At 71.5% G+C, this 56,038-nt stretch carries 58 protein-coding genes (2 of these 58 only partly in view); 32 read left to right on the top strand and 26 right to left on the bottom strand.

Going from position 1 to position 56,038, the window contains the following annotated elements:
- Positions 1-588, top strand: partial view of a glycoside hydrolase family 3 N-terminal domain-containing protein gene (locus EDF23_RS15875; RefSeq protein ID WP_131922360.1) — the 3' portion only. Its footprint begins 1,881 nt before the window's first position; only the last 588 of its 2,469 coding nucleotides appear in the window; its start codon lies beyond the left edge, outside the window; it ends in the stop codon at positions 586-588.
- A gap of 66 nt (positions 589-654) precedes the next feature.
- Here EDF23_RS15875 and EDF23_RS15880 read toward each other — a convergent pair whose 3' ends face one another.
- Complete coding sequence (locus EDF23_RS15880; protein WP_131922259.1) at positions 655-1,869, bottom strand: FAD-dependent monooxygenase; 1,215 nt, start codon at positions 1,867-1,869, stop codon at positions 655-657.
- A gap of 38 nt (positions 1,870-1,907) precedes the next feature.
- Here EDF23_RS15880 and EDF23_RS15885 point away from each other — a divergent pair, with 38 nt between their 5' ends.
- Complete coding sequence (locus EDF23_RS15885) at positions 1,908-2,399, top strand: MarR family transcriptional regulator (RefSeq protein ID WP_123340594.1); 492 nt, start codon at positions 1,908-1,910, stop codon at positions 2,397-2,399.
- A gap of 27 nt (positions 2,400-2,426) precedes the next feature.
- On the opposite strand, the gene EDF23_RS15890 is transcribed toward EDF23_RS15885, so the two are convergent.
- Both EDF23_RS15890 and EDF23_RS15895 read right to left on the bottom strand, forming a co-directional pair.
- Complete coding sequence (locus tag EDF23_RS15890; RefSeq protein ID WP_131922260.1) at positions 2,427-2,813, bottom strand: VOC family protein; 387 nt, start codon at positions 2,811-2,813, stop codon at positions 2,427-2,429.
- A 19-nt stretch (positions 2,814-2,832) separates the two neighbouring features.
- Positions 2,833-3,687, bottom strand: coding sequence for a helix-turn-helix transcriptional regulator (locus EDF23_RS15895; protein ID WP_131922262.1), 855 nt, complete (start codon positions 3,685-3,687; stop codon positions 2,833-2,835).
- A gap of 104 nt (positions 3,688-3,791) precedes the next feature.
- Between EDF23_RS15895 and EDF23_RS15900 the strand changes: the two genes are divergently transcribed.
- Positions 3,792-4,649 carry an aldo/keto reductase gene (locus EDF23_RS15900; protein WP_131922264.1) on the top strand — a complete coding sequence of 286 codons (858 nt, stop codon included), beginning with the start codon at positions 3,792-3,794 and terminating at the stop codon, positions 4,647-4,649.
- 137 nt (positions 4,650-4,786) lie between these two features.
- Positions 4,787-5,332, top strand: a complete 546-nt coding sequence (locus tag EDF23_RS15905; protein ID WP_243648959.1) for a flavodoxin — start codon at positions 4,787-4,789, stop codon at positions 5,330-5,332.
- 3 nt (positions 5,333-5,335) lie between these two features.
- Here EDF23_RS15905 and EDF23_RS15910 read toward each other — a convergent pair whose 3' ends face one another.
- Positions 5,336-6,367, bottom strand: a complete 1,032-nt coding sequence (locus EDF23_RS15910) for a Gfo/Idh/MocA family oxidoreductase (protein WP_131922265.1) — start codon at positions 6,365-6,367, stop codon at positions 5,336-5,338.
- Between the two features lie 72 nt (positions 6,368-6,439).
- Between EDF23_RS15910 and EDF23_RS15915 the strand changes: the two genes are divergently transcribed.
- The gene (locus tag EDF23_RS15915) at positions 6,440-7,480 is read left to right on the top strand and encodes a LacI family DNA-binding transcriptional regulator (protein WP_207895519.1); all 1,041 of its coding nucleotides are present in this window, start codon (positions 6,440-6,442) and stop codon (positions 7,478-7,480) included.
- An 80-nt stretch (positions 7,481-7,560) separates the two neighbouring features.
- Here EDF23_RS15915 and EDF23_RS15920 read toward each other — a convergent pair whose 3' ends face one another.
- Positions 7,561-8,823: an MFS transporter gene (locus EDF23_RS15920; protein ID WP_131922266.1), complete on the bottom strand. Its 1,263-nt coding sequence runs from the start codon at positions 8,821-8,823 to the stop codon at positions 7,561-7,563.
- Positions 8,824-8,987: 164 nt separating this feature from the next.
- On the opposite strand from EDF23_RS15920, the gene EDF23_RS15925 reads away from it, so the two are divergent.
- Together EDF23_RS15925 and EDF23_RS15930 are read left to right on the top strand one after the other, a co-directional pair.
- A complete protein-coding gene (locus EDF23_RS15925; RefSeq protein ID WP_131922268.1) occupies positions 8,988-10,019 on the top strand; it encodes a Gfo/Idh/MocA family oxidoreductase in 1,032 nt (343 codons plus the stop codon).
- Between the two features lie 13 nt (positions 10,020-10,032).
- Positions 10,033-10,497 (top strand): heme-degrading domain-containing protein, encoded by a 465-nt coding sequence (locus EDF23_RS15930; RefSeq protein WP_131922270.1) that lies wholly within the window; start codon positions 10,033-10,035, stop codon positions 10,495-10,497.
- Between the two features lie 305 nt (positions 10,498-10,802).
- Here the strand turns inward: EDF23_RS15930 and EDF23_RS15935 are convergent, their stop codons facing one another.
- From EDF23_RS15935 to EDF23_RS15945, 3 genes are read right to left on the bottom strand one after another with little or no spacing between them, the layout of a single operon-like run.
- Positions 10,803-11,102, bottom strand: a complete 300-nt coding sequence (locus tag EDF23_RS15935) for a Dabb family protein (protein WP_123294686.1) — start codon at positions 11,100-11,102, stop codon at positions 10,803-10,805.
- The gene (locus EDF23_RS15940; protein ID WP_131922272.1) at positions 11,099-12,034 is read right to left on the bottom strand and encodes a hypothetical protein; all 936 of its coding nucleotides are present in this window, start codon (positions 12,032-12,034) and stop codon (positions 11,099-11,101) included. The genes EDF23_RS15935 and EDF23_RS15940 overlap by 4 nt, the downstream gene beginning before the upstream one ends.
- 38 nt (positions 12,035-12,072) lie before the next feature.
- Complete coding sequence (locus EDF23_RS15945) at positions 12,073-12,495, bottom strand: hypothetical protein (protein ID WP_131922274.1); 423 nt, start codon at positions 12,493-12,495, stop codon at positions 12,073-12,075.
- Between EDF23_RS15945 and EDF23_RS15950 the strand changes: the two genes are divergently transcribed.
- Positions 12,395-13,027, top strand: a complete 633-nt coding sequence (locus tag EDF23_RS15950; RefSeq protein ID WP_260155073.1) for an SGNH/GDSL hydrolase family protein — start codon at positions 12,395-12,397, stop codon at positions 13,025-13,027. The genes EDF23_RS15945 and EDF23_RS15950 overlap by 101 nt on opposite strands.
- Before the next feature lie 13 nt (positions 13,028-13,040).
- Here EDF23_RS15950 and EDF23_RS15955 read toward each other — a convergent pair whose 3' ends face one another.
- The 9 genes from EDF23_RS15955 to EDF23_RS15990 all read right to left on the bottom strand — a co-directional run bounded on the left by EDF23_RS15955 (position 13,041) and on the right by EDF23_RS15990 (position 20,875).
- The gene (locus EDF23_RS15955) at positions 13,041-13,532 is read right to left on the bottom strand and encodes a VanZ family protein (protein WP_131922275.1); all 492 of its coding nucleotides are present in this window, start codon (positions 13,530-13,532) and stop codon (positions 13,041-13,043) included.
- 65 nt (positions 13,533-13,597) lie between these two features.
- Positions 13,598-15,334, bottom strand: coding sequence for a putative Ig domain-containing protein (locus EDF23_RS15960; protein ID WP_131922277.1), 1,737 nt, complete (start codon positions 15,332-15,334; stop codon positions 13,598-13,600).
- A gap of 93 nt (positions 15,335-15,427) precedes the next feature.
- Positions 15,428-16,036, bottom strand: coding sequence for a TetR/AcrR family transcriptional regulator (locus EDF23_RS15965; protein WP_131922279.1), 609 nt, complete (start codon positions 16,034-16,036; stop codon positions 15,428-15,430).
- On the bottom strand, positions 16,029-16,880 hold the full coding sequence (locus EDF23_RS15970; protein ID WP_131922281.1) for an alpha/beta hydrolase: 852 nt from the start codon (positions 16,878-16,880) through the stop codon (positions 16,029-16,031). The genes EDF23_RS15965 and EDF23_RS15970 overlap by 8 nt, the downstream gene beginning before the upstream one ends.
- A gap of 148 nt (positions 16,881-17,028) precedes the next feature.
- Positions 17,029-18,048, bottom strand: a complete 1,020-nt coding sequence (locus tag EDF23_RS15975) for a glycosyl hydrolase family 18 protein (protein ID WP_131922283.1) — start codon at positions 18,046-18,048, stop codon at positions 17,029-17,031.
- Between the two features lie 12 nt (positions 18,049-18,060).
- Positions 18,061-19,710, bottom strand: coding sequence for a long-chain fatty acid--CoA ligase (locus EDF23_RS15980; RefSeq protein ID WP_131922285.1), 1,650 nt, complete (start codon positions 19,708-19,710; stop codon positions 18,061-18,063).
- Positions 19,711-19,766: 56 nt separating this feature from the next.
- Positions 19,767-20,363, bottom strand: coding sequence for a TetR family transcriptional regulator (locus tag EDF23_RS15985; protein WP_131845249.1), 597 nt, complete (start codon positions 20,361-20,363; stop codon positions 19,767-19,769).
- A gap of 47 nt (positions 20,364-20,410) precedes the next feature.
- Positions 20,411-20,572 (bottom strand): hypothetical protein, encoded by a 162-nt coding sequence (locus tag EDF23_RS19335; RefSeq protein WP_159573320.1) that lies wholly within the window; start codon positions 20,570-20,572, stop codon positions 20,411-20,413.
- Positions 20,573-20,653: 81 nt separating this feature from the next.
- On the bottom strand, positions 20,654-20,875 hold the full coding sequence (locus tag EDF23_RS15990; RefSeq protein WP_123672963.1) for a hypothetical protein: 222 nt from the start codon (positions 20,873-20,875) through the stop codon (positions 20,654-20,656).
- A gap of 254 nt (positions 20,876-21,129) precedes the next feature.
- Between EDF23_RS15990 and EDF23_RS15995 the strand changes: the two genes are divergently transcribed.
- Entirely contained in the window at positions 21,130-22,080 is a 951-nt protein-coding gene (locus EDF23_RS15995; protein WP_111084859.1) for a helix-turn-helix domain-containing protein, read from the top strand.
- A 24-nt stretch (positions 22,081-22,104) separates the two neighbouring features.
- Positions 22,105-23,037 carry a phosphotransferase gene (locus tag EDF23_RS16000; RefSeq protein WP_131922287.1) on the top strand — a complete coding sequence of 311 codons (933 nt, stop codon included), beginning with the start codon at positions 22,105-22,107 and terminating at the stop codon, positions 23,035-23,037.
- Positions 23,038-23,073: 36 nt separating this feature from the next.
- Here the strand turns inward: EDF23_RS16000 and EDF23_RS16005 are convergent, their stop codons facing one another.
- From EDF23_RS16005 to xylA, 4 genes are read right to left on the bottom strand one after another with little or no spacing between them, the layout of a single operon-like run.
- Complete coding sequence (locus EDF23_RS16005) at positions 23,074-23,589, bottom strand: nucleoside kinase (protein WP_131922288.1); 516 nt, start codon at positions 23,587-23,589, stop codon at positions 23,074-23,076.
- 27 nt (positions 23,590-23,616) lie between these two features.
- Positions 23,617-24,621, bottom strand: coding sequence for an acetylxylan esterase (locus tag EDF23_RS16010; RefSeq protein WP_131922291.1), 1,005 nt, complete (start codon positions 24,619-24,621; stop codon positions 23,617-23,619).
- A 12-nt stretch (positions 24,622-24,633) separates the two neighbouring features.
- The gene (locus tag EDF23_RS16015) at positions 24,634-26,103 is read right to left on the bottom strand and encodes an FGGY family carbohydrate kinase (protein WP_131922294.1); all 1,470 of its coding nucleotides are present in this window, start codon (positions 26,101-26,103) and stop codon (positions 24,634-24,636) included.
- Positions 26,104-26,115: 12 nt separating this feature from the next.
- Entirely contained in the window at positions 26,116-27,306 is a 1,191-nt protein-coding gene (gene xylA, locus EDF23_RS16020; protein ID WP_131922297.1) for a xylose isomerase, read from the bottom strand.
- 97 nt (positions 27,307-27,403) lie between these two features.
- Here xylA and EDF23_RS16025 point away from each other — a divergent pair, with 97 nt between their 5' ends.
- The 10 genes from EDF23_RS16025 (at position 27,404) to EDF23_RS16070 (ending at position 39,319) form a co-directional block, all read left to right on the top strand.
- The gene (locus EDF23_RS16025; protein WP_243648961.1) at positions 27,404-28,600 is read left to right on the top strand and encodes a Gfo/Idh/MocA family oxidoreductase; all 1,197 of its coding nucleotides are present in this window, start codon (positions 27,404-27,406) and stop codon (positions 28,598-28,600) included.
- Entirely contained in the window at positions 28,597-29,304 is a 708-nt protein-coding gene (locus tag EDF23_RS16030; protein WP_123939071.1) for a ThuA domain-containing protein, read from the top strand. Before EDF23_RS16025 ends, EDF23_RS16030 begins: the two co-directional genes overlap by 4 nt.
- Positions 29,289-30,401, top strand: coding sequence for a Gfo/Idh/MocA family oxidoreductase (locus tag EDF23_RS16035; RefSeq protein ID WP_243648962.1), 1,113 nt, complete (start codon positions 29,289-29,291; stop codon positions 30,399-30,401). The genes EDF23_RS16030 and EDF23_RS16035 overlap by 16 nt, the downstream gene beginning before the upstream one ends.
- Positions 30,402-30,471: 70 nt before the next feature.
- The gene (locus EDF23_RS16040; RefSeq protein ID WP_131922299.1) at positions 30,472-31,521 is read left to right on the top strand and encodes a sugar phosphate isomerase/epimerase family protein; all 1,050 of its coding nucleotides are present in this window, start codon (positions 30,472-30,474) and stop codon (positions 31,519-31,521) included.
- A gap of 154 nt (positions 31,522-31,675) precedes the next feature.
- Positions 31,676-33,016, top strand: a complete 1,341-nt coding sequence (locus tag EDF23_RS16045; RefSeq protein ID WP_131922301.1) for an ROK family transcriptional regulator — start codon at positions 31,676-31,678, stop codon at positions 33,014-33,016.
- The gene (locus tag EDF23_RS16050) at positions 33,013-34,050 is read left to right on the top strand and encodes an NAD(P)-dependent alcohol dehydrogenase (protein WP_123294705.1); all 1,038 of its coding nucleotides are present in this window, start codon (positions 33,013-33,015) and stop codon (positions 34,048-34,050) included. Before EDF23_RS16045 ends, EDF23_RS16050 begins: the two co-directional genes overlap by 4 nt.
- Positions 34,051-34,426: 376 nt before the next feature.
- Positions 34,427-35,809, top strand: coding sequence for an MFS transporter (locus EDF23_RS16055; protein ID WP_131922304.1), 1,383 nt, complete (start codon positions 34,427-34,429; stop codon positions 35,807-35,809).
- 189 nt (positions 35,810-35,998) lie between these two features.
- Positions 35,999-37,426, top strand: coding sequence for a bifunctional UDP-N-acetylglucosamine diphosphorylase/glucosamine-1-phosphate N-acetyltransferase GlmU (glmU, locus tag EDF23_RS16060; protein WP_131922306.1), 1,428 nt, complete (start codon positions 35,999-36,001; stop codon positions 37,424-37,426).
- Positions 37,427-37,487: 61 nt separating this feature from the next.
- Complete coding sequence (locus tag EDF23_RS16065; protein ID WP_123294708.1) at positions 37,488-38,465, top strand: ribose-phosphate diphosphokinase; 978 nt, start codon at positions 37,488-37,490, stop codon at positions 38,463-38,465.
- A gap of 74 nt (positions 38,466-38,539) precedes the next feature.
- Positions 38,540-39,319, top strand: coding sequence for a putative protein N(5)-glutamine methyltransferase (locus EDF23_RS16070; protein ID WP_243648963.1), 780 nt, complete (start codon positions 38,540-38,542; stop codon positions 39,317-39,319).
- Between the two features lie 254 nt (positions 39,320-39,573).
- Here the strand turns inward: EDF23_RS16070 and EDF23_RS16075 are convergent, their stop codons facing one another.
- Positions 39,574-41,199, bottom strand: coding sequence for a molybdopterin-dependent oxidoreductase (locus EDF23_RS16075; RefSeq protein WP_131922308.1), 1,626 nt, complete (start codon positions 41,197-41,199; stop codon positions 39,574-39,576).
- Between the two features lie 107 nt (positions 41,200-41,306).
- Between EDF23_RS16075 and EDF23_RS16080 the strand changes: the two genes are divergently transcribed.
- A complete protein-coding gene (locus EDF23_RS16080; protein WP_131878190.1) occupies positions 41,307-42,014 on the top strand; it encodes a hypothetical protein in 708 nt (235 codons plus the stop codon).
- 96 nt (positions 42,015-42,110) lie between these two features.
- Here EDF23_RS16080 and gndA read toward each other — a convergent pair whose 3' ends face one another.
- Positions 42,111-43,568: an NADP-dependent phosphogluconate dehydrogenase gene (gene gndA, locus EDF23_RS16085; protein WP_123672992.1), complete on the bottom strand. Its 1,458-nt coding sequence runs from the start codon at positions 43,566-43,568 to the stop codon at positions 42,111-42,113.
- Positions 43,569-43,677: 109 nt separating this feature from the next.
- Here gndA and EDF23_RS16090 point away from each other — a divergent pair, with 109 nt between their 5' ends.
- The 3 genes from EDF23_RS16090 to EDF23_RS16100 all read left to right on the top strand — a co-directional run bounded on the left by EDF23_RS16090 (position 43,678) and on the right by EDF23_RS16100 (position 45,039).
- Complete coding sequence (locus EDF23_RS16090; protein ID WP_131922310.1) at positions 43,678-44,217, top strand: gluconokinase; 540 nt, start codon at positions 43,678-43,680, stop codon at positions 44,215-44,217.
- Between the two features lie 244 nt (positions 44,218-44,461).
- Positions 44,462-44,665 carry a ribbon-helix-helix protein, CopG family gene (locus EDF23_RS16095; RefSeq protein WP_185002705.1) on the top strand — a complete coding sequence of 68 codons (204 nt, stop codon included), beginning with the start codon at positions 44,462-44,464 and terminating at the stop codon, positions 44,663-44,665.
- The gene (locus EDF23_RS16100) at positions 44,662-45,039 is read left to right on the top strand and encodes a type II toxin-antitoxin system death-on-curing family toxin (RefSeq protein ID WP_123340626.1); all 378 of its coding nucleotides are present in this window, start codon (positions 44,662-44,664) and stop codon (positions 45,037-45,039) included. Before EDF23_RS16095 ends, EDF23_RS16100 begins: the two co-directional genes overlap by 4 nt.
- A gap of 39 nt (positions 45,040-45,078) precedes the next feature.
- Here the strand turns inward: EDF23_RS16100 and EDF23_RS16105 are convergent, their stop codons facing one another.
- Positions 45,079-45,675, bottom strand: coding sequence for a class I SAM-dependent methyltransferase (locus EDF23_RS16105; protein ID WP_123294717.1), 597 nt, complete (start codon positions 45,673-45,675; stop codon positions 45,079-45,081).
- Positions 45,676-45,752: 77 nt separating this feature from the next.
- On the opposite strand from EDF23_RS16105, the gene EDF23_RS16110 reads away from it, so the two are divergent.
- A complete protein-coding gene (locus EDF23_RS16110; protein ID WP_165901163.1) occupies positions 45,753-46,571 on the top strand; it encodes a sugar phosphate isomerase/epimerase family protein in 819 nt (272 codons plus the stop codon).
- Here EDF23_RS16110 and uxaC read toward each other — a convergent pair.
- Together uxaC and EDF23_RS16120 are read right to left on the bottom strand one after the other, a co-directional pair.
- Positions 46,561-48,000 (bottom strand): glucuronate isomerase, encoded by a 1,440-nt coding sequence (gene uxaC / locus EDF23_RS16115; protein ID WP_131922314.1) that lies wholly within the window; start codon positions 47,998-48,000, stop codon positions 46,561-46,563. The two genes, EDF23_RS16110 and uxaC, sit on opposite strands and share 11 nt — an antisense overlap.
- A 71-nt stretch (positions 48,001-48,071) precedes the next feature.
- Positions 48,072-49,070, bottom strand: a complete 999-nt coding sequence (locus EDF23_RS16120) for a LacI family DNA-binding transcriptional regulator (RefSeq protein ID WP_131922367.1) — start codon at positions 49,068-49,070, stop codon at positions 48,072-48,074.
- Between the two features lie 230 nt (positions 49,071-49,300).
- Between EDF23_RS16120 and EDF23_RS16125 the strand changes: the two genes are divergently transcribed.
- From EDF23_RS16125 to EDF23_RS16155, 7 genes are all read left to right on the top strand, one after another.
- Positions 49,301-50,659, top strand: coding sequence for an extracellular solute-binding protein (locus EDF23_RS16125; protein ID WP_131922316.1), 1,359 nt, complete (start codon positions 49,301-49,303; stop codon positions 50,657-50,659).
- The gene (locus tag EDF23_RS16130; RefSeq protein ID WP_123294721.1) at positions 50,659-51,675 is read left to right on the top strand and encodes a sugar ABC transporter permease; all 1,017 of its coding nucleotides are present in this window, start codon (positions 50,659-50,661) and stop codon (positions 51,673-51,675) included. The genes EDF23_RS16125 and EDF23_RS16130 overlap by 1 nt, the downstream gene beginning before the upstream one ends.
- Complete coding sequence (locus tag EDF23_RS16135) at positions 51,672-52,631, top strand: carbohydrate ABC transporter permease (protein WP_165901164.1); 960 nt, start codon at positions 51,672-51,674, stop codon at positions 52,629-52,631. Before EDF23_RS16130 ends, EDF23_RS16135 begins: the two co-directional genes overlap by 4 nt.
- Positions 52,632-52,716: 85 nt before the next feature.
- Complete coding sequence (locus EDF23_RS16140) at positions 52,717-53,556, top strand: sugar phosphate isomerase/epimerase family protein (RefSeq protein ID WP_123294722.1); 840 nt, start codon at positions 52,717-52,719, stop codon at positions 53,554-53,556.
- Entirely contained in the window at positions 53,553-54,758 is a 1,206-nt protein-coding gene (locus EDF23_RS16145) for a Gfo/Idh/MocA family oxidoreductase (RefSeq protein ID WP_131922317.1), read from the top strand. Before EDF23_RS16140 ends, EDF23_RS16145 begins: the two co-directional genes overlap by 4 nt.
- Entirely contained in the window at positions 54,755-55,642 is an 888-nt protein-coding gene (locus tag EDF23_RS16150; RefSeq protein ID WP_131922318.1) for a sugar phosphate isomerase/epimerase, read from the top strand. Before EDF23_RS16145 ends, EDF23_RS16150 begins: the two co-directional genes overlap by 4 nt.
- Positions 55,639-56,038, top strand: partial view of a mannitol dehydrogenase family protein gene (locus tag EDF23_RS16155; RefSeq protein WP_131922319.1) — the beginning only. The gene runs 890 nt beyond the window's last position; 400 of the gene's 1,290 nt are visible here — the first part of the coding sequence; its start codon is at positions 55,639-55,641; its stop codon lies beyond the right edge, outside the window. The genes EDF23_RS16150 and EDF23_RS16155 overlap by 4 nt, the downstream gene beginning before the upstream one ends.

Genomic DNA, 56,038 nt, shown 5'->3' on the forward strand with positions numbered 1-56,038 from the left:
CCGTACACGTACCTGCACCCGCGACTCGGGGGTCCTTCGGACGTCACCGCCGCCGACTCGACGCCGGTCCGCCCGTTCGGCTTCGGCCTCGGCTACACGTCGTTCGCGTACGACGACCTGGTCGTTGACACGTCGGTGCCTTCCGACGGGCTGTTCGACGCCTCGGTGACCGTCCGGAACACGGGCGCACACGCGGGCGAGGACGTCGTCCAGCTCTACGGGCACGACGTGCACGGCAGCGTCACCCGCCCGGAGGTCCAGCTGCTCGGCTACGCGCGCGTCGCGCTCGCCGCGGGGGAGTCCGCCCGGGTCCGCTTCCGCGTCCCCGTCCAGCGGTTCGCGTTCACCGACCGTCGCATGCGCCGGGTCGTCGAACCCGGGGACGTGCAGGTCTGGGTCGCGTCCCACGCGGCGGCGTCACGACCGGGAGGCCCGGTGCCGGCAGGAGGGATCGTCGCGTCCGGCGACGGGCCGGTCCGACACCCCGTCCCCGGCTCCGCCACGGAGCGCGCCACGGTCGACGTGACGGGGCCGGTGCACGAGGTCACGCTGGACGACCCGCGGATGGTCGAGTGGACGGTGGCCTGAACCGGGGCTGCGCCGACGGGGCGGGCCGTGCGGACGGATCAGGACGCACGGCTCGCCCCGGCAGCGCTACCGCGAACCCTGCTGCAGGGTCTCGGGCAGTGGCGGCAGGGGGCGATCGCTGTCGGCGACCCGGGTCAGCCGTGCTGCCAGTGGTCGGAAGAGCGCCGACAGCAGCACCTTGTCCGCCACACCCCGGGCGGCGAGCCCGAGCCGGGTCTGCGGGTACGCGAAGTGCACGATGCCCTTCGGGATGCCCTGGATCTTGTCGACCAGGGGGCGCATCCACGTGTCGAAGGCGTCGAGCGCGCGGTCGAGGTCCTCGTCCGCCGTGACCGATGCCGCCAGCACGTACCCGCTCGTCAGGGCGAGCGAAGCGCCACCGCCACCCATCGGTGTCACGCACCAGGCCGCATCGCCGATCACGCACACGCGGCCGCGGTGCCAGCGCGGCATCCGGATCTGGGTCAGCTCGTCCAGGTAGACGTCGTCCGAGCCGTCGAACCCGTCGAGCACGCGCTCGGTCTGCCAGCCGGCGTCGGCGTAGCGGGTCCGCAGTGTCGCCAGGGCCTCCGACCGCGAGCGGCCGACCAGGTCGTCGCCGCCGGCGTAGGCCAGGATCGCCCGCGTCGTGCCGTACGGGTCCGGGCGCAGGTGGACCTGACGCCCGCCGACGGCGTTGTACCAGCGCCAGCGGTCGTCGTCGGACGGCGTGCGCGGGATCGTCCCGAAGACCATGGTCACCCCGAGGTCCCGCTCGTCGACCTCGCCCTCCGCGGCGAAGAGCCGGTCGCGGGTCCGGGAGCGGACGCCCTCGGCGATGACCACGAGGTCGGCGTCGAGCACCCGTCCGGCGTCGGTGGTCACGGTCGCCCGGCGTCCGCCGGCCTGGTCGTCGACGTCCTGGATCGTCTCGCCGTAGACGATGCTGACGCCGTCGGGCAGGTCGTCGAGGATCACCCGGGCGAAGTCGCCGCGCAGGACCTCGAGTTCTGCGGTGGCACCGTCCGGGCCGTCGGAGGGCAGCTCGGACCGGACCTTGCCGTCACGATCGACGATCACCGTCCCGGTCTCGGTCGTGTTGCGTGCGCGGACGGCGTCGACCAGGCCCATGCGCTCGAGCACCTCGCGAGCGACCCCGCGGACGTCGACGTTCTGCCCGCCGTCGCGGAAGGACGGCGGACGTTCGATCACCGTCACCTGCCACCCGACGTGGCGCAACCACCAGGCGGCGGACAGGCCTGCGATGCTGGCTCCGGAGATCACTGCGTGCTGTGAGGTCATGCTTTACAGTAAAGCAACTGCACAGTAAAGGAACCTGGATGCCCGACATCGACCCCCTCACCACGGTGTGGTCCGACGACGAGGTGGCCGTCATGCACGCGCTGCGCGACTGGGCCGTCACCTTCGACGAACTCCAGCGCCACCTGTCGTCGTGGATCGGTCTGCCCGGTTCCGACGCGAACGCCCTCGGGCAGATCGTGTGGGCGGACCAGGCCGGCGAGCCGCTCTCCCCGGCGCAGTTGGCCCGGCGGATCGGCATGACGTCGGGCGCCACGTCGGTACTGCTCGACCGCCTCGAAGGGGCCGGGCACGTCACCCGGCACCGCGAGAGCGCCGACCGACGGCGGGTCACCCTGCGGCCGACCGAGTCCGCGCGAGCCGAGAGCGGGCGGTTCCTCGCGTTCTCCGGTGCCGAGATCGCCGCCACGGTGCGGGACACCGATCCTGAGGAGACGCGGGTCGTCCTGGCGTTCCTGCGACGCATGACCGACGCCGCCGCGTCGGCGAACGGTCGCCTGCAGGCACGCTGAGGGAACCGACGGGCGGCGTCGCCGCGCTCAGTGCTCCTTGACGAGCGCCTCGACGTTGTTGCCGTCGGGGTCGCTCACGAACGCCGTGTAGGCGCGGTACTCGGGCCAGTACCGAGGCTCGTGGCGCGAGAGCCCGCCGGACGCGACGGCCGCCCGGTGGAACGCATCGACCTCGGTGCGGCTCGCCGCCTCGAACGCCAGGTGCAGACCACGGGTCACCGCCGCCGTCGTGGGTGCGGTCTCGAGCGAGACGCTCGGGGTGTCCTGGCCGGTGGTCCAGTACTCGGCGACGGACTCGGTGCGGTAGCCCGCCTCGACCCCCAGTGGCGCGAGTGCCGCCGTGTAGAACGCCTCGCTCGCGGCGAAGTCGCTGGCGAAGACCCCGAGGTGGTGGATGAGGCGAGGACCGGGCACGGGAGTGACGGTACCCACGTCAGCTCGTTGCCGAGGTCGCCGACAGGCTGCCGAGCAGGGTGAGGCGTTCTCCGGTGGGCGACCCGGCTGTCGCCGTGCAGGCGTACATGGTCCACCCGGGGCTGTCGGGCAGGTCGAACGCCTCGTACGTGAACTCGAGGTCGCCGACGTCGGGGTGGTGGATCCGCTTCGCGCCGGTGCGGTGGAACCGGACGTCGTGGGCAGCCCAGCGGGCCCGGAACTCGTCGGACCGGGTCACGAGCTCCCCGATGAGTCCGGTGAGGTCCTTGTCGTGCGGGTGTTGTCCGGCAGTCTGTCGGAGCGTCGCGACGATGCTGTTCGCGCCCGCCACCCAGTCCGGGTAGAAGGTCCGGGCCGCAGGGTCGAGGAACGTGAAGCGTGCGTTGTTGCCCTGCGCGCCCGGGGCGTCGAGGACCGGTGCCAGGAGCGCCCGGCCGAGCGGGTTCGTCGCGACGATGTCCATCTGCCGGTTCCGCACCCACGTCGGTGTCCCGGTGACCGTGTCGAGGAAGCGCTGGAGACTCGGACGCACGACCGGTTCCGGCGTGGTGGTCCGCCGACGGATCGGGGCCGGAGCCGCGCCGCGGGCGAGGTCGTGCAGGTGCTCGGTCTCAGCGTCGTCCAGTTGCAGCGCACGGGCGATCGCCTCGAGGATCTCGGTCGACACCCCGGAGAGGTTCCCGCGCTCGATCTTGGCGTAGTAGTCGATGCTCGTCCCCGCGAGCATCGCGACCTCCTCGCGACGGAGCCCGGGGACGCGCCGCCGACCGCCACTGATGAGGCCGGCCTGCTCGGGCGTGATGCGAGCACGCCGGGTGCGGAGGAAGTCGCTGACCTCGGCCTGGTTGTCCATACTCCTCACCGTACGACGACGCGCTGTCGTGAAGGAGTGACTGCTGGTACACGGAAGAGCCCGCCCTCCCACGCACGCCGCCGCCGCGGGAGTCTCATGGAGTCATGGCCAACACGACTCCCACAGTGACCCTCAACACCGGTACGACGATGCCGCAGCTCGGCTTCGGCGTCTACCAGATCCCCGCCGACGAGACCGAGCGGGCCGTCACCGATGCGATCACGGCCGGCTACCGACTGATCGACACCGCAGCCTCGTACGGCAACGAGGAAGCCGTCGGCCGGGGCATCGCCGCCAGCGGTGTGCCCCGCGAGGAGCTGTTCATCACCTCGAAGCTGTGGATCCAGCGCCGCGGCGAGCACGGCGCCCGTGACGCGATCACCACGTCGTTGCAGAAGCTCGGCCTGGACTACCTCGACCTGTACCTGATCCACCAGCCGTTCGGTGACTACTACGGCGAGTGGCGTGCCCTCGAAGCGGCGCACCGAGACGGCCGGCTCCGCGCGATCGGCGTGTCCAACTTCGCCGCCGACCGACTCGTGGACCTCATCGCGTTCGCCGACGTCGTGCCCGCGGTGAACCAGATGGAGACGAACCCGTTCCACCAGCAGGCCGACTACCAGGAGCTGCTGCAGAAGGAGGGCGTGCAGCTCGAGGCGTGGGCGCCGTTCGCCGAGGGCAAGAACGACCTGTTCGCCAACCCGGTCCTGTCCGAGATCGGTGCGGCGCACGGCAAGTCGGTCGCGCAGGTCGTGCTCCGGTGGCTCGTGCAGCGCGGCGTCGTGGTCGTGTCGAAGTCCGTCAAGCCCGAGCGCATGCAGCAGAACCTCGACGTCGTCGACTTCGAGCTCACCGACGAGCAGATGGCGACGATCGCCGAGCTCGAGGCCGGTGAGTCGCAGTTCTTCTCCCACGTCGACCCCGACATGGTCCGCTGGCTCACCGGCCGCGCCGAAGCCTGATCTGCGTGCCCGGCCGGCAGCCCACCCGCCGCCAGGTGCTGCGGACCGCCACAGCGAGCACGCTCAGTGTCGCCGTGGGTGGGCTGTTGGCCGCGTGCACCACCGCGCCCACTCCGTCCACCACCCCGAGGAGCACCGTGTCCCCGACCGCGCGCGACGACCGCGTCCTGCTGGCGTACTTCTCCCGACCCGGCGAGAACTACTGGAACGGCGGTCGGCGCACCATCGACACGGGCAACACCGAGGTCCTCGCCGGTCTGATCGGTGACCGGATCGACTGCGACGTCGTCCGCATCGAGGCCGCCGACCCCTACTCCGACCGCTACGACGCCACCGTGGCGCGCAACAGCACGGAGCAGGACGACGACGCCCGTCCGGAGATCGCGAGCGAACTGCCCGATCTGCGCGCCTACGACACGGTGCTGCTCGGGAGCCCGATCTGGAACGTCCAGCCGCCGATGATCATGGCGACCTTCGTCGAGGCCGTCGACCTGTCCGGCAAGCGGCTGCTGCCGGTCGTCACGTACGCGGTGAGCGGTCTGGGCTCCACCGAGTCCTTCTACCGCGACCTCGACACCGGGGCGACGCTCGGCGAGGGGCTCGCAGTGCGCGGCGAAGACGTCCGCGAGCGCGCCGCCGGAGACGACGTCGACCGGTGGCTGCGGAACGTCGGGCTCACCTGACCGTCACGGGGCCGCAGCGATCGCTGCCCGGGCCGTGTCGATGACCCGCATCACGCCGACGACATCGTCGTGCGTGTGCACCGGCGACTCGATCCGCCCCTCGGCTGCGAAGGACGCGAGTGCGGTGGCCTGGTAGGCGAGCCCGTCATGCAGCACCTCGAGTCGCTGGTCCGTCCAGGTCGCGGACTCCGACGCCGCGAAGTTCCCACGAACCGCGGTGATCGACGAGGGCCCGAAGAACGGGCTGCCGATGTCGATGCGTCCCTCGGTGCCGACGACCGAGGCTCGCACGGGCAGCGCGGTCTCGAGCGACGTCGACAACATCGACCGGGCTCCGCCCGCGTACGAGAGCAGCAGGTCGGCGCGCACGTCGACGCCGCCCGGACCGCTCGCCCCTTCGACCAGCACGCGGTCCGGGGAGCCGAGCACCGAGGCGGCGAACGAGATCGGGTAGACGCCGGCGTCCAGCAGCGCGCCGCCGCCGAGCTCCGGCGCCCACAGGCGGTGCCCCGGGTCGTACGGCATCACGAACCCGAAGTCGGCGGTCACGAGCCGGACGGTGCCGATCGTGCCGTCGGTGAGCAGTCGCCGCATGATGTCCGACTGCGGCAGGTACCGCGTCCACATCGCCTCCATGACGAGCACACCGGCGGCCCGTCCCGCACCGGTGATCTCCTGCGCCTCGGCAGCGGACATCGCGATCGGCTTCTCGATCAGGACGTGCTTGCCGGCGGCGATCGCAGCGAGGGCCTGCTCGCGGTGCAGCGGGTGCGGGGTGGCGACGTAGACGACGTTGACCTCGGGGTCGGTCACGAGCGCCTCGACGCTCGGCACGGTCCGGTCGATACCGTGCTCCTTCGCGAACCGTGCGGTCTTCGCAGCATCACGGGCGGTCACGGCGATCACCCGCTGCGGCGTGTGCCGGTGGATCGCGGTGACGAACTTGCCGGCGATGCCAGTGCCGATCACGCCCCACCGCAGGGCCGGAACGGCGTCGGGGTCGGGCAGCACCGGGGTGGGCAGCGTCAGGGTCATCGTCGTCCTCTCGCAGGGATTGGCTCGTGCCATCGCAGCCTACGCGTCCTTCGCACGTGCCAGACTGGCCGGGTGACGACGGGGACCGACGACCTGCCGGAGCGGCGCCCCACCGGCGGCCGCCTGCCGACGATGCGCGACGTCGCCGAGCACGTCGGGATGTCCCGGCAGCTCGTCTCGCTCGTGCTCCGCGGTGCGCCCGGACCCAGCGCGGAGTCCCGCGACCGGATCCTCGCGGCGGCGGCCGAGCTCGGCTACCGCCCGCACACCTCGGCCCGGCTGCTCCGCGAGGGCCGCACGCGGCTCATCGGTGCGGTCTTCAGCATGCGCAACCCGTTCCAGGTCCGGTTCGTCGAACGGCTCTTCGCCCGTGCCGCCGAGCAGGGCTTCGGCGTCGCCCTCGGCCCCGCCGGTACCGAGCGCTCGACGGACCAGGTGGTGGCCGACCTGCTCGGCGAACGCGTCGAGGCCCTCGTCGTGTTCAACCCCGACCCCGACGCGACCGCGCTCGAGGAGGCGAGTCGCCTCGTGCCGGTCGTGCTCCTCGGCGAGTGGACGGACGCCCCCTACGCCGACAACGTGCACGTGGACGAGACCGGTGGGCTCCGCGCCGCGGTCGAGCACCTGATCGGTCTCGGTCACCGCCGCATCGCCTACGCCGGTGGCGAGGACGGGCTGGTCGGCCTCGATCGTGCGACCGCGTACCGTGCCGCGATGCAGGGCGCCGGACTCGCAGCCGAGACCGACGTCGTCCCCAGCGGCTTCAGCGAAGAGGATGGCGCCGCGGCCGCCCGCACACTCGTCGCCCGCGACACCCTGCCCACCGCCGTGGTCTGCTGCGGTGACCAGTGCGCCACCGGCCTGCTCGCCGTCTTCGCGCAGCACGGTGTCGACGTGCCGGGACGGGTGTCGGTGGTCGGCTTCGACGACAGCTACCTCGCGTCGCTCAGCTACCACCGCTTGACGTCGGTGCACCAGGACGTCGAGGCGACGGTCGACGCGGCGCTGGCTGCCGTCCTCGACCGGACCTCGGGGAACGGTGGGGAGCGACGTCGTGTCGCGACACCGACCGGGTTCGTGGTGCGCGCGTCGACGGGTCCTGCCGAGCGCTGAGCGTCGAGCGTTGACCCGGAACGACGTGGTGGACGTCGTGCGACGTCGACCATGTCGTTCCGGGTCGGGGTGGCTGCCGCTCAGCGCACGCTGCGGATCGGGATCACGACGAGTGCGCCGACGAGTGCCACGATGCCGGCGCCCCAGAGCAGCACCGGGTAGTTGTCACCAGCGCCGACCCCGAGCAGCAAGGCACCGAGTGCCGGCGCGAACGACTGCGGCAGGGAGTTCGCGATGTTCATGACGCCGAGGTCCTTGCCGGGCTTGTCCTTGTCGGGCAGGACGTCGACCACCAGGGCGTTGTCGACGGCCACGTAGATGCCGTAGGCGAAGCCCATGATCATCTCGGCGACGTAGAACACGGTGACGCCCTGCGCGTAGACGAGCACGACGAGGCCCACGCCGAAGAGCAGGGTCGAGCCGCCGACGAACACCTTGCGGCGCCGCAGCCGGTCGGACAGCCAGCCCGAGAACGCCGTGCCGATCATGAGTGCGATCGTGTAGAGGAGGACACCGAACGCCACTGCCGAGGTGGCGCGTTGCGCGGTCATGCCGAGGTGGTCCTGCATGTAGAACAGCCGGAACGTCGTGAACAGGAACGTGGCGAGGATGATCAGGAACCGCGACCACCACGCCAGTCCGTAGTCGCGGTGCGTGATCGGGTTCGTCCAGAAGGTCTGCACGATCGTGAGCCACGAGAACGGCTTCGGTCGGACCTCGGGGATGCGGTCGGGGGTGACGAACGCGTACACCAGCACGCAGAGCACGCCGAGGATGCCGGGCAGGATGAACAGCAGCGGCAGGTTCTCGACCAGCAGGACGGCGGCGTACGTGCCGGCGAGCACGGCCAGGTTCTGCGCCAGCCCGATCACGCTCGAGGCGCGGCCGCGTTGCAGCTCGGGCACGTTGTCCGCCCAGCTGGCCATCATGGCCGAGTAGGCGGCGTTCGACCCGAGCTGGCAGACGATCCACGCCACGGTGAGCATGCCGACGTTCGGCGAGTACGCCACCATGGCGAGTCCGCCGAGCAGCACCAGGATGCCGCCGAGTAGCCACGGGCGGCGGCGCCCCCACCGCGTCCGGGTTCGATCACTCAGGGCGCCGAACAGCGGGTTGCCGAAGATCGCGCCGAGCGATCCGAGCGGCAGCGCGACGGCGATCACCGAGGCGGGGTCGTCGGGGTTCAGCGCCTGGGCCTTCAGTTGCATGCTGACGTAGACCGGCGACAAGATCGCCACGTAGATGCCGAACTGTGCCAGTCCGAGGGCGGTCAGGTACCAGTTGCTGACGTGGTTGGTCGGGGTGGCGGTGGTGAACGGGTGCGCCGGCAGCCTTGTCGACATCGACTCCTCCTCGGGTCGTGTGCACGTCGTCCGGTCGGAAACCCGGTCATCGGTGACGCGCGTTTGGCTCGTGCTAACCTGACGACGTCGGCGATGTTATCTCGTGCCAAGCGCAAATGCCACCGCCCGACGACGAACCACGGAACCGAGAGCACTGGAGCACGATGATCCCCACCGCCCTGCCCGAACCCGAGCTCTTCACGACGGCGTCCGGTGAGCCGTCCCTCGGCTGGGGGATCGTCGGCCCCGGCTGGATCGCCGGCGAGTTCGCCACCGCGGTGCGCGCTTCGACCGCCCAGCGCATCGTCGCCGTCGCGTCCCGGTCACTGCCCCGCGCATCCGCGTTCGCCGCCGAGCACGGGATCGAGGCAGCCGTGGAGGGTGTCGACGCCCTCGTCGCCCGGCCCGACGTCGACGTGGTCTACATCGCGACACCGCAGAGTGAGCACGCCGCGGTGGCCCTGGCAGCGATCGCCGCCGGCAAGCACGTGCTCATCGAGAAGCCCTTCACCGTCACGGCTGCCGAGGCCCGTACCGTCGCCGATGCCGCACGCGCCGCCGGGGTGCTCGCGATGGAGGGCATGTGGAGCCGCTACCTGCCGCAGGCCTCGGTGCTCCGGACCCTGCTGGCGGACGGTGCGCTCGGTGCGGTGCGCAGCGTGCTCGCCGACCACGGCCAGGCGATCCCGTTCGGCCCGGACCACCGGCTGTTCCGTCCGGAGCTCGGCGGGGGAGCGCTGCTCGACCTCGGCATCTACGCCGTGCAGTTCGCGTCGATGGTGCTCGGCACCCCGGACCGCGTCACGGCACGAGGCCGGATGACCGAGTCCGGCGTCGACGCCTCCGGCTCGCTCGTCCTCGAACACGGCGCCGCCCAGGCCGTCCTGCACACGACCATCGCCGCCCGCACGCCCACCACCGCGTCGATCGCCGGCACCGAGGGCACGATCGACTTCGCCGGACCGTTCTACAACCCGACGACCTTCACGATCTCGGCAGCAGCGCACGGTTCGCCCGTCCTGCACTGGCAGGACCCGACACCACTGCGGGGCTTCGCTGCCCTGGCCTGGGAATCCACCGCCCTGGCACGCTTCGTCGGCGAGGGGCGGACGGAGTCCCCGCTGCACACCCTCGACGAGACGATCTCGATCCTCGAGACCGTCGACACCGCCCGCGCCCAGATCGCCGCGGGCTGAGCAGGAGACGACGATGTCCGACCTCATCACCACCCTCGAACAGCAGGAGCGCGACCTCGTGCTCGACGCCTTCACCCACGACGACGCCTGGGAGCTGGGTTCCCTGATCCGCGGCATCGCCCACGAGGCCGGCCACGCCGTCGGCATCGACATCCGGCGTCCCGGCCTCGGGCTGTTCCGCGCGGCGACCCCGGGCATCACCCCGGACCAACACGTCTGGATCGACCGCAAGGCCGCGGTGGTGCTCCGGATGGAGCAGTCGAGTGCTCTCGTCGACGCCCGGTTGTCCGCCGCCGGGGTCGATCCCGCTGCGATCGGGTGGCTCGGCGCCGAGTACGCCGTGACGGGAGGGTCGTTCCCGATCCGGGTCCGCGGTGCCGGTGTGGTCGCGGCCGCGACGGCCTCCGGCCTGTCCTCGATGGAGGACCACGACCTGGTCGTCGCTGGCCTGCGTGCGTTCCTCGCCTCGCGTTCCTGACGCGACCGGGTGCGGACGGGAGGCCCGGTGCCAGCTGGCACCGTGCCTCCTGTCCGTCCCGCGGTCGCGTTCGCGGGCGTGAGGTTCCACGACTTGCCGCTCACGTTCCCCGAGGTTCCGCTTCCGGCCCCTGGGCGCCCCGAGATCCGACGATTTCGGAACCTGGGGGTCGCCTTCGCAGCCCGCGTCCGCGACCGGCGAGGTTCCACGACTTGCCGCTCACGTTCCCCGAGGTTCCGTGGACGGCCCCTGGGTGCCCCGAGATGCGAGGATTTCGGAACCTGGGGCGCCCAGCGGACGCCCGCTCAGGCGGGCAGGGGGACGAAGTCGAACTCCTGGAACGATGCGACCTCGTCCGCCCAGCGGGTGGCGACGAAGCGCTGGTGCGCGGGGTGTGCGTCGTACGCCGAGTAGGTGTCCTGGTCGGCGAACGCCATCGAGAACTGGAACCGGAAGTCGCTCTGCGTGGACACCTGGCGGGACACCGTGAAGTCCTGCACGCCGGGGATCGCCGGCAGGGTGTCGCGGGCGGTCTCGAGGAACGCTGCCTCGTGCGGGGAGCCGGCGGCGTGGACGAGCGTGAAGCAGACGGTGTGGACGATCATGCGGGGTCTCCGGTGGGGTAGTCGACGAAGGCGAAGGCGGACCCGTCGGGAGCCCACCCGTTGACGTTGAGGGTGCCCTGCCCGCCGTCGAGCTCGACGATGGTCTCGGCTGCCTGCCAGACCTCGGGTCCCCAGGCGCTGACGGATCCGTCACCGGTGACGAGGCGCAACCGCACGCGCTCGTCGGCCGGGTGCCCCTCGGTGCCGGGCGGGAACGACAGGTAGACGGCGGCGTCGTCGGTCGGGGCGGGGTGCGGGAACCAGTTGACGTGCTCGTCGACCGTGAGCTGCTCGATCCCGGTGCCGTCCGGTCGGACCCGGGCGATCTGCGCGTGCCCCGGTGCGGACTCGAACTGCTCGGTGTTGAACAGGATCCACGCGCCGTCCGGCGTCCACTCCGGGCCGTCGGCCGCGGAGGGGTCCGTCGTCACGGCGCGGTCCGAGCTGCCGTCGACGCCCATCACCCGGATCGTGCCCGAGGACCAGACGGCGTCACCGGACGGGTCGAGCCGGACGTAGGCGAGCTCGGAGCCGTCGGGGCTGACGCCGTGCAGGAAGTGCAGACCGCCGTCGTCCGCGGTGACCCGGGTCGCTGCGCCGCCGGCGAGCGGGGCGCTCCAGATGTGGAAGTCGTTCGCGCTGACGTGCACGGTGACGCCGTCGGGATCGAGCACGTGGTCGTTGTTCAGGGGCGGGACGCCCTCGATCGCGACGTGCTCCGGAGCTGCGGCACCGTCGGACGGCATCGTCCAGAGGACCCCGTCGCCGTTCAGCACGAGACGGCCGTCGGTGGTCCAGTTCGGCGCTTCGTAGAGCCGCTCGGCGGACTCGTGCACGGTGGTCACGCTGCGGTCGGCTCGGTGCCAGATCCGGATCCGGCAGGTCTGGCCCGGTGCGAGCACGCGACCCGGGGCTTCATCGTCGAGGGGCATGGCACACCTTCCGCAGTGAATGTTGGCTCGTGACAACCCTAGCCGATGTGGATCGTGATCCACCCCCCGCGTTGGGGATGATGACATGTCCTCGCCTCCAATAAGGTGAGGGGGATCGTACCTAGACGAAAGCTCACGTTGCCGCACTCCCCGCGCCCTTCCCGCCTGCCCTTCATCGCCGCCACCACCTCGGTCGTCGTCATCGCCGGAGCATTGCTCGCCGCGATCCCGAACACCGCAACCGCTGTGGAAGCACCGATCGCGACGCCGACCGCCACGGCGACCGCGACGGATGTGCCGGCCCCGACCTCGGAGCCGACCGCCTCGACCCCGGTTCCCGTCACGCCGTCCGCGCCCGCGGTGCCGACGGCATCCCCGAAACCCACGGCGACTCCGAAGCCCACGGCGACCCCGAAGCCCAGCGCGACGCCGAAGCCCACGCCGTCGACGATCTCCGTCACCTACGCCGGGGACTCGCTGACCGCGATGGACGGCTCGTGGATGCGGCAGATGAACGACAAGACGCTCACGAACATCGGCGGCACGGCCATCGGCGGTGCCACGACGCCGCGGATCCTGACCCGGTCGTCGGCGAAGGACGCTGACGTCCTGGTCGTGATGGCCGGCACGAACGACCTCCGGTACGCCTACAGCAGCAAGAGCATCCAGCAGAACATCGGCAAGATCGTCACGAAGATCGGCGCCCGCCACGTCGTCATCGCCGCGATCGCCCCGTCGAACATCACGAAGTACGGGAAGAAGCGCATCGACCGTCGCAAGCAGGGCGAGATCCTCAACCGTGACCTGCAGAACTACGCACTCACCCACGGCTACCTGTTCGTCGACCCGTGGGCGGCGGACCGGCAGCTGAACGGTGGATGGCCGTCGAGCCGTACGTACGACGGTGTCCACCCGACGGTCGCGATGTCGAAGAAGGTCGCGGTCCGTATGCAGCAGGCCATCCACATCGCCGTGGAGGGTGCGAAGGGCTGATCCCTCGCCCGGGTCAGCTGACCCGCGCCACGCGCCGACGTGCCCACAGCACGACGGCGGCGGCGAGTGCCCCACCGACCACGGCGCCGATGGTGTTCGTGATCCAGTCGCTCGTGTCGCACGCCCGACCGATCACGGGGACGACCGCCTGGACGACCTCGATGAGGACGGAGAACGCGCTGGCGCCGACGGCCGCGCGGACCGGGCGCCGCCACCGCACCCCGGCCAGGAACGCGATCGGCACGAACAACAGCACGTTGGCCGTCGACTCGACCGCGGTCGGCGCCAGGTACGGCAGCCCGACGTTGCAGGTGACGTCGGACCGGGGAGCGCCGTCGGGGGACAGGGTGAGTGCGAGCGTCACGACCACGGCGAGGCCGAACAGCACGGCGGTGAGCCGCGGCAGGCGCGCCAGCCAGACGCCCACGACGGGCGCGACGACGATGACCGCGATCAGCACGCCGAACGCGAGCCACGGTACTTCGATGAGCAGGGTCGAGAGCATGGATCTCCGGACGGGAGGCCCGGTGCCAGCTGGCACCGGGCGTCCCGTCCCTCAGGGGTGTCGGATCAGAGCGCGGCGCGACGACGGCGCACTGCGCGTGCGCCGATCAGGCCGGCGCCGACCAGGACGAGGCCGAGTGCCCACGGCAAGGCGCCGGTGGCGCCCGAACCGGTGTAGGCGAGCTGCCCCGTGGTCGGGGTCGTCCCCCCGACGGCGACCGTCGGTGCCGTCGACACCGTCGGCACGGTGGGGCGCACGTCGACCGGGAACGAGGTGCTCTGCAGGCCCTCGCCGCCGACGGTCAGGGTGTGCGTCGAGGCGTGCGGGAAGGTGACGCCGACAGCGCTCTCGGCGTCGAACTCGGTGTACGGCGCGATCACGTCACTGGCGACGTCCGAGGTGACGATCGGCGTCCAGACGGGGTTGCCGTCCGCGTCGGCGGGGTCGATCGGGTTCCCGAAGCGGTCGACCAGGTTGCCGGAGACGACGAGTGTTCCGCCCTGCGCGACGGTCGGACGTCCACCGTCCGCGACGTCGAGACCCCCGAAGGAGCCGTCCTCGTCGATGGTGAGCTTCACGGTCAGGACGGTGCCGTCCGTGCCGATGATCCACATCGTCTTCTTCGGCGCGTCGATCGACGCCGCGTCGAGGGTGAAGACCTGGACGCCGTACGCGGCGGCCGGGTCGACGGTCAGCTCGACGTACTGCGTGACCGACTCGGTACCGCTCGTGGCCGTGATCGCGAACTGGTACCAGGACGCCGTCGTGGCGGTGCCGCTCAGCTCACCGGTGGCGGCGTCGAAGGTGATGCCGTCGGCCAGCTGGATGTCCGGACCGAACTCCTCGTCCGTGTCGTCCGGTTGGAACCCGAACCCGATCGTCCAGCCGGAGTCGCCGGAGTCGCCGGAGCCGCCGGCGGTGCCCGCGGAGAGTGCCGCTGCCTGCGACTTCGTCATGACGACGTCGCCGTCGTCGTCGCCGTCGTACCAGGCGAGCGCGTACGTCGGGGCGGGGGAGCCCTGCGCCCGGAAGGTGTACGAGAACGGGTCGCCAGCGGTCGTCTCGAGGGCGAGCGGGTCCCCGGCGTCTGCCCCTTCGGCGATCGGCGTCCCCGCGGCGTCGACGAACACCGGGTCCTGCGTGACGGGGGCCGAGGTCGCCGTCACGGTCGCCGTCGATCCGTCGGGCAGGGCACCGGTGACCTGGACCGACACCCGTTCCCCGGCCTGCGCCGCATCGATCGTGTACGAGCCGCTCGTCGCCAGCACGGTGGCGGAACCGGTCTGGGTCCAGACGTACCGGAACGCCCAGTCCTCGTCGAAGCCGACGGGGACGGCGGTGAGCACGGCGCCGACCTCCGTGTCGCCGGTGATGGTGACCGCTGGGTCGACGGCCTGCTGCGCGGTCGGCGCCGAGGTCGGTGACGGCGTGGCGGTCGGCACGGCGGCGGTGTCGGCGGGATCGGCGGTGGCTGTGGGGTCCGGTTCGGACGCCGTGGGCGCCGAGGGGTCGCTCGACGGCTCGGTGGTCGTCGGCGCAGCATCTGGCGACGGCGTCGCGGACGTCGGGGCGGTTGGCTCCGCAGCGGTCGGCTCGGACGGGTCCGCCGTCGGTGGAGCGGTCGACGCCTGGGCGTCGGTCGCCGCGGGAGCGGACGTCGCGGTCGACGCCGCCGGGTCGCTCGCCGGCTCGGCGTGGGCGGCCGTCGCGGTCACGAGGCCGAGGCCCGTGGTCAGCGCGACGAGGGCTGCGGTGGTGCCGACGGCGCAGGCGCGTCGGACGGTGGAGGCGCTGTGGCGCACGGGTCCTCCTGGATCGTGTCCGGTCGGGTGCCGGATCGTGTGGATCAGCCGAGAAAGCTCAGGCGTCCTCGGATCGTAGGGCCTGGGACCGCTTCAGACCGACGGGGAGTCCGGATCGTGACCAGGACTGGGGGCGGCGGTCGTCGCGCGGAACCCCCGGTCGAGGAACGCGACGATCCACTCGAAGCTCGCGTCGACGTCGGTGCGCATCTGGAACCCACCGGACGTCTCGATTGTCGCGAAGCCGTGCAGGACACTGCGCAGCAGGCGGAGCGCGTGCACCTCGTCGGCGGGGTCGAGCCCGTAGCCGCGCAGCGCCGCTGCGAACGAGGCGAGGGTGCGCTCCAGGGCGACGGCCAACGGGTCGTCCGGCCCGGTGGGACGGATCCCGACCGTCGCCTCGTACCGACCGGGGTGCCGCTGCACGTACCGGCGGACGGTCTGCGCGGCCGCCTCGACGGCATCGCGCCCGGCGAGCCCCTGCATCGCGTCGCGCAGGTCGTCGCCGAGTTCGTTCGCGGCGAGGATCGCGATCCGGCGGGTCAGGTCGGTGAGTCCGTCGACGTGCTTGTACAGCGACGGCGACTTCACGCCGAGCCGTTCGGCGACGACGCTCATGCTCAGCCGTGCGAGCCCGATCTCGTCGGCCAGCCCCGCCGCGGCGGTGGTGACGGCGGCGGGGTCGAGTCCTGCCCTAGCCACGGTGGCCGCCGACCGGCGCGAGCGTGCGGCCGAGGAAGGGGAGCACGAGTGCGAGGACCTCGGTCGGGCTCTCGGTGTGCGAGTAGTGGCCGGCACCGTCGATGACGGCCAGCTCGCCGAGCCCGTCGGGCAGGTCGGCCAGGACCCGCTCGCCCTCGGCACGCGGGACGGCCCAGTCCGGGTCGGCGCTGCCCTCGATCACCAGGACGGGGCATCGCACGTCCGCCAGCCGTGCACCGGCGTCGGCGGGCGAGGTCTTCGTCATCGCGCGCAGCACCGCCATCCGCTCCGGCTGCTGCAGCGTCGACTCGATGCGGCCCAGTTCCTCGGTCCAGTCGGTCGGCTTCGTCGGCACGGCGAGGTCCAGGTAGGCCAGCCAGCCGGTCAGGCTCCCGGTCGTCATCACCTTGGCGAGCTGGAGCGTGCCGGCGCGGTGGTGGCGGTTCCGGAGCAGGCCGCCGAGGTCGAACGACTGCTTCCGCGTGAACGGTGCCAGCTCGACGATGCCGGTGACGACGTCGGGGGCATCGGCGGCGGCGATGGTGGCCGCCCCACCGCTGATCGACTGTCCGACGATGACCGCGGGGCCGCCGAGGTGCCGGACGACGGCGACCAGGTCGCGAGCGATGTCGACGCGCTGGTACGACGCCCATCCCGTGCTCGAGTCGCCGCACCCGCGGATGTCGACGTTCGCCACCCGGTAGCCGGCGGCGACGAGTTCGGGGACCAGGAACCGGTAGGCGTGCCGGCTGTCGCCCATGCCGTGTGCGAGGACGACGAGCGGTCCGTCGCCGCTGACGTCGTACGCGATGGTGCCTTCGTCGGTGCGCAGGTGTTCGAGCATGACTGCCTCCATGGCTAAGTGTGTTAGCTAAAAGCTAAGACTATTAGCCGACGCTGTCAAGCCCGCCACGGCAGTCGCGTCGCGCTGCGGCGGACGGGAGGCCCGTGGCGGGCCCGCACCGGGCCTCCCGTCCGCTCGTCGGTCGCCGTCAGTGCACCGTGTCCAGCGTGTCGGACAGGTCCAGGGACCAGACGGCGACCCCGGTCAGGCCGAGCCGCTCGGCGAGGGCCACACGCTCGCGCAGCGACCGCGCGTCGGACCACCAGAGCACCTCGCCGCTGGGCAGGGTCGCCGTCCACTCGCCCGCTGTCGCGTTCCAGGTCGGGGTGACGCCGGCCTTCCGGACGCGACGACGGGCCTGGTCGTCGGACAGCTGCCCCGCCGGTCGCGGCCCCTTCCAGTGGTAGCCGTACCCGGCGACGCCGAGCACGATCTGGTCGGCGGGCGCGAGGGTGGCGAGCGCCCTGGCGGACTTCGACGCCCAGGGCAACGACCCGACCGGCCCCGGTGCGTCGGGCTCCCACGGGCCGTGCTGGTCGTAGGCCATCAGTGTGAGGTGGTCCAGCGGAGCGCGGAGTGCCCGGACGTCGTACCCCATGCGCGCGTACCCGGCCGCGGTCGTCGACGCCGACAGGGCGATGTCGAGCCGGACGTCGTCGCCGACCGCCGCACGGAGCTCCCGCGCGAAGGCCGTCAACCCCGCCGTGTCGGCCGCGGTCAACGCCTCGAGGTCGATCATGACCGAGTCCCACCCGCCGGATCGCACGTCGGTCGCGAGCGCGCGGACGACGTGGGACCGGTTGGCGGGGGACCGGAGCATCCTCCGGGCGATCGGCTCGCTGAAGTCGCCGTCGGCGTAGTTGCTGACGAGCAGCTGCGCCTCGAGCCCGCGGGCGTGCGCCCGGTTGCGTTGTGTCCTCGCCTCGCGGGAGGGAGTGCTGACGCGCGTGCCGGTCCGGCTCAGCAGCAGCCCGTCGACGCCGACGACGTCCATCGCCGATGCGTTGGCGTCGATCAGCGCGGGGTCCGCCCCCTCTGGCTGGAAGCCCGTGACGTCGAACCAGTCGGGTGTGCCGGACTCGGCGTTCGCGGGGCCGGTGCAGCCGGTCAGGACGAGGCCCGCGGTCAGGACAGCGGCGAGGAGGACGGAACGCGGCCTGGTGATCACGCTCCGAGTGTGTCAGGCCGGAGCAGTCGCCGCGTCGACCGGTGTGCTGAACTGCTCGACCAGCGTCCGCTTCAGGACCTTGCCGCTCGGTCCGAGGGGCAGGGCGTCGACCACGTGCACGACCCGCGGGAACTTGTACGCCGCGATCTCGTCGGACACGAAGTGGACGAGCTCGTCCGGGCTGACGGTCGCGCCGGCGCGGAGCACCACGGCGGCCTCGATCTCCTGGCCGTGCAGCTCGTGCGGGACGCCGAAGACCGCCGCCATGGTGACGTCCGGGTGCGTCGCCAGCACCTCTTCGACCTGCCGCGGGTACACGTTGTAGCCGTTGCGGATGATCATGTCCTTCGTGCGGTCGACGATCGTCAGGAACCCGTCGTCGTCCTTCGTGCCGAGGTCGCCGGTGCGGAACCACCCGTCGACGATCGCCGCGTCGGTGTCCTCCGGCCGGTCCAGGTACCCGTTCATCAGGTTGTGCCCGCGGATGACGAGTTCGCCGATCTCGCCGTGCGGCAGCAGCACGATCGCGTCCGGCGTGGCCGGGTCGGCGATCTCGACGTCGACACCCCACACCGGCGTCCCGATCGTTCCCGGTCGGGGCGCGCGGCCGACGTGGTTGAAGGTGGCCACGGGCGACGTCTCGGTCAGGCCGTAGCCCTCGTGGATCGGCGCGTCGAACACGGACTGGAACCGCTCGAGGACGGCCAACGGCAACGACGCCCCGCCCGAGATCGCGTAGCGGAGGTCCGGGCGGGCGTCGTTGCGGGTCGCGGCGTCGAGCAGTGCCATGTACATCGTCGGCACCCCCATGAAGATCTCGCAGCCGTGCTCGACCATCGCCGACAGGGCTGCGTCGCCGTCGAACTTCGGGAGCATCACGATGGTGGCACCGGCGCGGAAGCCGGTGTTCATCGTGCAGGTCTGACCGAACGTGTGGAACAGCGGGAGTGCCCCGAGCAGGACGTCGCCGCGGTGCATGTCGAAGGTGCTCATCAGGTTCGTGTTGACCTGTTCGAGCAGGGCGAAGTGCGAGCCCTCTGCACCCTTCGGCTTGCCGGTGGTCCCGCTCGTGTACAGGATCGTCGCGGTGTCGAAGGGGTCGCGGGGGACGTAGGTGTCAAGGGCGTCGGCTGCCGCGGCCAGGGCCTCGAGGCGGTCTGGGCTCTCGTGGCCGTCGTGGCCGTCGAGGCCGTCGTGGTCGTCGTGGTCGGCCGGTGCGAGCACGGTGATGACGTCGACGCCGGCGAGCTCGGCACCGGCTGCGCCCTCGGCGAGCAGCGGGGCAGCGCAGACGAGCAGCATGGCGCCGCTGTCCTGCAGCAGGTACTCGATCTCGCGCCGCTTGAGCAGCGCGTGGACGGGGACGACGACGGCGCCGAGTGCGAGGGTTGCGTAGTAGACGCGGGCGAAGTCCGCGACGTTCGGCACGAGCATCGCCACGCGCGATCCCTCGGTGACCCCGCGGGCCCGGAGCGCTCCGGCGTAGGCGAGGGTCTCGGACCACAGCTCGGCGTAGGTGGTGCGGTGGTCGCCGACGATCACGGCGACGTCGTCCGGGTACCGCGCGGCGGACTCGGCCAGGATCGCGGCGACCGAGGCGGTGGCTCGGGTCGGTCTGGGGGTGCCGTGGTGAGCGGCGGTGGTGGGCTCGGTGCGCGTCATTCCGGTCTCCGTCTTCGGTGACGAGTGGTTCCCCGGATCATACGTCCGGCCGCCGGTCAGAACGTCGTGCGCTCCTCGAACACCGACATGATCATGGCCGCACCGAGCCGTGCGCTCCGGGCCGGCTTGGCCGACCCCTGCACGGCTGACTCCACCCGGGCACCCTCGACCAGCAGCGACAGGGTCTCGGCGATGTGCGCCGGCATGTCCGCACGGGTGCAGAGCAACGTGAGGTGGCTCTCGACGTCGCGGAAGTGCTCGGCTGCGAGCGCGGCGATCTCCACGTCCTGCCGTCCGAGCTCGGCGTGCCCGTTGATGAACGCGCAGCCGCGCCACCCCTCGTCCGCGAAGCACTCCTCGAGGTAGCTGAAGATGCCGAGGATCTCGTCGCGGGGATCCGCCGAGGTGGTGGCGATGTGGTCCAGGGCCCGACGCCACGCGCCGTGCCAGCGTCGCAGGACCGCCACCACGAGCGCCTGCTTGGACGGGTAGGCCGCCGTCAGCTCGTCCACGCTCATGCCCGCGTGCGCGGCGACGTCCTCGAAACGCACCGGGATCACGCCGTGCGCCGTGAAGAGGTCATCGGCGGCCTTGGATGCGGTGCGCTGCGCGGTCGTCTCGACGGCCGGGGGCGTGAGTGTGAGGAGCGTCATGGGGAAGTGGGGATCACCCTATCGATCGGTGGACGGACGGCGGGGTGTCAGGATGCGAAGAAGTCCGCGTAGCTCGGGTCGGCGTGGCCCATGTGCGCACTGAGACGGGCCTGGACGATCTCGTCGAGGTCGGCGGGCGGGGTCAAGCCCCGTCGGCGCCACTCGACCGGGTTGCTGCGGAGCTGCTCGAGCGTGCTCTGGTCAAGCATCGTGGCGTTCCTGTTCTGCGAAGAGTGCGCTCATGTCGATGGCCTGGGTACGGACGTCCTCGACCGCCGATCCGTCGCGGATCACGCGGAGAGTCCGAGCACGGCGGCGGCGGACGCGAGGACGCTCACCGAGACGATGCCGGTGCTCACCGCGGCGATCTGCAGCGTGCGCTGTCGCTGGGCGTCCCGCAGCTCACTGAAGCCGCCGCGGTGGCGGTTGCGTCGGCCGGACACCGACGTCGCTTCGAAGGCGTGCTTGGGTGCGCTGATCGGGTGGACCGGAGTTGCGGTCACGGCGGTCATGTCGTCCTCGTGTTCTCCTGAGCGGCCCGTTGCCGCTGGATGACACGACCGTACGAGCAGCGGGGTCGTCGGTGCGCGCCAGGACCGGAGACTCGACGGATCGCGGATGTCGGGAGCGGCCCGGCGGTCGAAATCCGGACATCGTCCCGTCGCCACGAGCATCCGGTCCACGCGCCGACGATCGTCGGTAGCGCTTCTCGGACAGCGACACGGACGACGCGCGTCCGTTCGGTCACACTGCTCTCGGTGAACCGATGACAGACGAACGAGCTCGCGTGCAGGACGACGTCCGGTCCGCCGACGTCGACGAAGCACGCGACTTCCTGGTCGGGGCGTACGACGCCTCCGAGTGGCGCGCCGAGACGACCGCGCAGCCCTTCACCTTCCGGTACTCAGCTGTCGGCGACTCGACGATGACGCTGCGCGCGATCCGGTTCGACGGGCACCTCGACGGCGTCATGACGCCGTCGGACGACTTCGTCGTGCAGTGGATCACCAGGGGTACCGGCTTCATCGGCGAGGGTGACGACCGCCTCGTGAGCGCCGTGGGCCGGCCGCAGCTGTGGCCGCAGGACGGCGCCGCGTTCACGTACCAGGACTACGACCAGCGTCTCGTGCAGATCAACCGGGCATCGCTCGAGGAGGTCGCCGGCGAGCGCGGCGCGGCGTCGGGCGGCGTGCAGCTCGACCACACCGTGCAACCCGACGACCGGGCCGTGACGATGTGGCGGAACACCGTCAAGCTCATCTCGCACACGGTGCTCGACCGGCAGGTCTCACCGCTGCTGCAGGCGGAGATGGGCCGGCTGGGGGCGCTGGCGCTGCTCGAGCTGTACCCGGTCGTCTCGGCCACGCTGCCGGACGAACTGCTGCTCCCGCGCAACGCGCACATCCGCCGGGCCGTCGAGTACGTGCACGAGCACGCCCACCTGCCGATCACGAGCACCGACCTGGCCGAGGTGGCCTCCCTGAGCCTGCGTGCCCTGCAGCAGGCGTTCCAGCGGCAGCTCGGGGTGAGCCCGAACGGCTACCTGCGCGGGGTCCGTCTCGACCGGGTGCGCGACGAGCTCGTGCACGCCGACCCGGCGGGGACGAGCATCGCCGACGTCGCCCGGCAGTGGGGGTTCGCCCACGCTGGTCGGTTCTCGGCGGCCTACCTCGAACGCCACGGCGAGTACCCCCGGGACACGATGCGGCGGGCGTGACACCCCGACGGCCATGATGGGTGCGTGCTCGACGACGACACCCACCGCCACCGACTGGACGCGGTCCTGCGCGCCGTCGGGAGTTCGGACGCCCAGGCCGAACGGCTGCTGGGCGGATCCGTGAACCACACCTACCGGGTGCGGCGAGCGGTCGGTGCCGACGTCGTCGTGCGGTTCCCCGTCGACCCCCTGCGCTCGGACGAGTTCCCCGTCGAGGCGTGGGCCGCGCGAGCGGCTGCCGCAGCGGGCATCGCCGTCGCTCGGCCCGTCGACCACGGCGTCCAGGACGGCGTCCCGTTCATCGTGTCCGAGTACGTCGAACCCGACCCGCGGCCGATCGATCACCCCTGGACGTGGCTCGGCTCGTTCGCCCGCACCGTCGCCTCGATCGACCTGGGCGCGGCGCCGGCGTCGCTGTTCACCCGCTTCGGCACCGACCTGGCTCGGGCGTGGTCGGCGCACCTGGCCTACAACAGCGCAGCGCTCGTCGCGGACGATCCACTCCGCCGGGACGGCGCCTACACCTCGGCCGGCGCGCTCCGGAGGCACTTCGAGCGGCTGGCCGCGGAGCACTTCGCGTTCGGACTCGCACACGGTGACCTGGCACCGCGGAACCTGATCGCACGGGGACCGGGTCGTTCGCCCGTGCTCATCGACTGGGGCGCTGCCGAGACCGGTCCGTCACCGTGGACCGACGCTCGTCGGGTGTTCGAGTGGGCGTTCGTCGACGCGACGATCTCGTTGGCTGAGTACGACGAGTTCACCGCTGCCGCCGGGCTGGCCACTCCGGCTGACCACGCGATCCTGGCGTCGCTCACCGCGCTGCACCTCGTCGACGTGACCCGGTGGGCGCGGGAGCAGCGGCCGGACCTGTACGCCGAGTACGTCGACCGGTGCCGGGTCGGTCTCGAGCGCGTCGAGCGCATCGAGCGGATCGAGCGCGCTTCGGGGGAGTGAGCGGCGAGTGAACGCGGCGGCCCCGGGGGGCGTCGGTCACGCCCCGAGCAGGCCGCACCGCCGCAGGATCTCGTCGACGACCGCCGACAGCGGCCGGGTCGCGTTGATCGGCGTGCCGGGAGGCGTGTCCGCACCGGACGCGTGGAGCTGACGGACCAGGGCCCGCTCGGCCGTGCGGCCCCGCCCCGCCCACTCGTCGCCGGCGCGCGCGTCGAGTCGGTCGTCGAGCGTCGCTGCGTCGACGGTCAGGACGAAGACCTCGTCGAACAGGTCGAGGAACGCGCCGACGTTCCGGGATCCGCCACAGAAGAAGGTCACCGGTTCCGAGCGGTCCGCCGCCCGCTCCCGGACCAGCTCGGCGTTCCAGAGGTGGTGGGCGTGCACGTCGAGGCCGGACACACCGTCGACGGCGGCGCCGGTGCGGGGATCTCCCTGGAACGCGAGTTCGCGGTCCCCGTTCACCGCCGGGAAGCCGCGCCGGCGCAACTCGAGGCAGACAGCCGTCTTCCCGGTACCGGAGATGCCCTCCACGAGGTGGTTCCTGACGCCCATGCGTGGCACGCTACGCGGCCGTCGCCGTCACGCCCGTGCGCGCAGGAACGCCACCTGCCGTTCCCAGTGCCGGAAGCCGCCACCCTCGTGCCCGTTGTACGGGTAGACCTCGATCTGACGGTCGGCCAGCGCGTACGTGTCGTCCGCCCCGAGTGCGTTGAAGGCGGCGAAGGTCGTGCGCGGCGGCACGACGTCGTCCATCAGGGCCACGGAGAACAGCGCCGGGGCGGTGATGCCGGCGGCGTGGTTCACCCCGTCGAAGTACGCCGCGGTGTCCCACACCGTGTCGGCTGCGTCGCGGTGCACGGACAGGTAGGTCGCGAGCTCCAGGTACGGGCCCCCGACGGCGATGTCGGTGCCGCCCTCCCAGTCGCACAGGAACGCGACGTCGGGCAGCACCGCGGTGATCGGTCCGACGTGGGCCTCGACCAGGGCAGCTGCGGCGATGGCGATGCCCCCGCCCTGGCTGCCGCCGGTCAGGGCGATGCGTGACGGGTCGACACCGGGCAGCGTCCGCACGGCATCCACCAGGCGGACGGCGTCGGTGTACACCCGGCGGTAGTAGTGGTCCGCGGGGGAGCCGATGCCGCGCGTCATCCAACCGCTCGCGTGCGGTCCGGAGCCGTGCGGGTCGGGGGTGTCGCCGCCGGCCCACCCGCTGCCCTGGCCACGGGTGTCCATGACGACGTGCACGTACCCGGCGAGGGCCCAGTGCACGCGTTCGCCGGGGCGCCCGCGGCCGCCGCCGTAGCCGAGGAACTCGACCACGACGGGCAGCGCCGTGTCACGACCGGCCAGCGGTCGCGAGACCCAGGCGCGCACCGGATCGCCGGCGAACCCCGGGAACGTCAGGTCCTCGACGACGAGTCCGGTCACGGGGGTGTCGGCCGGAGCGAGGGCGGGAGCCGTCCCCGCTCCGGCTGCCCGGGCCGCGGTGATCGTGTCCGCCCAGAACGCGTCGAAGTCGGCCGGTCGCCGGACCTCGGATCGGTGTCGACGGAGTTCGTCGAGCGGGAGGTCGGTGCGTGCCATGGGTCTCCTCGGTCAGCGCGCCGCGGCGCGGTACTGCTCCAGCACCTCGGGGTGCGGGTCCGCCGGCACGGTCGTCGTCGCGATGTCCCACGACGGCAGCGCGCCGGTCAACGCCCAGGCTGCCTGACGCGCGGCCCCGGACGCCACGTACTCGCCGGGTTCCGGGATGAGCACGTCGCGCCCGAAGACCTGCGCGGCGACGGTGCGGACGGCCTCGTTCCGCGCGGCCCCGCCGATGAGCAGCAGTCGCGACACGGTCACACCGGTGCCCTCGACCGCGGCGAGCCCGTCGGCCAGGGCACAGAGCATGCCCTCCACCGCGGCGCGCGCGAGGTGCGGTCGGTCGGTCGTGCCCGGGGTCATCCCGAGCAGTGACGCGGTCGCGTCCGGCCGGTTGGGCGTGCGCTCGCCGACGAAGTACGGCACCAGCACGAGGCCGTCGGCCCCGGCCGGCGCCTGCAGCGCCAGCTCGCCGAGCGCGTCGTGGTCCACGCCGAGCAGGCCGCCGATCACCTCGAGCACGCGGGCTGCATTGAGCGTCGTGACGATCGGGAGGCGCGACCCGGTCCCGTCGGCGAAGCCCGCCACGGTCCCGCTCGGGTCCAGGACCTCGGTCGCGGTGACGCCGAAGACGGTCCCGCTGGTCCCCAGGGACACCGCGATGTCCCCGGGAGCGAGCCCGAGTCCGAGCGCCGCACCGGCGTTGTCGCCGAGTCCGGCCGCCACGACCAGTCCGGCCGGTGCGACCGAGCCGTTCGGCAGCGTGACGTCGACGTCGAGCGTCCCCATCGCCTCGTCGTGGGCGACCACGCGCGGTACGACGACCGTGTCCGCGGTCGGCTCGGAGCCGGCGACGCGCATCGGGCGACCGAGCGCGAGTTCGAACAGCTCCGGGTCGTACTCCCGGCGCACCGGGTCCCAGTAGGCCGTGCCGCTGGCGTCCGAGGCGTCGGTGGCGAGTGCGTCGAGGTCGGGGCCGAGCGGACTCTCGTCGGCCGGGCCGTACCCGCGCAGCCGCCACGACAACCAGTCGTGGGGGAGCGCGACGGCTGCGACGCGGCCGGCGTTGTCCGGCTCGGCGTCGCGGAGCCACCGCAGCTTGGTACCCGTGAACGATGCCACCGGGACCAGTCCCGTCCGGGCGACCCACGCCTCCCGTCCGATCTCCTCGACCATCTGCGCGGCCGCATCCGCACTGCGCACGTCGTTCCAGAGCAGGGCGTCGCGGACCACGTGACCGTCGGCGTCGAGCGCGACCATGCCGTGCTGCTGCCCGGCGATCGCGACGGCGCCGACGTCGGTGAGCCCGCCGGCGTCCGCGACCGCGGTGCCGAGGGCGTCCCACCAGTGGCGGGGATCGACGGACGTGCCGTCCGGGTGGGCGGCACGTCCCTCACGGACGACGGCACCCGTCGCCGCGTCGCGGATCGTGACCTTGCAGGACTGGGTCGACGAGTCGACGCCGGCGACGAGCTGTGTCATCCCCGCAGCCTGTCAGCGCGCGCCGAGCAGGTGCTCGATGGCGAGCTGCTGCAGTCGGACGAAGCCGAAGCCCTTGCCGCCGAAGTACGCGTCGGCGTCGAAGTCCTCGTAGGCCGAGCGGTCGGACAGGAAGGCGTCGTAGGACTCGCCGTCGTTCAGGGTCGGCGTGCTGAGCTCCCCGACCTTCGAGGCCTCGAGCGCGGCCTGCACCTCGGGGTCGGCGCGGAAGGCCTGCGCGCGCTCCTTGAGGAGCAGGTACATGCGCATGTTCGCGGCCGCCGAGTCCCAGACGCCCGTGATGTCCTCGGTGCGGCTCGGCTTGTAGTCGAAGTGGCGCGGGCCGTCGTAGGCCTGGCCGCCCTGCGGCGAACCGTGCTCGAGCAGGTCGACGAGCGAGAACGCGTTCTGCAGGTCGCCGTGGCCGAACACCAGGTCCTGGTCGTACTTGATGCCGCGCTGACCGTTGAGGTCGATGTGGAAGAGCTTGCCCTGGTAAAGCGCCTGGGCGATGCCGGCCGTGAAGTTCAGGCCCGCCATCTGCTCGTGGCCGACCTCGGGGTTGATGCCGAACAGCTCGGGGCGCTCGAGGGTCTCGGTGAAGGCGATCGCGTGGCCGAGGGTCGGCAGCAGGATGTCGCCGCGCGGCTCGTTCGGCTTCGGCTCGATCGCGAAGCGGATGCCGTAGCCCTTGTCGGTGACGTAGTCGGCGAGCAGGTTGACGGCCTCGCGGTAGCGCTCGAGTGCGGACTGCACGTCCTTCGCGCTGTCGTACTCGGAGCCTTCGCGGCCGCCCCACATCACGAACGTCGACGCACCGAGCTCGGCGGCGAGGTCGATGTTGCGCAGGACCTTGCGGAGCGCGAAGCGGCGGACCTGCCGGTCGTTCGAGGTGAAGCCGCCGTCCTTGAACACGGGCGCCGAGAACAGGTTCGTCGTCACCATCGGCACGATGAGGCCGGTGGAGTCGAGCGCACCCTTGAGGCGGTCGATCTGCGTCTGCCGCTCGGCGTCGGTCGAGCCGAACGCGAACAGGTCGTCGTCGTGGAAGGTCAGGCCGTAGGCGCCGAGTTCGTCGAGCTTCTCGACCGCCTCGACCACGTCGAGGGCCGGACGGGTCGGCCCGCCGAAGGGGTCGGAGCCGTTGTAGCCGATGGTCCAGAGACCGAAGGAGAACTTGTCTGCACGGGTGGGCGTCGTTGCCATGGTGGTCACCGTTCGTCGTCGAAATAAAATGTTGCCGCGCCCAACATAAGCGGTAGTGTTGGCTGTGGCAAGGACGTGATCGCAAAGGAGCGAGCGGATGGCAAGTGTTTCGACGGCGCAGCAACGACTGCGGATCGCCATGGTGGGGCACGGCTTCATGGGAGCCGCGCACTCACAGGCGTGGCGGACCGCCCCCAGGTTCTTCGATCTCGGGGTCGAACCCGAGATGGCGGTGATCGTCGGGCGCGACCCGGAACGCACCGAGGCGGTTCGCGTGCAGTACGGCTGGCAGTCGGCATCCACCGACTGGCGCGCCGTCGTGGCCGACCCGGACATCGACGTCGTCGACATCGTGTCGCCCGGGTCGTCGCACGTCGAGATCGCGATCGCCGCGCTCGAGGCCGGCAAGCACGTCCTGTGCGAGAAGCCGCTCGCCAACACCGTCGAACAGGCCGAGGCGATGACCGCCGCTGCCGCAGCCGCCCGGGCGCACGGGGTCCGCGCCATGGTCGGGTTCAGCTACCGCCGGGTGCCGGCCATCGCCTTCGCCCGACAGCTCGTGCAGGACGGCCGGATCGGCACCGTGCGCCAGGTCCGCGCGCTCTACCTGCAGGACTGGCTGGCCGACGAGGACGGCCCGATGACCTGGCGCCTCGACAAGGAGCTCGCCGGTTCCGGTGCGCTCGGCGACATCGGCGCGCACGCGATCGACCTCGTCGAGCACGTCACCGGCGCCGAGCTCACCCGGGTGTCGGGTCTGCTCGAGACCTTCGTGACCGAGCGCCCCCTGCTCGCCGACGGCGTCGGACTCTCCGGCACAGCGTCGAGCGAGCGCGGGCAGGTCACTGTCGACGATGCCGCGTTCTTCACCGCCCGACTCGGCGGCGGTGCGGCCGACGGCGCGATCGGCACGTTCGAGGCCACGCGCTACGCCACCGGCCGGAAGAACGGCCTGACGCTCGAGATCAGCGGGTCCGAGGGTGCGATCCAGTTCGACCTCGAGTCCATGAACGAACTGCGGCTGTACGAGTCGTCGGCACCCGCGGGAGAGCAGGGCTTCCGCCGCATCCTGGTCACCGAACCCGAGCACCCCTACATGGCCGCGTGGTGGCCGACCGGACACCTCATCGGGTACGAGCACACCTTCAGCCACCAGGTGAAGGACTTCGTCGAGGCGATCGTGGCCGGCACCGACCCGTCGCCGTCGTTCGAGGACGGCCTGCACGTACAACGCGTGCTCGACGCCGTCGAACGCAGTGCCGCCGACGGCAGCAGCTGGACGGTGACCGCGTGACCGCCGCCGACGGGACACGCCAGGCGCTCGTCGTCCGCGGGGGATGGGACGGCCACCAGCCCGTCGAGACCACCGACCTGTTCGTCCCGTTCCTGCGCGACAACGGGTTCGCGGTCCGGGTGTCGGACTCGACGGCCGTCTACGCCGACGCGTCCGTCATGGCCGAGGTCGACCTGATCGTGCAGGTCGTCACCATGTCGACCATCGCCGACGACGAGTTCGCCGGGCTGCAGCGCGCGGTGCTGAACGGCGCCGGACTGGCCGGCTGGCACGGCGGGATCGCGGACGCGTTCCGGAACACCGCCGACTACCTGCACATGGTCGGCGGCCAGTTCGCCCACCACGCCGGCAAGCACCCCGACGAGCGCGTCGGGGAGCAGTCCGACAACTACATCCCGTACACGGTGCACCTCACCGACCTCGGACGATCGCACCCGATCACGCAGGGCATCGAGGACTTCGACCTCGTCACCGAGCAGTACTGGGTGCTGTCCGACGAGTACAACGACGTCCTCGCGACCACCACGCAGGAAGCGCGCGACTTCGACGCCTGGAACCGTCCGGTCACCGCCCCGGCGATCTGGACACGGCAGTGGGGTGCTGGTCGCGTGTTCGTCTCCGCACCCGGGCACCGCCTCGAGGTCGTCGAGTCGCAGCCACTCCGCACCATCATCGAGAGGGGCCTCCTGTGGGCAGCACGGTGAACGAACCCGTCCTCCGCGTCGGGGTGGTGGGCGTCGGCGTGATCAGCCAGCAGTACTTCGAACACTTCCCGTCCCTGCCCGGACTGTCGCTCGTCGCGGTCGCCGACCTCGACGTCGACCGGGCGCAGGCGGTCGGTGCCGCGCAGGGCGTGCGCGGCACGAGCGTCGACGAGCTGCTCGCGGCCGACGACGTCGACGTGGTGCTCAACCTGACGATCCCCGCCGCCCACGCCGACGTCGCGACCCGGGCGCTCGCCGCGGGCAAGCACGTCTACGGCGAGAAGCCCCTGGCGATGTCCACGGCCGAGGCCGAACCGGTGCTCGAGGCCGCCCGAGCCGCGGGCCTGCGGGTCGGCAGCGCCCCGGACACCGTGCTCGGCACCGGCATCCAGACCGCGCGGGCCGCCCTCGACGACGGCCTGATCGGCACCCCGGTCGGCGCGGCCGTCGCCTGGAGCGCCCCCGGCCACGAGCTCTGGCACCCGGCACCCGCGTTCTACTACCAGCCCGGTGGTGGCCCGCTGCTCGACATGGGCCCCTACTACCTGACCAGCCTCGTCACGTTCTTCGGATCGGTCGTCCGGGTGAGCGGCAGTGCCACCCGCTCCACCCGCGAGCGGACCGTCGCGACCGGACCGAACGCCGGCACGTCGATCCCGGTCGACATCGACACCCACGTGGTCGCGATCCTCGAACACGAGAACGGTGTCGTCTCGACCGTCACCGTCTCGTTCGAGGTCTGGGCCACCCGAGCACCGCTCTTCGAGGTGTACGGCACGGCCGGCACCCTCGGTGTGCCGGACCCGAACCGGTTCTCGGACCCGGTGTCGATCGCGACGGCGGACGACCGCGAGTGGCGCGAGCTGCCCGTCTCCGCCGGGTACACCGACGCCGGTCGCGGCTACGGGCTCGCCGACCTGGCGCACGCGATCACCACGGACCGTCCGCACCGGGCCTCCGGCGACCTCGCGTTCCACGTGCTCGAGGTCATGGAGGCCGTCTCGGCCGCGGCCCGTGACCACACGGTCGTCGACGTGCGCTCGCGCGTCGACCGCCCCGCCACCGTCCCCGCCGGGTCCGCACCCGGGTCGTGGTGACAGCCCTCGAACACAGCACGCACCTCGACCACAGCACGGACCCCGACCACCGCACGGAAGGACGACGACGATGACGACGACGGACGCGAGCGACCAGGCGGAGCCGACCCGGGCCTCCCGGCCGGTCACGCTGTTCACCGGACAGTGGGCCGACCTGCCCTTCGAGGAGGTCGCCCGGCTCGCCGGCGACTGGGGGTACGACGGACTCGAGATCGCCTGCTGGGGCGACCACCTGGACGTCCGGCGCGCCGCGACGGACCCGGCGTACGTCGCCGAGCGGCAGGCGATCCTGGAACGCAACGGGCTGCAGGTCTGGACGATCGCGAACCACCTGGTCGGCCAGGCCGTGTGCGACGACCCCATCGACCAGCGGCACGAGGACATCCTGCCGCCGCACGTCTGGGGCGACGGCGAGCCCGAGGGCGTCCGGCAGCGTGCCGCCGAGGAACTGCAGTGGACCGCACGCGCCGCAGCGGCACTCGGGGTCGACACCGTCACCGGGTTCTCCGGGTCGTCGATCTGGAAGACCGTCGCGGGCTTCCCGCCGGTCCCGCCGAGCATGATCGACGCCGGGTACCAGGACTTCCACGACCGGTGGTCGCCGATCATCGACGTGTTCGAGGAGGTCGGGGTCCGCTTCGCGCTCGAGGTGCACCCGTCCGAGATCGCCTACGACTACTGGACCGCCAAACTCACGCTCGAGCTCTTCGCGGACCGGCCGGCGTTCGGGTTCAACTTCGACCCCTCGCACTTCGTCTGGCAGGACATCGACCCCGCCGCGTTCCTGCTCGACTTCGCCGACCGGGTGTACCACGTGCACTGCAAGGAGTCGGTGAAGCAGCTCGACGGGCGCAACGGCCGGCTCGGCTCGCACCTGCCGTGGGGTGACCCGCGCCGCGGCTGGGACTTCGTGACCGCCGGACACGGTGACGTGCCGTGGGAGCGCGTGTTCCGCGTGCTGAACCACATCGGGTACACCGGCCCGACCAGCGTCGAGTGGGAGGACGCCGGCATGGACCGACTCGTCGGAGGGCCCGAGGCGCTGGCGTTCGTCCGGCAGCTCGGCACGATCGCGCCGCCGGAGGCCTCGTTCGACGCCGCGTTCTCGCGTTCGCGGTGACCGGCGGTTCCGGGCGTACCTGCCGGATCCGGGCGTACCTGGTCGTTCGTTTCGACCAGGTGTGCCCGATCCCGCTTCCCATCGCGGGCGTTCTGGGAAGGACCGAACACGCGAGGATGGGCCAGCACACACGGAGCACGACCGAGAGGACCCGATGGCTCGCCTGACAGCGGCACCCGTCGTCGCGCAGACCCCGACACGCGGCAACGCTGCGCGCGTCCTCCGCCTGGTGCACGAGGACGGTCCCATCACCCGCGCCGAGATCACCCGACGCACCGGACTCAACCGGTCGACCACGCTCACGCTCGTCGGTGAACTGGTGGAGCGCGGACTCGTGCACGAGGACGTCCCCGCGACGGGCAGCACGAGCGCCGGTGTCGCGGGCAGTCCGAGCCCTGGCGTCGGCCGTCCGAGCCCCGTCGTTCGTGCTGCCGCCGAGGTGGTCGCCGTCGCCGTCATGGTCGAGGTGGACGCCGTCACCGTCGCGTTGGTCGGGCTCGACGGCAGCGTGCGCGACCGTGCGGTGGCGTCGAGTCGCTCGGCCCCGACCGCTGCCCAGGCAGTCGAGACCATCGCCGGACTCCTGGACGAGCTGGTCGCCGGGGACGCCGCACCCGCCCGGATCGCCGGCATCGGCGTCGCCGTGCCCGGGACCGTGCGGGTCGAGGACGGCGTGGTCCGCTCCGCGCCCCACCTGGGCTGGCACGACGAACCGATCGCCCGTCCCCTCGCCGAGCGCACCGGACTGCCGGTCCGTGCGACGAACGACGCGAACTCCGGTGCCTGGGCGGAGCGCCTGTACGGCAGCGGCCGCGGAGTCGACGACCTGATCTACCTCAACGGCGGCGCGAGCGGTATCGGCGGCGGTGTCATCAGCGCCGCCCGGCCCCTCAGCGGCGCGGACGGCTACGCCGGCGAGCTCGGCCACACGTTCGTCGCGGCGAACGGTGTCCGCTGCCACTGCGGGGCCGTCGGGTGCCTCGAGACCGAGGCCTCGCGCGACGCCCTCGTCGCGGCGGCCGGTGTCGCCCCGGACGACCCGTCCGCGCTCGCCGCGGTGCTCGCGCAACGCCGACCCGAGGTCGAGCGGGTGGTCGACCGCCAGGTGACGGCGCTCGCCACCGCGCTCCGCAACGCGATCCACACCGTCAACCCCGAGGTGGTCGTCCTCGGCGGGTTCCTCGGGGTGCTGCTCGAGCACGTCGGCGACCGCATCGAGGTCGAGGTCCGCGCCCAGTCGATGGCCGCCGTGACCGAACGGCTGCGGATCGCTCCGGCGGCGCTCGGTGCCGACGTGCTGCTCCGCGGTGCCGCCGAACTCGGGTTCCGTGACCTGCTGCGCGACCCGACGGCAGCCCGGCTCGTCCCGAGGCCAGCTCCAGCCGACTCCACGACCACCCACACGCCCGACCGCTCCACCACCCACACGCCCGACCGCTCCACCACCCCCACGTCCGACCGCGACGCCGCGGCCGAGGAAGCGAGAACCCCATGACCTCCATCCAGCGCCAGCGCACCAGCGTGCTGCTCGGGACCCAGGACCTGACCGTCGAGGACCGCCCCGTGCCCGAGGTCGAGCCGGGCGACGTGCTCGTCCGGGTCGCCGCCGTCGGGGTGTGCGGCTCCGACGTGCACTACTACCGCCACGGCCGCATCGGGGACTTCGTCGTCGAGGAGCCGCTCGTCCTCGGCCACGAGCTGTCCGGCACGATCACCGCCGTCGGCGCTGGCGTCGACCCCGCCCGCGTCGGGGAGCGCGTCGCCGTCGAACCGCAGCGCCCGTGCCACCGCTGTGCGCAGTGCCTGGCCGGCCGCTACAACCTCTGCCCGCACATGCGCTTCTACGCGACCCCGCCGGTCGACGGCGCCTTCGCCGAGTTCGTCACGATCGAGGCCGAGTTCGCCCACGTCCTGCCCGACTCCGTCTCGTTCGAGGCCGGTGCCCTGCTCGAACCGCTGTCCGTCGGGATCGCCGCGGTCCGCAAGGCCGGCATCGTCCCCGGGTCCTCGGTGCTCATCGCCGGTGCCGGTCCGATCGGGATCATCTGCGCCCAAGCGGCGCGGGCCTTCGGCGCCACCCGGATCGTCATCAGTGACCTGGTCCCCGAGCGCCGGGAGCGTGCGTTGCAGTACGGCGCCACCGAGGTCGTCGACCCGACCGTGGTGTCCGTCGCCTCGGACATCGCACCGGTCGACGCGTTCATCGATGCCAGCGGTGCTCCCCGTGCCGTGTCCGACGGCATCAAGGCCGTCGGACCGGCCGGCGCCGCGGTGCTCGTCGGGCTCGGCAACTCCGAGATGACCCTGCCCGTCGAGCACATCCAGAACCTCGAGGTCACGGTCACCGGGATCTTCCGCTACACCGGCACGTGGCCCGTCGCGATCGGCCTGGTCGCCTCTGGACAGATCGACCTCGACTCGCTCGTGACGGGTCGGTTCGGCCTCGACGAGGTCCGCGAGGCACTCGAGAGCGACACCGACCCGGAGTCCCTCAAGTCGGTCGTCTACCCCGGCGGCGTGCCCGCCTGAGCGCGCACGGTGCGCGGTTCGCCGCCCCGTGCCGCGTTGCGTGCCACGTGCGGGGTTGCGACCGGACACGGTGCGCGGAAGCTCGCACGGGGTGACGGCGCGCGCACGGTGCGGACGGGAGGCCCGTGGCCAGGCCGCCACGCGCCTCCCGTCCGGCAGGCGGCTGACGCACGGTGCGAGGTTCGTCGTTGTGTCCACGGTCGTCGGCATGGTGTCGCCCTGTGGGCGGACACGGTGCGCGGAAGCTCGCACCGGGTGACGACGCGCGCACGGTGCGGACGGGAGGCCCGTGGCCAGGCCGCCACGGGCCTCCCGTCCGCCACGTGACCCGGAACGGGGCCACCGGTGCGTCACCGGGACGCGCTACGGTTCGCGCATGACCGCTTCACCGGCCGCCGTCGTGCCGCAGCGCACCGACCGGCGTGCGCTCGTGTCCTGGGCGCTGTGGGACTGGGGGTCCGCGGCGTTCAACGCCGTCGTCACCACGTTCGTGTTCAGCACGTACCTGGCCAGCCGGGCGTTCGTCGACCCGGCGAAGGTGGCGGACACGTCCGCCGCGGGCAAGGCGTTGGTGGAACGCGAACTCGCCCACAACGCCGCGGTGGTCTCCACGGCCCTGACGATCGCCGGCATCGTCGTCGCGCTCGTGGCCCCGGCGATCGGGCGCCTGGCGGACTCGTCCGGGCACCGCCGTCGATCCGTGCTCATCGCCACGATCGGCATCGTGCTGTCCATCGGCGGCATGGTCTTCGTCGCACCGAGCCAGCCGTACCTCGTGCTCGGGGCGGCGCTGCTCGGCATCGGCACGGTCGCGTACGAGATCGCGAGCGTGGGCTACAACGCCATGATCGGTCAGGTCGCGTCGGGGGAGCGCACCGGACGGGTGTCCGCGATCGGGTGGGCCGCCGGGTACTTCGGCGGCATCGTGCTGCTCGTGCTGCTGCTCGTGCTCTGCATCCAGGACTTCCGCGGTGACGGCGTCGTCGGCGGACTGCTGCAGCTGCCGGCCACCGTCGCGACCGGGCAGTGGGACGTCCGCGTCGCCATCGGCATCGCCGCCGTGTGGCTCGCGGTCAGCTCGATCCCGCTCTTCGTCGTCGTGCCCGAGGCCGCGCCCGACCACCGGCACACCGGCGGTGTGCTCGGTGCCTACCGCGACCTGGGTCGGGACATCGCCCGGCTCTGGCGCGAACGGCGGAACGTGCTCGCGTTCCTGGTCGCCAGCGCGGTGTTCCGCGACGGCGTCGGCGCGGTGTTCACCTTCGGCGGCATCATCGCGGCGCAGGTGTTCGGGTTCAGCGCCTCGCAGGTCATCCTGTTCGCCATCGCCGCGAACGTCGTCGCCGGCGTCGCCACCTTCGTGTCCGGACGGCTCGACGACCGCTTCGGCTCGCGCGCGCTCATCATGGTGTCGCTGATCGGCCTCGCGGCCTGTGGGCTCGGCGTCCTGGCGGTCGGCAGTCGGACGGAGTGGTTCTGGGTGCTGGGGCTGACCCTGGCGTTGTTCGTCGGACCGGTGCAGTCGTCGTCGCGGGCGTACCTGGCGCGGCTGGCGACCCCCGGCCGCGAGGGCGAGCTCTTCGGCCTCTACGCCACCACCGGCCGGGCGGCGTCGTTCCTGGCGCCGGCACTGTTCGGTGTCGCGGTGACGGTCGGCGGCTCGACGCGTTTCGGGATCCTCGGGATCGTGGTGGTGCTCGTCGTGGGGCTGGTGCTCATGGCGTTCGTGAAGGCCGAGCCGCGGGTGCTGCGCGGGTAGGTGTCGGCGTGTGGGTGTAGCTGGTCGTTTCGGGCGTAGCTGGTCGTTTGTTCCGGCCAGGTACGCCCGATCCCGCTTTCCATCCCGAGGTCGATGGGAAGGAACGTCACCGGTGCGGTTGTGCGCACGGTTCTGCACAGGGCCGCGGTTCCACCGGACTCCGCAGCGCGGGTGCGCCAGGATGGACCCATGACCGACCAGCGCATCGCCGTCGTCGTCCTCGCCGCCGGGCAGGGCACGCGCATGAAGTCGTCCACCCCCAAGGTGCTGCACCGGCTCGCCGGGCTGCCGCTCATCGCACACGTGCTGCGGACGGCGTCATCCCTCGGGCCGGAGCACGTCGCCGTGGTCGTGCGGCACGAGCGTGACCTGGTCGCAGCGGAGATCACCGAGCGTGCGCCCGACGCCATCGTCGTCGACCAGGACGACGTCCCCGGCACCGGCCGCGCGGTCGAGGTCGCGGTCCAGGCACTCCCCGCCGACTTCGACGGAGCCGTCGTGGTGCTCTCCGGCGACGTCCCGTTGCTCGACGCCGGCTCGCTCCGGTCGCTGGTCGACGCGCACCTCGGCGCGGCCAACGCCGTCACCCTCGTCAGTGCGATCGCGCCCGACCCGACCGGGCTCGGGCGCGTGGTGCGAGACGGCTCCGGGGCGTTCGTCGGCGTCGTCGAGCACAAGGACGCGACGGCCGACCAGCTCGCGATCACCGAGACGAACGCCGGCATCTACGCCTTCGACGCCGCCCACCTGCGTGCCGTGCTGCCGTCGCTGACGACCGCCAACGCACAGGGCGAGAAGTACATCACCGACGCGCCGACGCTCATCGCCGGGCGCGGGGGGATCATCGACGTCGTCACGCTCACCGACCCGTGGCTCGTCGCCGGCATCAACGACCGCGCGCAGCTGTCCGACGCCGCCCGCGAGCTCAACGCCCGCATCGTCCGCCGGCACCAGCTCGCCGGCGTCACCGTGCGGGACCCGGCCACCACCTGGATCGACCTCGACGTCTCGATCGAAGCGGATGCCGAGGTCCTGCCCGGCACCCAGCTCCTCGGCGCGACCGCCATCGCCGCGGGTGCCGTCGTCGGGCCGGACACCACGCTGCGCGACACCGAGGTCGGCTCGGGCGCGACGGTGAACCGGGTCGACGCCACCCTCGCCGTCATCGGTGACGGTGCCTCGGTGGGGCCGTTCGCGTACCTGCGTCCGGGGACGATCCTGGGCGACCAGGGCAAGATCGGCACCTTCGTCGAGACGAAGAACGCGAAGATCGGGCGCGGCAGCAAGGTCCCGCACCTGTCGTACATCGGCGACGCCGAGGTGGGCGAGGACTCGAACATCGGTGCGAACACGATCACCGCGAACTACGACGGCGTGCACAAGCACCGCACCGAGGTCGGCTCGCACGTTCGTACAGGCTCGCACAACGTGTTCGTCGCCCCGGTTAGGATTGGTGACGGTGCGTACACGGGTGCCGGAACGACGGTCCGCAAGGACGTCCCGGCCGGATCGCTCGCGATCAGCTACGCCCCACAGCGCAACACCGACGGATGGGTCGAGGAACACCGACCCGGCACACCGGCGGCCGAGGCTGCTCGGCACGCGAACGGCGAATAGATCCTGGCGACCACCGGTCGTCGACATCGACCCCACACGGGTCAGGGAGTGAGCACCGCACTTGTCCGGAATCAAGACAACCGGCCAGAAACGACTCGTCCTCGTCTCGGGGCGAGCACACCCGGCGCTCTCCGCCGAGATCGCAGAGGAACTCGGTGTCGACCTGGTCCCCACCGATGCCCGGACCTTCGCGAACGGTGAGCTGTACGTCCGGTTCGACGAGTCGGTCCGCGGGTGCGACGCGTTCGTCATCCAGTCGCACACGGCGCCGATCAACGAGTGGCTCATGGAGCAGCTCATCATCGTCGACGCGCTGAAGCGGGCCTCGGCCAAGCGCATCACCGTCGTCGCGCCGTTCTACCCGTACGCCCGTCAGGACAAGAAGGGCCGCGGCCGCGAGCCGATCTCGGCCCGCCTGGTCGCCGACCTGTTCAAGGCCGCGGGCGCGCACCGCATCATGAGCGTCGACCTGCACGCCGCCCAGATCCAGGGCTTCTTCGACGGCCCGGTCGACCACCTCTTCGCCATGCCGGTGCTGCTCGAGCACTTCCGCGAGATCCTCGACCCGTCGATGCTGACGGTCGTGTCTCCCGACATGGGGCGCGTCCGCGTTGCCGACATCTGGTCCGAGAAGCTCGGAGCACCGCTCGCCATCATCCACAAGCGTCGCGACCCGCTGGTCCCGAACCAGGTCACGGTCCACGAGATCGTCGGCGACGTCTCCGGCCGCTGGTGCCTGCTCGTCGACGACCTGATCGACACCGGGCGCACGATCGCCAAGGCAGCTGAGGCGTTGAAGGCTGCCGGCGCGATCGGCGTCGTCGTCGCCGCGACCCACGCCGTGTTCTCCGACCCGGCCACCGAGCTGCTGCAGAGCGAGTTCATCGACCGCGTCGTCGTCACCGACACCCTGCCGGTGCCCGTCGAGAAGCGCTGGGACCGTCTCGAGATCCTGCCGATCGCCCCGCTCCTGGCCCGCGCCATCCACGAGGTCTTCGACGACGGGTCCGTCACGTCGATGTTCGACGGCGCAGCGTAGCGGAGCCGTCGAACCATGGGCACAGCCGACGGCGCCTCACCGTCTCGTCGACGTGACGTGTCTGCGGACCGTTGGTGATCCATCCCGCGCGTGACGCCCTCGCGGCCCGGCTCCGGGCCGCGGGGAGCGTCTTCGCCGAGGACGAAGCCGACCTGCTCCTCGAAGCAGGCGACGGTGAACCCGTCCGGCTGCGTTCCCTGGTCCAGCGTCGCCTCGCCGGTGAGCCGCTCGAGTACGTCCTCGGCTGGGCCGCCTTCGACGGACACCGCATCCGGGTGACACCTGGGGTGTTCGTCCCCCGTGCCCGGACGACCGTCGTCGTCGAGCAGGCTGCCCGTCGGTTGCAGCGCTACGACCGCGTGGTCGACCTGTGCTGCGGCGCCGGTGCGATCTCGGTGGCGTTGTTCGGCCGGGTCGGCGCGCTCGACCTCGTGGCCACGGACGTCGACCCGGATGCCGTCGACGTCGCGGCCGAGAACATCGGCGACCGCGGGATCGTCGTCGCCGGCGACCTGTTCGCGCCGCTGCCGGACCGGTTCCGCGGTGCCGTCGACGTCATCGCGGTGAACGCCCCCTACGTCCCGACGGCGTCGATCGCGATGATGCCGGTCGAAGCGCGTGAGCACGAGCACCGCGTAGCCCTCGACGGTGGCGCGGACGGCCTCGACCTGCACCGGCGGATCGCCGCGGGAGCGGGGGAGTGGCTGTGCCCCGGTGGTTCGGTCGTGATCGAGGTGTCGGTGGCGCAGGCAGATGCGTCGGTCGCGGCGTTCGTGTCCGCCGGGTTCACGGCCGTGGTCGAGCAGGACGACGAGGTCGACGGCACCTGCGTCGTCGCGACGCTCCCCGTCTGACCCGACGAGTCAGAGCCGCACGAGTTCGACCCGCACGGGCTCGACCCGCACGGGCTCGACCCGCGCGAGTTCGACCCGCGCAGTTCGGCCGGTGCCTGGTTCGCCGACCGGTCGCGACACGCCGCTCACTTACGCCGAGGTCGCACAGATGGCCGTTCGGGCGCTCGACATGCCGAGATCTCGGAACCTCGACGACCAGCGGACGGCATGCCGCGTGGCCCCCACCCGACGCCCCCGAACCGCGCCGGCCCGCGCTACTTCGCGTCGACCGTCACCGACGCCCAGCCTGAAGCCCCGTTCGGCGCGGGCGGCCGCTCGACGCTCGTCTGCACCTCGCCGTCGGCGCTCACGGCACGGACCTCGATCCGATGCGAGCCCGCGGTTGGCGTCCACCGCAGCACCCACTGGCGCCAGGTGTCCGCGGACACCGACTCGGCGAGTTCCGCCTGCTGCCACGCACCCGAGCCGACCCGGACCTGCACGGCCTTCACCCCGGTGTGCGGCTGCCAGGCGACCCCGGCGATGGCGACCTGCTCGCCGACGGTCACGGTCGTCCCGTCCCGTGGGGTGTCGATGCGCGACTCGAGCTTCACGGGCCCGCGTTCCGACCATCCGCGCGGCGTCCAGTACCCCTGTGCATCGGCGAAGCGCGTGACCTCCATCTCGGTCACCCACTTCGTCGCCGACACGTACCCGAACAGCCCGGGCACGACCATCCGCGCCGGGAACCCGTGCTCGGTCGGCAGCGGTTCGCCGTTCATGCCGATGGCGAGCAGCGCGTCGGTACCCTCGTCCTGCAGGACGTCCAACGGCGTCCCGGCGGTGAACCCGTCGATGCTGCGGGACAGCACCATGTCGGCGTCCCCGGTCGGCTTCGCGCGGGCCAGCAGCTCCCGGATCGGGTACCCGAGCCAGAGCGCGTTCCCGATCAGGTCGCCGCCGACCTCGTTGGACACGCAGCTCAGGGTGGCCATGTGCTCTTCGAGCGGCAGGGCCAGCAGCTCGTCCCACGTCAGCGTGACCTCGTTCTCGACGGCGCCGTGGATGCGCAGGCTCCAGTCGGCCGGGTCGATCGAGGGGACACGCAGCGCGGTGTCGATCCGGTAGAAGTCGGCGTTCGGCGTGACGTACGGCGTGATCCCGTCGACGTCGAGCGAGGCGCCGCCCGGCACGGCCGGTGCGGGTGTCGCCGCCGCGGGCAGGCGCACGGCTCGTCGGGCAGCGGCGACCGCCTGCATCGCGGACGACCCCACCCGGGAGGCCGTGCCCACCACGACCGCGACCGCTGCGGTCGCGACACCCCAGACCAGGAACGCGCGGCGCTCGGTCGAGGCAGGTCGCGGTGACGCCGACGGGACGGCCGCTGCGGCCTCCCAGCGCCGGAGCCGACGGAGCAGTAGTCGCAGGGTGATCACGGCGGCTGCCACGCCGAACACGGTGGGAGCGCCGTCGAACGTGCCGCTGCCGGAACGGGTGCTCACCGCGATGAGCGCGAGCACGCCGCCGACGGCGAAGACCAGTGCCCCGAAGGGCGGCCGAGCGCGCTCGAGGACCCCGGCCCCGGCGCTGATCGCGGCGACGATGACGGTCATGAGCGCGAACAGTGCGACCTTGTCGCCGGTGCCGAACAGGGCGACCATCAGGTTCTTGGCCCCGGCCGGTGCGAGGTCGATCACGGCGGACCCGACGGCCACCAACGGGCTGCCGGCACCACCGAGGAGCAGCGCGCCGAACTCAGCGATCCCGAGGAAGGCGGCGGCGGCCACGAGACCGACGGCGGCAGCGAGGACCACGGGCCGACGGAGCGGCGCTCCGGCCGGGCGTTCGTCCGTCGAGGGGTCGTCCGGCGTCGGGACGTCCGTGGTGCGTTCGGTGGTCACCGCCCGAGCGTAGGTCGCCCGGCCGCTCGTCCGCTGTGCGTGCGGTTCCCCGGGCGTTCACCGACCCCGGCCAGCACCCGCCGATCGGGCCGTGCGAGGATCGGGGTGTGCCGAGGCGTCCAGATCCAGTTCCGCGCCCCGGCCGCGCCCGCCGCTCCGACCGCACGCCGATGTCGGCCGCGCAGCGCCTGTCCACGTTGCGGTGGGTGATCGTGGGCATCTGGGCGGCGCTCCTCACCGCGCGGATCATCGTCGTCGCGACGGCACCTGACGTGGACCTGTCCTGGTTCGGGATCGTCGAGTTCGGTGCGATCGCGCTGGGCGTCACGGTCATCGTGGTCGCGGTCTTCCGTGCCGCTGCGGTGCGACGTCGGCACGCTGACGAGGCCCTCGCGCTCGCCATCCGCCGCATCGACCCCACGGTCTGGCTCGTGCCGGCGGCTCCGACGACCGAACTGCGCGACGCGATCGCCGAGGTCCGGCCGGAGGTGAGCCTCGGTGCCCGTGTGACGTGGGCGTTCGGGGCGACCGAGGCCTCCCTGTGGGAACTCGACGACCGCAAGGCCACACGGTTGCTCGTGGTCCGGTGGAGCCGGGTGGTGCACGTCGGGATCGAGGACGTCCACGGCGACGGTGACCGCGCCGATGCCCGTCGGGCGTGCGCGGTCGCGATCCACTACGTCCGGCCGGACGACACACCGGCGGTCGCGACCTTCTTCGTGCGGACGGCTCCCGGCTCTCGTCGGCTGCTCGGCCGCGGACAGCGGCTGGACCGGCTCGTCGCCGACCTCGCGCGCGAGCGCATCGTCGCCTGAACCGAGCGCATCGTCGTAATCGAGCGCACTGCCGTCGGACGTGGGAAGGGCCCCGCCGATCGGCAGGGCCCTTCGAGGGTGCGGTCGTGCCGCGGTCTAGTGGGTGGACGGTTCCTGGTCGACCTCGCGGCGGTCGTCGTCGGACCACAGCGTGTGGAAGGTGCCGTCCTTGTCGATGCGCTGGTAGGTGTGCGCGCCGAAGAAGTCGCGCTGCCCCTGGATGAGCGAGGCGGGCAGCCGCTCGGAGGCGAGCGAGTCGAAGTAGGACAGCGCCGACGAGAAGCCCGGCGCGGGGATCCCCGACGCGGCGGCGATCCCGACGATGCGGCGCCAGGCGGCTTCACCCTCCTGCACGGCGTTCGCGAAGTACGGGTCGACGAGCAGTGACTCGAGCTCCGGGTTCTTGTCGTACGCCTCGACGATGCGGTTGAGGAACTGGGCACGGATGATGCAGCCACCCCGCCAGATCTTCGCCACGTTGCCGAGGTTGATGTCCCAGCCGTACTCCTTCGCCCCGGCGATGATCAGGTCGAAGCCCTGCGCGTAGGCGACGACCTTCGAAGCGTAGAGCGCCGCGCGGACGTCGTCCTCGAAGCCGTCGGGGACCTCGGCGATGTCGGGCCGGTCCGGGAACGCCTGCTGCACCGCGGCACGCTGCGACGGCTTCGACGACACCGCGCGGGCGAACACCGCTTCGCCGATGCCGGAGACCGGGATGCCGAGTCCGACTGCGTTCTGCACGGTCCACACGCCGGTGCCCTTGGAACCCGCTTCGTCGCGGATGACGTCGACGAGGGGCTTGCCGGAGTCGGCGTCGCGCTGCTTCAGGACCTCGACCGTGATCTCGATCAGGTAGGACTCGAGGTCGCCGCCGTTCCACTCCTGGAACACCTTGACCAGGTCCTCGACGGAGAGCCCGCCGACGCGGCGGAGCAGGTCGTAGGACTCGGCGATGAGCTGCATGTCGGCGTACTCGATGCCGTTGTGCACCATCTTGACGAAGTGGCCGGCGCCGTCGGTACCGATGTGGGTCACGCACGGCTCGCCCTCGGCGACCGCCGCGATCGACTTGAGGATGGGGCCCAGGGTCTCCCAGGCTTCCTTCGAGCCGCCGGGCATGATCGACGGCCCCTTGAGCGCGCCCTCTTCACCACCGGAGATGCCCGTGCCGACGAAGTTGAGGCCCTTCTCGCGCAGGTCGTGCTCACGCCGGATCGTGTCGTGGAAGTTGGCGTTGCCGCCGTCGACGATGATGTCGCCTTCCTCGAACTTCTCGGCGAGCTGCGAGATCACGGCGTCGGTGCCCTTGCCGGCCTGCACCATGATGATCGCCGTGCGCGGCTTCGAGAGTGAGGCGACGAAGCCGTCGATGTCCTCGGACGCGATGAAGCCGGCGTCGCCGTGCTCCTTGATGAGTTCTTCGGTGCGGGCGTAGGTGCGGTTGTACACCGCGACCGTGTTGCCTTCACGCGACGCGAGGTTGCGTGCGAGGTTCGACCCCATGACGGCGAGGCCGATGACCCCGATGTTCGCCTGACCAGTGCTGTCTGCCACGTCGTCTCCTTTGTCCGGACGTGAGACCAACCTACGGTCGGCGCCCTGGGACCGCACGGGTGTTACGGCAACTGGGGACCACTGTTCACCCCGTCAATACTGTGGAGGGATGACCGACACCGCTGTCCTCCCGCCCGTCCTCGTCATGGGCGTCTCCGGTTCCGGCAAGTCCACGATCGGGCAGGCGCTCGCCGACGCGCTCGCCGAGCAGGGCCAACCGACCGTGTTCGTCGACGCCGACGACCTGCACCCGGCCGCGAACAAGGAGAAGATGCGGCAGGGCATCCCCCTCACCGACGACGACCGCTGGCCGTGGCTCGACGCCTGCGCCGCGCGGATCGCCGCCGTCGAGGCGTCCGGGAGCCGCTGCGTGATGGCCAACTCCGCCCTCAAGCGCGTCTACCGCGATCGGCTCCGGCAGTCGGCGCCGGACCTCGTCATCGCGTTCCTGGACGGCTCGCACGACCTCATCGCCGAGCGGCAGGCGCACCGGCACCACGAGTACATGCCGTCGTCGCTGCTCGACTCCCAGTTCGCGACGCTCGAACGGCCGCAGGCCGACGAGGCCGCCGTCGACGTCTCCATCGACGGGTCGGTCGACGACACGGTGACGACGATCCTCGCGGCGCTGTCGGTCACTTCCGGCTGAGCCTCACTTCTCCACAGTGAAGTCCTCGCAAGGGATCGTCCACAACCTCTCCCAGACCTTCCCCCGGCGGAGAAGCGACCGCGCAACACTCGGATCATGACAGTGAACAATCCAGTGACAGGTCGCATCAAGCCGCCACGCGTCGACCCCACCATCGAGATCGACGTCGACGCCTCGAGCGAAGGGACGCCGGTCGGTGCTGCTGATCGATGACCGTGGTATCAAATGTGATACCGTCCTGCGCATGGCCATGACCCTTCGACTGGACGATGCCGAGGCGGCTGCGCTCCGAACCCGGGCCGACCTCGAAGCCCGATCGATGCAGGACATCGCGCGGGAAGCGATCCGCGAGTACATCGAGCACCACAGCCGACGTGACCTCATCGACGGGGTCCTCGACCGCGAGTTGCCGAACTTCGCCGAGGCGCTCGAGCGACTCGGACGATGATCCACCTGACGATCGACGAAGCGCTGCACATCGCTCGGCGGACGTTGGGGCCGGACTTCGTCATCCGAGATGCTGGACTCCTCGAGGCCGCGGTGGCCCGACCAGCGACCTCGGTCGGTGGACGCGACGCCTATCCGTCGTTGCTCGAGAAGGCGGCAGCGCTCGTGCACTCCGCGGTTCGGAACCATGCACTCGTCGACGGCAACAAGCGCCTGGGGTTGATGCTGCTGGTGGTGTTCCTCGGGGTCAACGGGCTTCGGTTGCGCGCGACGAACGACGAGGCGTACGAACTGATCATCGCCATCGCCGAGGGGGAGTTGGACGCGGTTGCGGACATCTCCGCGGTGCTGCAATCGCTGGTTGCTGAAGCCTGAACGACGGCTTCAGCGGATGGCACCGCCGGCTGAGGCACCTCACCGCCGCTTCGCGCGGATGGCAGCGTGCGGCCGCTGTCCCTGATCGACCCGGGCCCGGACGTCCACCACGTCGAACCCGTGGTCCTCGAGGACCTCCGCCAGCGCGCCCGTCGGCCACCGGTACGCCGTGACGACCGCGTGGTCGAAGGACTCGATCGAAGGCCCCTCGAAGAACCCGACCAGCAGGCCGCCGCCCGGCCGGAGCACCCTGCGGAACTCGGCGAAGACCTCGCCGACGCAGGACGGATCGTGGTGGATCACGGAGTACCAGGCGAGCACCCCGTCGACGCTGCCGTCGTCGAGACCGGTGGACTCGATCGCGCCCAGGCGGAAGTCGACGCCGTCGTGCGCACGTCGTGCGTGCTCGACGAAGGGTGCGACCGCGTCGATGCCGATCACTGCGTGCCCACGATCCGCCAGGTGTGCGGCCCAGTGCCCCGGCCCGCACCCTGCGTCGAGGATGCGAGCACCGGATCCCGACGCCCAGGCCTCGACCTGTGTCCGGTCCTCGTCCTGGACGGCCGACATCGATCCGAGGACCTCCGCGTACTCGCCCGCACGGTCGCCGTACGCAGCGGTGACGTCGAGGTCCATCGTCCGACCGTACCGGCGCAGGTGGCAACGGACGGCAACAGTCGCCGTCGGCACCTCGGACGAGTTGCATGGACCGCATGTCGTCCAGGGGACTCGGCGTCGTGGCCGGGGCAGAACTGACCGAGGTGGTCCGCCGCGCGGGCGCGGACCACGTGGAGCCGACGATCGCCGGCAACCTCGCGGTCCGCGACGGAACGGCGTGGCGGCGGAACGAGGTCTACGCCGGCCAGCGGTTCCCGTCCTTCGCCATCCTGGTGCCCGGCGATCTCCCGCTGCTGACCACGGAGCTCGGGACGGTCCGGTCGTACTTCGAGTCGGTCCTGCCGATCGTGCGGTCGGTCGCGGAACCGGGCGCGACGATCGTCTTCGGGTCGGGGACCGCTCGGAACGCTCCCGACGGCATGGCGGGCGACGACGCCCTGCGCCGGTTCGGCGAGGTGGTCCGGACCGCACGCGATGTGGCCGCCGCGAACGACCTGCGCATCGTCGTGGAACCCCTGAGCCGCGCGGAGACGAACGTCCTGCACACGGTCGAGGCGACGGTGGCGTTCCTCGAGGGCACTGGCCTCGACGGTGCAGCCCTCGACGGCGTCGGCGTCGTCGCCGACCTGTTCCACATCCGGAACGAGGGCGAGTCCTTCGAGGTCCTGCGGCGCCACGGCGACCGGATCGGGCACGTCCACCTCAGCGACCCGGACCGTCGGCCACCCGGCACGGTCGACGACGTCTGGCACGAGTTCCTCGCCGCCGTGCACGACGGCGGGTACCGGGGCGCCGTCTCGCTCGAGTGTCGGTGGGCGTCCGACGCCGAGACGGCCGAAGCCGAGATCCGTTCCGCGCTGGAACGCGTCCGCAGCGTCACGGCCACGGCCACGGCCCGCACCGCTACAGCTTGAACGTCGCCCGCGGGATGTCGGACACGATCCGCCCCGCGGTGCGGACGGCGTCCTCTTCCGAGATCTCGTGCGTGACGACGAGTGACGCCAGGTACGCCGCGTCCGCTCGTCGCGCCATGTCGTGCCGCGCCGGGATGGAGCAGTACGCCCGGGTGTCGTCGATGAACCCGGAGGTCTTCGTGAACGACGCCGAGTCGGTGATCGCGGAGCGGTAGCGGCCGATCGCCGCCGGGGTGTCGATGAACCACCACGGTGCTCCGGCGTACACGGCGGGGTAGAAGCCGGCGAGCGGGCCGATCTCGCGCGAGAAGACGGTCTCGTCGACGGTGAACAGCACGAGGTGGAAGCCCGGAGCGGTGCCGAAGGAGTCCAGGAGCGGCCGCAGCGGCGTGGTGAAGGAGCCGACGGCGGGCAGGTCGTGGCCGGTGTCCGGGCCGAAGCGTTCGAGCGTCGGCGCGTGGTGGTTGCGGATGACGCCGGGGTGCAGCTGCATGACGAGGCCGTCCTCGACGCTCATCTCGGCCCAGCGGTAGAGCATGTCGTGCCGGTACGCGGTGGCGTCCGCCTCGGAGACGGACGACGGGTCGCGGAGCGCCTCGGCGTGGATACGCTCGCGCGACGTGGCGGACAACGGCGACGATCCGGCGTCGAGCACCCCGGTGTCCGTGGCGGTCGCGCCGTGCTCGATGAAGTACTGGCGACGTGCGCGGACTGCTGCCAACAGCCCTGCGTGGGTGCCCGTGTCGATGCCGGCGGCCTGCCCGATGGACGCGACCACGGGCCTCCAGTCCGGCCGCGACGGGTCGAACACGGCGTCCGCGCGGAACGTGGGGACCACCCGGCCGGTGAACGTGGGGTCGGCGGCGAGCTGCGCGTGCGCGGCGAGGTCGTCGGCGGGGCCGTCGGTGGTGGCGAGGACCTCGATGCCGAAGGTGTCGAACAGCGCGCGCGGGCGGAAGGCGGGCGACGCCAGCAGGCCGGCGATGTGGTCGTACTGGGCGTCGGCGTTCGCCGCCGACGGCTGCTCCGTCAGTCCGAAGACGTCGTGCAGCTCGGTCTCGAACCAGTAGCGGACGGGGGTGCCGAGGAAGTCGTCCCAGTGGTCCGCCAGGTTCCGCCAGATGGCGCGACCGGGAGGCACGGGGCTGGTCCCCGACAGGTCGGCGCGTCCCAGCGCGGCCAGGTCCACCCCGTTCGCGTGCAGCAGGCGGAGCACGTAGTGGTCGGGCGTGATGAGCAGCGACGCGGGGTCGCTGAACGGCTGGTCGGCGGCGATGAGCGCCGCGTCGACGTGGCCGTGCGGGGAGATGATCGGTGCGTCCTTGACGGCGTCGTAGACGGTCCGTGCCACCTGGCGTGCACCGGGGTCGGCGGGGAGCAGCCGGTCGGGGTGCGGGGCGAGACGGGTGGCGGTGCTGGTCTGGGTCATCATCGACTCCTTCGGGGAACGGCCGGGACGGCGGGGAACGGGAGAACGGCGGGGAAGGGTGTGCGCCGGTGTCAGGCGGGCGCGGGACCCGTCGACTCCCGGACGGTCAGGTGGGTGGGCAGTGCGACGGCGCCGGTCACGTGCTCACCGGGCAGCTCGTCGGCGGGGATCGCACCGAGCCGGCCGAGCAGCATCCGGATCGCGACCCGGCCGGCGCGTTCGATCGGCGAGGTCATGGTGGTGAGCGGCGGGTTGCAGAAGTCGGCACCGAAGATGTCGTCGCAGCCGACGATGCTCATGTCCTCGGGGACGCGGACGCCCCGTTCCCGCAGCCGCGCGAGCATGCCGATCGCGATCAGGTCGTTGAAGGCGATGCAGGCCGTGGCCCCGGCGTGCACGGCGGCGTCGGCGGCTGCGGCTCCGGAGTCGACGAACGGCGCGTGCGGCCCGATGCGGGCGACGCGGACCCCGAGGCGCTTCGCGACGCGCACGAGCGCCTTCCACCGGCGTTCGTTCGACCACGAGCTGTCCGGACCGGCGACGTAGAGCACGTCGCGGTGGCCCAGGGAGACGAGGTGCTGCACGGCCTGCTCGACGCCGCCGGGGGTGTCGATGAGCACCGAGGGCACCCCGGCGGGGCGACGGTTGACGACGACGAGGGGGATCCGTTCGGCGAACCGGGCGATCTGGGCGTCGGACAGCCGTGAGGCGGTGAGGACGACGCCGTCGGCCTTCGCGCCGATCGAGCTCAGGGTGGCGAGTTCGGCGTCGGCGGACTCCTCGGTGTCGACGAGCAACTGCGTCCACCCGGCGCCGGCGAGCTGGTGCTGCGTACCGCGGATGACGTCGAAGTAGAACGGGTTCGTGATGTCGGAGACGAGCACGGCGACGGCCCGGGTGCGGCCGGACGTCAGGGCGCGTGCCTGCGAGTTGGCGACGTAGCCGAGTTCGCGGGCCGCGCGTTGGATGCGCTCCTGCGTGGCGTGGTTCACGCGGTCGGGCAGCGAGAGTGCACGGGACACGGTCGACGGGGCCACACCGGTCGCGTCGGCGATGTCCCGGATGGTCACGCGCCGGGCGGCGCTGAAGCCGGCGCCGGCGCTCGTGTCGGCGCTCGCGTCGGATCGCGTGCCGAAGCCGCTGCCGGCGCCGGAGACGTCGATGTCTGTGTCGCTCACGAGGCCGAACGTATTCGCGTCTGGCAACAAGTGGCAACCGGTTGCCGGATGTTGCCAACGGCGGAACAGTGGTGCCACCGGGCAGCGCCGCCCGGAGGAGGTCTCGAGGAGGAAGCCCCCGGATGAACAGAACACGGCTGAAGCCCCGCACCCTCGTCGGTGCCGTCGCGGTGATCGCCCTCGCCGCTCTCTCCCTGCAGGGCTGCGCCGTCGTGAACGGCAGCGGCGACGACCCGAACACCCTCCGCGTGATGATGGGCGCGGACACCACGTACCCCAAGGAGCGCAAGCAGTGGCAGCAGGACACCGCTGCCGAGTTCAAGCGCACCACCGGTGCGGACATCCAGTGGGAGACCTACTCGTCCGCGCAGGAGGAGTTGACCGCGATCCAGACCAGCGTCATCTCCGGCCAGGGCCCCGACGTCTACGCCATCGGCACCACGTTCACCCCCACCGCCTACGCCACCGGTGCCTTCGTCGAGATGGGATCGAAGGAGTGGAAGGCCATCGGCGGCAAGGACCAGTTCGACCCGGCCTCGTTCGGCATCTCGGGGCCGAGTGACTCGAAGCAGATCGGGATCCCGTTCGCCAGCCGTCCGTTCGTGATGGCCGTCAACAAGGACCTCCTCGCGAAGGCCGGCATCACCGACATGCCGACCACGTGGGACGAGCTGACCGAGGACGCGAAGGCCACCACCGGTGACGGCCGGCACGGCCTGGCGATCGCCTACGCCGACGGCTTCGACCCGTGGAAGTTCGTGTGGGGCATGGCGCAGAACGCCGGCAACACCATCGTCTCGAAGGACGGGAAGGCCGAGATCGACAGCGACGCCGTCGAGAACGCGTACCGGACCTACTTCGACTGGGTCACGAAGGACGGCGTCGTCGACAAGGCCGCGATCGGCTGGAACAACGCGCAGGCCCTGGCCCAGTTCACCGAGGGCAAGGCCGCGTTCTTCCCGATGACGACCACCACCGCGATCAACTCGTTCAAGGACACCAAGGTCGACGGCAAGTACGAGTTCGCCCTGCTCCCCACCGTCCCGCCGGGGGCCAGCGAGCGCCCGGCCGACGGCATCGAGGCCGCGAGCATCCTGTCCGGTGACAACTGGGTGGTGGCCGACTACGGCACGAAGCAGCAGCTGTCCTTCGACTTCGTCAAGCAGCTCAGCGCACCGAAGGCGCAGCTCGAGTACTACGACCTGTTCGGCAACCTGCCGACCAACGCGTCCGCCGCCGCTGACCTGGCGGCCGACAACCCGCAGCTCAAGCCGATCATCGACGCGGGCCGCCTGTCGAAGCCCACCGCCTTCACCGGCGCCTGGTCCGACATCCAGCTCGCCCTGGTCGACGTGGTCGTGCAGTCGATCCCGTCGCTCAAGAGCGGCGAGGTCACCGACGACCAGCTCCGCAAGCGTCTGCAGGACGCCCAGAAGGACGCCCAGTCCACCCTCGACCGTCAGAAGAACGGAGGTCTGTGATGACCAGCACCCAGACCAGACCGCCGCAGCGCACGGAGCAGACGGTCCGCCCGCACGGCACGACGCCGCTGTACAAGAAGGAGCGTCCGCTCTGGATGCTCATCCCCGGCGGGGTCCTCATGCTCGCCGTCATCGTGGTGCCACTCCTGGTGGGCTTCTACATCGCGATGCTCGACCTGGACCAGTACACGCTGCGGCAGTGGTTCAGCGCCCCCTTCATCGGCTTCGCGAACTTCACCGAGGCCTTCACGAACTCGCCCCTGCTCCACTCGATCTGGATCTCGGTGTCGCTGTCCGTCCTGGTCACCGCGGTCACCGTGCCGATCGGCGTCGCGGCCGCGATCTCGACGCAGAACCGGTTCCCGGGGCGCGGCCTCGTCCGGTCGATCTACCTGATCCCGTACGTGCTGCCCGCGTTCGTCGTCGGCACGTTCTTCCGCACGATGCTGCAGCCGCAGGGCGTCGTGAACTCGATCCTGCACACCGACGTGCTCTGGCTGAACGGCTCCGCGTCGTACTGGGCGCTGGCCGGCGTGATGATCTGGACGAGCTGGCCGTTCGTCTACCTGCTGTCGCTCGCCGGGCTGCAGGCCGTGGACAACGAGGTGCACGAGGCCGCCGCGCTCGACGGCGTGACCTGGTGGGCGAAGCTCCGCTACATCATCTTCCCGTACCTGCGCGGCCCGCTCAGCCTGGCGGTGATCATCGCGATCCTGCACAACATCAACAACTTCACCCTGCCGTTCGTGCTGTTCGGCATCCCGCTGCCGTCGAGCGTCGAGGTCATGCCCGTCCTGACGTACATCGCGAGCTTCCAGTCGTTCCGCTTCGGTCTGTCCGCGGCCATGGCGATCTGCTCCCTCGTGATCGTCGCCATCCCGCTGTTCGTCTACCTGCGAGCCGTCAAGCTCGACACCGGTGACGACGCGGGCCCCAACCGGAAGCAGCGCCGCGCCGACCGCGCCACGCTCGCCGCCGCCCCGACCGCCGCCGACATCGACGGAGCACGAGCATGAGCGCCCAGAGCACATCCTTCGCCGGCACCACCCGGACCCGCCCGACGTCGACCTTGACCGAGAGCATCACCGCACCCGGTCGACGCCACAAGCGCCCCTACGACACCGACGTCACCCGGCTCCTGCCCCGCTGGCTGCTCATCGTGGTGATCGCGATCATCATCGCGTTCATCGCCGTCCCGGTCCTGTACATCCTGTTCGGCTCGGTGAACTCGGACGTCGCGGTCGCCCGCGGCGAGTACTTCCCGTCCGAGTTCACGCTGTCGAACTACGTCGAGATCTGGTCGACGGTCGCCCTCGGCGAGGGGCTGGTCAACTCGATGCTCACCGCCGGCGCGGTCGCCATCGCGAGTGCGGCGCTCGCCGTGTCCACCGCGTACGTGCTGGTCCGGTTCCGGTTCCTCGGCCGCCTGACCATCCTGCGTGGGCTCCTCGCGCTGCAGTCGATCCCCGGCACGCTCCTGCTGCTGCCCGTGTTCGTGGTGTTCTCGAACATCGCCAGCGCCACGGGCGTGCAGATCATCGGCACCCGCTGGGGTCTGTTCGTCACCTACCTGACGTTCGCCCTGCCGTTCTCGACCTGGGTCATGGTCACCTACCTGCGTGGTCTGCCCAAGGAACTCGAGGAGGCCGCCCGCATCGACGGCGCCTCGAGCACGAAGATCCTGACGAAGATCGTCCTGCCGCTGTCGTGGCCCGGCATCGTCGTCTCGGCGATCTTCGCCTTCCTGCTCGGCTGGAACGACGTCCTGTTCTCCACGATCATGACGACCCCGAACACCCGGACGGTGGCCGTGGTCCTGCAGGTGCTCGGCACCGCGCAAGAGGGCGGTGCTGTCCCGATCTACGGCCAGATGATGGCCGCCTCGATCGTCTGCGCCGTGCCGGTCGTCGCCCTGTACCTCATCTTCCAGCGCTACCTGGTGGGCGGTCTGACGGCCGGCTCCGTCAAGTGAGCGCGGCAGTCACCGCAACCCAGAACCGGACTGGAGGCCCGTGGCGGCCCCGCCACGCGCCTCCCGTCCGACACGAAAGGACACCATGACCGACCAGCCCACGTGGGAACTCTCCGGCTTCGGCGACGAGATCGACTCAGACCCCGTCGTCCAGGTCGCGGTCCTGCAGGCGCTCGGCGCGAGCGCCATCGAGGTCCGCAGCGCCTGGGGCGTGAACGTCGTCGACCTCGACGAGGACCAGCTCGCCGGACTCCACCGCCTGCTCGAGGAGCGCGGACAGACCGTGTCCGCCATCGCCTCGCCGATCGGCAAGGTCTCCGTCGACGAGCCCGTCGAGCACGAGGTCGGACGGCTCGGTCGCGCGATCGCCGCCGCGCACGCCCTCGGCACCACGAACATCCGGATCTTCTCGTTCTACTTCGAGGGCCGGCAGCCGGAGGACGTCCGCGACGACGTCCTCGTCCGGATGCGCGCCCTGGCCGACCTCGCCGCACGCGAGGGCGTGACCCTGCTCCACGAGAACGAGAAGGACATCTACGGCGACGTCCCCTCGCGCGTGCTCGACATCGTCGAGAGCGTCGGGTCCCCGGCGCTCCGACTGGCCTGGGACAACGCGAACTACGTGCAGTGCGGCGTCAAGCCGTTCACCGACGGGTGGGCGCAGCTCGCGCCCTACGTCGACTACCTGCAGGTCAAGGACGCACTGGCCGCCGACTCGTCGGTCGTCCCCGCGGGCGAGGGTGACGGCGAACTGCTGCAGACCCTCACCGCGCTGCGCGACGCCGGGTACTCCGGCTACGCCTCGCTCGAGCCGCACCTCAGCGACTTCACCTCCCTCGGCGGGTTCTCCGGCCCCGCGGCCTTCGGTCGTGCCGGTCGTGCCCTCCGCACCCTCACCGACCAGATCGGAGTCACCCTGCGATGACCACCCCACTGAAGTTGGCAGTCGTCGGCGCCGGCGTCATCGGACGCCACCACGCCACGGTCGCCGTCCACCACCCGGACCTGCAGGTCGTCGCCCTCGTCGACGCGATCCCCGCCGCCGCCACGAGCGCCGCCGACGAGATCGAGGCGATGGGCGTCACCCGCCCCGTCACGACGTCCACCATCGAGGAAGCGATCGCGCAGACCGACATCGACGTCGTCGCGATCTGCTCGCCCTCAGGCATGCACGTGCAGCTCGCCGAGGCCGCCCTGGCCGCCGGCAAGCACGTCGTCATCGAGAAGCCCCTCGACACCACGATGCCCCGGGCCCGGCAGATCGCCGCGCTCGCCGCAGCGGCACGCGACCGTGGACTCGTCACGAGCGTCATCAGCCAGCACCGCTTCGACCCGGCCTCGGCCGCCGTCGCCGCAGCCGCCCACGACGGCGGGTTCGGCACCGTGACCTCCGGCCTGGCGAGCGTCGCCTGGTACCGGTCGCAGGGCTACTACGACTCCGGTGACTGGCGCGGCACCTGGGCGCTCGACGGTGGTGGCGCCGTGATGAACCAGGGCGTGCACACCGTCGACCTGCTCGTCTGGGCGCTCGGCCGTCCGGTCGAGATCTCGGCCCAGACCGGGCTGCTCGCGCACGACCGCATCGAGGTCGAGGACACCGCCGTCGCCACCGTCCGGTTCGCCGGCGGCGCGCTCGGCGTCATCCACTGCACGACCGCCGCGTACCCGGGCCTCTCCGCCCGCTACGCCGTGTACGGCACGCACGGGTCGGCGATCGTCGACGACGACCGCCTGGCCTACTTCCACATCGCACCCGACGCCGCGACCCTCGAGTCCGCGTCGACCACCTCGAACGCCTCGGCGGTCGCGGGCGCGGTCGACCAGAAGGACGACGTCGTCCCGCCGGAGCACGTCGTCGGCGGCCCTGCCGAGCCCGACCACTTCGCCGCAGGGCACGGTCGGCAGTACACCGACATCGTGGCCGCGATCCGCGAGGGCCGTGAGCCCGGCGTGACCGTCGACGCGGCCCTCGTGTCGCTCGCCACCGTCCGCGGGCTGTACGTCAGCGCGACGCTCGGGCAACCCGTCCGGATCGACGACGTGATCGAGGGCAAGTACGACGACGTGGTGCCCGTGGTGGGCGCTGCAGCAACGTCCGACACCGCGACCGAAGGAGCCACCCGATGAAGTTCTCCGTGTTCACCGCCTCCACCCCCGACTGGACCCCGTCGCAGGCCGCCTCGACGCTGGCCGAGCAGGGCTGGGACGGCGTCGAGTGGCGCATCGTCGACGACCGCCCCGCGGACGGCACCGTCGTGCCCGCCGGTCGCTCGTTCTGGGCCGGCAACAACTCCACGTGGCAGTTCACCGGCGTCCAGGACCACGTCGGCGAGATCGCGCGGATCACCGACGCCGCCGGCCTCGAGTACTCCGGCATCGGCGGGTACCAGCAGGCGTCGGACCACGAGGGCGTCGAGACGATGCTCCGCGTCACGAGCGAGCTCGGCGCCCGCCAGGTCCGCGTCTCGATGCCGATGTACCGGCAGGAGAAGGAACGCACCGGCGAGACGTACGGGCAGATCTTCGACCGCACCCGCGCCGACCTCGAGTGGGCGGTGACCCGGGCGACCGAGCTCGGTGTCAAGGCGCTCGTCGAGCTGCACCACATGACGATCACGCCCTCGGCCTCGGCGGCGCTGCGGCTCGTCGACGGCCTCGACCCGGAGCACATCGGCGTCATCCACGACCTCGGCAACCTGGTCATCGAGGGGCAGGAGGACCACCTCGCCGCGTTCGAGCTCCTCGGCCCGTACCTCGCGCACGCCCACGTGAAGAACGCCCGCTGGGTCGACACCGGCGACACCCGCGCCGACGGCAGCACGATCTGGCAGAACGAGTGGGCGCCGCTGCGCACCGGGCAGGCGTCCGTCTCCGAGTACCTCGACGCCCTCCGCCAGGTCGGCTACGACGGCTGGGTCACCATCGAGGACTTCTCCACCGACCTGCCGCTCGAGGCCCGGACCGCCGACAACCTGGCGTACCTGCGGTCCCTCGTCCCGGTGTCGGCATGACCGATCGCCGCCCCGGCATCGTCCACCTCGGGGTGGGCGCGTTCGCGCGCGCCCACCTCGCCTGGTACACCGCCCACACCACGGGGGAGTCGTGGGGCATCACGGCCTTCACCGGCCGCTCGCCCGCGGCGGCCGACGCCCTCACCGCGCAGGACTGCCGGTACACGCTGGTCACGCGTGCTGCGTCCGGCGACGACGCCGAGGTGGTCGACACGATCGTGGCCGCCCACCCGGGCAGCGACGACACGGCCTGGAGGCACGTGGTCGCGTCCCCGGAGACCACCATCGTGACGCTGACGGTCACCGAGCAGGGCTACCGGTCCGGTTCCGACGTCCCCGCCCGGTTGGTCACGGGGCTCGACGCCCGGCGGACGGCTGGCGGCGGGCGCATCGCGC

The organism is Curtobacterium sp. PhB128, from assembly GCF_004340725.1.
GTDB lineage: Bacteria > Actinomycetota > Actinomycetes > Actinomycetales > Microbacteriaceae > Curtobacterium.

Coding starts and splice junctions, on each gene's coding strand:
- EDF23_RS15995 (WP_111084859.1), top strand. CDS start 21,130: ATGACAGACGAACGAGCTCGCGTGCAGGACGACGTCCGGTCCGCCGAC.
- EDF23_RS16045 (WP_131922301.1), top strand. CDS start 31,676: ATGGCTCGCCTGACAGCGGCACCCGTCGTCGCGCAGACCCCGACACGC.
- EDF23_RS15910 (WP_131922265.1), bottom strand. CDS start 6,367: ATGACCCTGACGCTGCCCACCCCGGTGCTGCCCGACCCCGACGCCGTT.
- EDF23_RS16140 (WP_123294722.1), top strand. CDS start 52,717: ATGACCGACCAGCCCACGTGGGAACTCTCCGGCTTCGGCGACGAGATC.
- uxaC (WP_131922314.1), bottom strand. CDS start 48,000: ATGACCCAGACCAGCACCGCCACCCGTCTCGCCCCGCACCCCGACCGG.
- xylA (WP_131922297.1), bottom strand. CDS start 27,306: ATGGCAACGACGCCCACCCGTGCAGACAAGTTCTCCTTCGGTCTCTGG.
- EDF23_RS16010 (WP_131922291.1), bottom strand. CDS start 24,621: ATGGCACGCACCGACCTCCCGCTCGACGAACTCCGTCGACACCGATCC.
- EDF23_RS16095 (WP_185002705.1), top strand. CDS start 44,462: ATGGCCATGACCCTTCGACTGGACGATGCCGAGGCGGCTGCGCTCCGA.
- EDF23_RS16145 (WP_131922317.1), top strand. CDS start 53,553: ATGACCACCCCACTGAAGTTGGCAGTCGTCGGCGCCGGCGTCATCGGA.
- EDF23_RS15920 (WP_131922266.1), bottom strand. CDS start 8,823: ATGTCGACAAGGCTGCCGGCGCACCCGTTCACCACCGCCACCCCGACC.
- EDF23_RS16100 (WP_123340626.1), top strand. CDS start 44,662: ATGATCCACCTGACGATCGACGAAGCGCTGCACATCGCTCGGCGGACG.
- EDF23_RS15935 (WP_123294686.1), bottom strand. CDS start 11,102: ATGATCGTCCACACCGTCTGCTTCACGCTCGTCCACGCCGCCGGCTCC.
- EDF23_RS15980 (WP_131922285.1), bottom strand. CDS start 19,710: ATGACGCGCACCGAGCCCACCACCGCCGCTCACCACGGCACCCCCAGA.
- EDF23_RS15930 (WP_131922270.1), top strand. CDS start 10,033: ATGTCCGACCTCATCACCACCCTCGAACAGCAGGAGCGCGACCTCGTG.
- EDF23_RS15895 (WP_131922262.1), bottom strand. CDS start 3,687: ATGGACAACCAGGCCGAGGTCAGCGACTTCCTCCGCACCCGGCGTGCT.
- EDF23_RS19335 (WP_159573320.1), bottom strand. CDS start 20,572: ATGCTTGACCAGAGCACGCTCGAGCAGCTCCGCAGCAACCCGGTCGAG.
- EDF23_RS16130 (WP_123294721.1), top strand. CDS start 50,659: ATGACCAGCACCCAGACCAGACCGCCGCAGCGCACGGAGCAGACGGTC.
- EDF23_RS16025 (WP_243648961.1), top strand. CDS start 27,404: ATGGCAAGTGTTTCGACGGCGCAGCAACGACTGCGGATCGCCATGGTG.
- EDF23_RS15885 (WP_123340594.1), top strand. CDS start 1,908: ATGCCCGACATCGACCCCCTCACCACGGTGTGGTCCGACGACGAGGTG.
- EDF23_RS16090 (WP_131922310.1), top strand. CDS start 43,678: ATGACCGACACCGCTGTCCTCCCGCCCGTCCTCGTCATGGGCGTCTCC.
- EDF23_RS16150 (WP_131922318.1), top strand. CDS start 54,755: ATGAAGTTCTCCGTGTTCACCGCCTCCACCCCCGACTGGACCCCGTCG.
- EDF23_RS16050 (WP_123294705.1), top strand. CDS start 33,013: ATGACCTCCATCCAGCGCCAGCGCACCAGCGTGCTGCTCGGGACCCAG.
- EDF23_RS16040 (WP_131922299.1), top strand. CDS start 30,472: ATGACGACGACGGACGCGAGCGACCAGGCGGAGCCGACCCGGGCCTCC.
- EDF23_RS15880 (WP_131922259.1), bottom strand. CDS start 1,869: ATGACCTCACAGCACGCAGTGATCTCCGGAGCCAGCATCGCAGGCCTG.
- EDF23_RS16125 (WP_131922316.1), top strand. CDS start 49,301: ATGAACAGAACACGGCTGAAGCCCCGCACCCTCGTCGGTGCCGTCGCG.
- EDF23_RS16110 (WP_165901163.1), top strand. CDS start 45,753: ATGTCGTCCAGGGGACTCGGCGTCGTGGCCGGGGCAGAACTGACCGAG.
- EDF23_RS15955 (WP_131922275.1), bottom strand. CDS start 13,532: ATGCTCTCGACCCTGCTCATCGAAGTACCGTGGCTCGCGTTCGGCGTG.
- EDF23_RS15985 (WP_131845249.1), bottom strand. CDS start 20,363: ATGACGCTCCTCACACTCACGCCCCCGGCCGTCGAGACGACCGCGCAG.
- EDF23_RS15900 (WP_131922264.1), top strand. CDS start 3,792: ATGGCCAACACGACTCCCACAGTGACCCTCAACACCGGTACGACGATG.
- EDF23_RS16015 (WP_131922294.1), bottom strand. CDS start 26,103: ATGACACAGCTCGTCGCCGGCGTCGACTCGTCGACCCAGTCCTGCAAG.
- EDF23_RS15990 (WP_123672963.1), bottom strand. CDS start 20,875: ATGACCGCCGTGACCGCAACTCCGGTCCACCCGATCAGCGCACCCAAG.
- EDF23_RS16055 (WP_131922304.1), top strand. CDS start 34,427: ATGACCGCTTCACCGGCCGCCGTCGTGCCGCAGCGCACCGACCGGCGT.
- glmU (WP_131922306.1), top strand. CDS start 35,999: ATGACCGACCAGCGCATCGCCGTCGTCGTCCTCGCCGCCGGGCAGGGC.
- EDF23_RS15970 (WP_131922281.1), bottom strand. CDS start 16,880: ATGCTCGAACACCTGCGCACCGACGAAGGCACCATCGCGTACGACGTC.
- EDF23_RS16135 (WP_165901164.1), top strand. CDS start 51,672: ATGAGCGCCCAGAGCACATCCTTCGCCGGCACCACCCGGACCCGCCCG.
- EDF23_RS15940 (WP_131922272.1), bottom strand. CDS start 12,034: ATGCCCCTCGACGATGAAGCCCCGGGTCGCGTGCTCGCACCGGGCCAG.
- EDF23_RS16105 (WP_123294717.1), bottom strand. CDS start 45,675: ATGGACCTCGACGTCACCGCTGCGTACGGCGACCGTGCGGGCGAGTAC.
- EDF23_RS16005 (WP_131922288.1), bottom strand. CDS start 23,589: ATGGGCGTCAGGAACCACCTCGTGGAGGGCATCTCCGGTACCGGGAAG.
- EDF23_RS15925 (WP_131922268.1), top strand. CDS start 8,988: ATGATCCCCACCGCCCTGCCCGAACCCGAGCTCTTCACGACGGCGTCC.